Source organism: Aquimarina atlantica, assembly GCF_000626715.1.
Lineage (GTDB): Bacteria > Bacteroidota > Bacteroidia > Flavobacteriales > Flavobacteriaceae > Aquimarina > Aquimarina atlantica.
Window position 1 is genome coordinate 230,687 of record NZ_AQRA01000002.1, and the last position, 57,671, is coordinate 288,357.

At 33.1% G+C, this 57,671-nt stretch carries 48 protein-coding genes (2 of these 48 running past the window's edge); 27 read left to right on the top strand and 21 right to left on the bottom strand.

The annotated features are described in order from the left end of the window. Positions 1–185, bottom strand: the 5' end (the start) of a protein-coding gene (locus tag ATO12_RS05485; protein WP_034239860.1) for a DUF4270 domain-containing protein. The gene continues 1,459 nt to the left of window position 1, outside the view; only the first 185 of its 1,644 coding nucleotides appear in the window; the start codon lies at positions 183–185; its stop codon lies off the left edge, out of view. A gap of 20 nt (positions 186–205) precedes the next feature. Next, positions 206–1,015, bottom strand: coding sequence for a glycogen/starch synthase (locus ATO12_RS05490; RefSeq protein WP_034239863.1), 810 nt, complete (start codon positions 1,013–1,015; stop codon positions 206–208). Between the two features lie 27 nt (positions 1,016–1,042). On the opposite strand from ATO12_RS05490, the gene panC reads away from it, so the two are divergent. From panC to ATO12_RS05510, 4 genes are read left to right on the top strand one after another with little or no spacing between them, the layout of a single operon-like run. After that, a complete protein-coding gene (gene panC, locus ATO12_RS05495) occupies positions 1,043–1,975 on the top strand; it encodes a pantoate--beta-alanine ligase (RefSeq protein ID WP_316932915.1) in 933 nt (310 codons plus the stop codon). A gap of 20 nt (positions 1,976–1,995) precedes the next feature. Further along, a complete protein-coding gene (gene panD / locus ATO12_RS05500) occupies positions 1,996–2,346 on the top strand; it encodes an aspartate 1-decarboxylase (protein ID WP_024768330.1) in 351 nt (116 codons plus the stop codon). A gap of 3 nt (positions 2,347–2,349) precedes the next feature. Then, entirely contained in the window at positions 2,350–3,315 is a 966-nt protein-coding gene (locus ATO12_RS05505) for a lysylphosphatidylglycerol synthase transmembrane domain-containing protein (protein WP_034239872.1), read from the top strand. 48 nt (positions 3,316–3,363) lie between these two features. Beyond that, entirely contained in the window at positions 3,364–4,509 is a 1,146-nt protein-coding gene (locus ATO12_RS05510; protein ID WP_034239876.1) for an alpha/beta hydrolase, read from the top strand. Between the two features lie 70 nt (positions 4,510–4,579). On the opposite strand, the gene ATO12_RS25955 is transcribed toward ATO12_RS05510, so the two are convergent. Beyond that, the gene (locus ATO12_RS25955) at positions 4,580–4,744 is read right to left on the bottom strand and encodes a hypothetical protein (protein ID WP_165583339.1); all 165 of its coding nucleotides are present in this window, start codon (positions 4,742–4,744) and stop codon (positions 4,580–4,582) included. 163 nt (positions 4,745–4,907) lie between these two features. Here ATO12_RS25955 and radA point away from each other — a divergent pair, with 163 nt between their 5' ends. Continuing rightward, entirely contained in the window at positions 4,908–6,275 is a 1,368-nt protein-coding gene (gene radA, locus ATO12_RS05515) for a DNA repair protein RadA (protein WP_034239879.1), read from the top strand. Here the strand turns inward: radA and ATO12_RS05520 are convergent. After that, complete coding sequence (locus ATO12_RS05520; protein WP_034239881.1) at positions 6,272–7,303, bottom strand: aldo/keto reductase; 1,032 nt, start codon at positions 7,301–7,303, stop codon at positions 6,272–6,274. The genes radA and ATO12_RS05520 overlap by 4 nt on opposite strands. Before the next feature lie 309 nt (positions 7,304–7,612). On the opposite strand from ATO12_RS05520, the gene ATO12_RS05525 reads away from it, so the two are divergent. Continuing rightward, positions 7,613–7,936, top strand: a complete 324-nt coding sequence (locus ATO12_RS05525) for a hypothetical protein (protein WP_034239884.1) — start codon at positions 7,613–7,615, stop codon at positions 7,934–7,936. 405 nt (positions 7,937–8,341) lie between these two features. Here the strand turns inward: ATO12_RS05525 and ATO12_RS05530 are convergent, their stop codons facing one another. From ATO12_RS05530 to ATO12_RS05555, 6 genes are all read right to left on the bottom strand, one after another. Continuing rightward, positions 8,342–9,055, bottom strand: coding sequence for a DUF434 domain-containing protein (locus ATO12_RS05530; protein WP_034239887.1), 714 nt, complete (start codon positions 9,053–9,055; stop codon positions 8,342–8,344). Between the two features lie 73 nt (positions 9,056–9,128). Next, entirely contained in the window at positions 9,129–9,425 is a 297-nt protein-coding gene (locus tag ATO12_RS05535; protein WP_205625226.1) for a phage repressor protein, read from the bottom strand. A 433-nt stretch (positions 9,426–9,858) separates the two neighbouring features. Then, a complete protein-coding gene (locus tag ATO12_RS05540) occupies positions 9,859–13,416 on the bottom strand; it encodes a CHAT domain-containing protein (protein WP_034239893.1) in 3,558 nt (1,185 codons plus the stop codon). A 179-nt stretch (positions 13,417–13,595) separates the two neighbouring features. Beyond that, on the bottom strand, positions 13,596–17,126 hold the full coding sequence (locus ATO12_RS05545) for a CHAT domain-containing protein (RefSeq protein ID WP_034239896.1): 3,531 nt from the start codon (positions 17,124–17,126) through the stop codon (positions 13,596–13,598). Positions 17,127–17,423: 297 nt separating this feature from the next. Next, complete coding sequence (locus tag ATO12_RS24630; RefSeq protein WP_051575635.1) at positions 17,424–18,104, bottom strand: TerB family tellurite resistance protein; 681 nt, start codon at positions 18,102–18,104, stop codon at positions 17,424–17,426. A 214-nt stretch (positions 18,105–18,318) separates the two neighbouring features. Then, positions 18,319–18,801 (bottom strand): hypothetical protein, encoded by a 483-nt coding sequence (locus ATO12_RS05555; protein WP_034239899.1) that lies wholly within the window; start codon positions 18,799–18,801, stop codon positions 18,319–18,321. A gap of 416 nt (positions 18,802–19,217) precedes the next feature. Between ATO12_RS05555 and ATO12_RS05560 the strand changes: the two genes are divergently transcribed. Further along, positions 19,218–19,628 (top strand): hypothetical protein, encoded by a 411-nt coding sequence (locus tag ATO12_RS05560; protein ID WP_034239901.1) that lies wholly within the window; start codon positions 19,218–19,220, stop codon positions 19,626–19,628. Between the two features lie 69 nt (positions 19,629–19,697). Here ATO12_RS05560 and ATO12_RS05565 read toward each other — a convergent pair whose 3' ends face one another. After that, positions 19,698–20,657 (bottom strand): OmpA family protein, encoded by a 960-nt coding sequence (locus ATO12_RS05565; RefSeq protein WP_034239914.1) that lies wholly within the window; start codon positions 20,655–20,657, stop codon positions 19,698–19,700. A 208-nt stretch (positions 20,658–20,865) separates the two neighbouring features. Next, positions 20,866–21,630 carry an exodeoxyribonuclease III gene (locus ATO12_RS05570; RefSeq protein WP_034239916.1) on the bottom strand — a complete coding sequence of 255 codons (765 nt, stop codon included), beginning with the start codon at positions 21,628–21,630 and terminating at the stop codon, positions 20,866–20,868. A 309-nt stretch (positions 21,631–21,939) separates the two neighbouring features. Here ATO12_RS05570 and ATO12_RS05575 point away from each other — a divergent pair, with 309 nt between their 5' ends. After that, positions 21,940–22,308, top strand: coding sequence for a hypothetical protein (locus ATO12_RS05575; protein WP_034239918.1), 369 nt, complete (start codon positions 21,940–21,942; stop codon positions 22,306–22,308). Positions 22,309–22,312: 4 nt separating this feature from the next. On the opposite strand, the gene ATO12_RS05580 is transcribed toward ATO12_RS05575, so the two are convergent. The 3 genes from ATO12_RS05580 to ATO12_RS05590 all read right to left on the bottom strand — a co-directional run bounded on the left by ATO12_RS05580 (position 22,313) and on the right by ATO12_RS05590 (position 28,148). Next, positions 22,313–25,303: a GEVED domain-containing protein gene (locus ATO12_RS05580; protein ID WP_034239920.1), complete on the bottom strand. Its 2,991-nt coding sequence runs from the start codon at positions 25,301–25,303 to the stop codon at positions 22,313–22,315. Positions 25,304–25,552: 249 nt separating this feature from the next. After that, complete coding sequence (locus ATO12_RS05585) at positions 25,553–27,088, bottom strand: glycine--tRNA ligase (RefSeq protein ID WP_034239922.1); 1,536 nt, start codon at positions 27,086–27,088, stop codon at positions 25,553–25,555. A 178-nt stretch (positions 27,089–27,266) separates the two neighbouring features. Next, a complete protein-coding gene (locus ATO12_RS05590) occupies positions 27,267–28,148 on the bottom strand; it encodes a hypothetical protein (protein ID WP_034239925.1) in 882 nt (293 codons plus the stop codon). 73 nt (positions 28,149–28,221) lie between these two features. Here ATO12_RS05590 and ATO12_RS05595 point away from each other — a divergent pair, with 73 nt between their 5' ends. Both ATO12_RS05595 and ATO12_RS05600 read left to right on the top strand, forming a co-directional pair. Then, positions 28,222–28,902: a ComF family protein gene (locus ATO12_RS05595; protein ID WP_034239927.1), complete on the top strand. Its 681-nt coding sequence runs from the start codon at positions 28,222–28,224 to the stop codon at positions 28,900–28,902. Positions 28,903–29,078: 176 nt separating this feature from the next. Next, a complete protein-coding gene (locus tag ATO12_RS05600; RefSeq protein ID WP_034239929.1) occupies positions 29,079–30,692 on the top strand; it encodes an Ig-like domain-containing protein in 1,614 nt (537 codons plus the stop codon). On the opposite strand, the gene ATO12_RS05605 is transcribed toward ATO12_RS05600, so the two are convergent. Next, the gene (locus ATO12_RS05605) at positions 30,684–31,466 is read right to left on the bottom strand and encodes an amidohydrolase (RefSeq protein ID WP_034239931.1); all 783 of its coding nucleotides are present in this window, start codon (positions 31,464–31,466) and stop codon (positions 30,684–30,686) included. The two genes, ATO12_RS05600 and ATO12_RS05605, sit on opposite strands and share 9 nt — an antisense overlap. Positions 31,467–31,794: 328 nt before the next feature. Between ATO12_RS05605 and ileS the strand changes: the two genes are divergently transcribed. From ileS to ATO12_RS05640, 7 genes are all read left to right on the top strand, one after another. Next, entirely contained in the window at positions 31,795–35,199 is a 3,405-nt protein-coding gene (gene ileS, locus ATO12_RS05610; protein WP_034239933.1) for an isoleucine--tRNA ligase, read from the top strand. Positions 35,200–35,204: 5 nt separating this feature from the next. After that, on the top strand, positions 35,205–35,588 hold the full coding sequence (locus ATO12_RS05615; protein ID WP_025664550.1) for a TraR/DksA family transcriptional regulator: 384 nt from the start codon (positions 35,205–35,207) through the stop codon (positions 35,586–35,588). Between the two features lie 168 nt (positions 35,589–35,756). Further along, positions 35,757–36,290 (top strand): RNA polymerase sigma factor, encoded by a 534-nt coding sequence (locus tag ATO12_RS05620; protein WP_081801976.1) that lies wholly within the window; start codon positions 35,757–35,759, stop codon positions 36,288–36,290. 5 nt (positions 36,291–36,295) lie between these two features. Continuing rightward, positions 36,296–37,090 (top strand): HEAT repeat domain-containing protein, encoded by a 795-nt coding sequence (locus ATO12_RS24635; RefSeq protein WP_051575636.1) that lies wholly within the window; start codon positions 36,296–36,298, stop codon positions 37,088–37,090. A 25-nt stretch (positions 37,091–37,115) separates the two neighbouring features. Then, positions 37,116–37,871 (top strand): DUF4097 family beta strand repeat-containing protein, encoded by a 756-nt coding sequence (locus ATO12_RS05630; RefSeq protein ID WP_034239936.1) that lies wholly within the window; start codon positions 37,116–37,118, stop codon positions 37,869–37,871. A 34-nt stretch (positions 37,872–37,905) separates the two neighbouring features. Beyond that, positions 37,906–38,619, top strand: coding sequence for a DUF4097 family beta strand repeat-containing protein (locus ATO12_RS05635; RefSeq protein ID WP_131248779.1), 714 nt, complete (start codon positions 37,906–37,908; stop codon positions 38,617–38,619). Between the two features lie 266 nt (positions 38,620–38,885). Then, a complete protein-coding gene (locus ATO12_RS05640; protein ID WP_034239941.1) occupies positions 38,886–39,488 on the top strand; it encodes a lipoprotein signal peptidase in 603 nt (200 codons plus the stop codon). A 14-nt stretch (positions 39,489–39,502) separates the two neighbouring features. Here ATO12_RS05640 and ATO12_RS05645 read toward each other — a convergent pair whose 3' ends face one another. The 5 genes from ATO12_RS05645 to ATO12_RS05665 form a co-directional block, all read right to left on the bottom strand. Beyond that, on the bottom strand, positions 39,503–39,904 hold the full coding sequence (locus ATO12_RS05645) for a response regulator (RefSeq protein ID WP_034239944.1): 402 nt from the start codon (positions 39,902–39,904) through the stop codon (positions 39,503–39,505). Positions 39,905–39,971: 67 nt separating this feature from the next. Next, complete coding sequence (locus tag ATO12_RS05650; RefSeq protein ID WP_034239946.1) at positions 39,972–40,541, bottom strand: 5-formyltetrahydrofolate cyclo-ligase; 570 nt, start codon at positions 40,539–40,541, stop codon at positions 39,972–39,974. Further along, positions 40,534–41,514 (bottom strand): succinylglutamate desuccinylase/aspartoacylase family protein, encoded by a 981-nt coding sequence (locus tag ATO12_RS05655; protein ID WP_034240446.1) that lies wholly within the window; start codon positions 41,512–41,514, stop codon positions 40,534–40,536. Before ATO12_RS05655 ends, ATO12_RS05650 begins: the two co-directional genes overlap by 8 nt. 4 nt (positions 41,515–41,518) lie before the next feature. Next, complete coding sequence (gene rimK / locus ATO12_RS05660; RefSeq protein WP_034239948.1) at positions 41,519–42,391, bottom strand: 30S ribosomal protein S6--L-glutamate ligase; 873 nt, start codon at positions 42,389–42,391, stop codon at positions 41,519–41,521. Beyond that, positions 42,391–42,819 carry an ATP-dependent zinc protease family protein gene (locus ATO12_RS05665; RefSeq protein WP_034240449.1) on the bottom strand — a complete coding sequence of 143 codons (429 nt, stop codon included), beginning with the start codon at positions 42,817–42,819 and terminating at the stop codon, positions 42,391–42,393. The genes rimK and ATO12_RS05665 overlap by 1 nt, the downstream gene beginning before the upstream one ends. A 165-nt stretch (positions 42,820–42,984) precedes the next feature. On the opposite strand from ATO12_RS05665, the gene uvrC reads away from it, so the two are divergent. The 10 genes from uvrC to ATO12_RS05715 form a co-directional block, all read left to right on the top strand. Then, on the top strand, positions 42,985–44,784 hold the full coding sequence (uvrC, locus tag ATO12_RS05670) for an excinuclease ABC subunit UvrC (protein WP_034239951.1): 1,800 nt from the start codon (positions 42,985–42,987) through the stop codon (positions 44,782–44,784). A 2-nt stretch (positions 44,785–44,786) separates the two neighbouring features. Continuing rightward, on the top strand, positions 44,787–47,069 hold the full coding sequence (locus tag ATO12_RS05675) for a patatin-like phospholipase family protein (protein ID WP_117590004.1): 2,283 nt from the start codon (positions 44,787–44,789) through the stop codon (positions 47,067–47,069). Positions 47,070–47,248: 179 nt separating this feature from the next. After that, complete coding sequence (locus tag ATO12_RS05680; protein ID WP_034239953.1) at positions 47,249–48,406, top strand: homogentisate 1,2-dioxygenase; 1,158 nt, start codon at positions 47,249–47,251, stop codon at positions 48,404–48,406. Positions 48,407–48,592: 186 nt separating this feature from the next. Continuing rightward, entirely contained in the window at positions 48,593–49,732 is a 1,140-nt protein-coding gene (gene hppD, locus ATO12_RS05685) for a 4-hydroxyphenylpyruvate dioxygenase (protein ID WP_034239956.1), read from the top strand. Positions 49,733–49,939: 207 nt separating this feature from the next. Then, entirely contained in the window at positions 49,940–50,932 is a 993-nt protein-coding gene (locus ATO12_RS05690) for a fumarylacetoacetate hydrolase family protein (RefSeq protein ID WP_034239958.1), read from the top strand. Positions 50,933–51,420: 488 nt separating this feature from the next. Beyond that, positions 51,421–52,200 carry a DUF3108 domain-containing protein gene (locus tag ATO12_RS05695; RefSeq protein WP_034239960.1) on the top strand — a complete coding sequence of 260 codons (780 nt, stop codon included), beginning with the start codon at positions 51,421–51,423 and terminating at the stop codon, positions 52,198–52,200. Next, positions 52,200–53,165: a tryptophan 2,3-dioxygenase family protein gene (locus tag ATO12_RS05700; RefSeq protein WP_034239963.1), complete on the top strand. Its 966-nt coding sequence runs from the start codon at positions 52,200–52,202 to the stop codon at positions 53,163–53,165. Before ATO12_RS05695 ends, ATO12_RS05700 begins: the two co-directional genes overlap by 1 nt. A 12-nt stretch (positions 53,166–53,177) precedes the next feature. Next, positions 53,178–54,440, top strand: coding sequence for a peptidoglycan DD-metalloendopeptidase family protein (locus ATO12_RS05705; RefSeq protein ID WP_034239972.1), 1,263 nt, complete (start codon positions 53,178–53,180; stop codon positions 54,438–54,440). A gap of 3 nt (positions 54,441–54,443) precedes the next feature. Next, positions 54,444–56,090, top strand: a complete 1,647-nt coding sequence (gene pgi, locus ATO12_RS05710; RefSeq protein ID WP_034239975.1) for a glucose-6-phosphate isomerase — start codon at positions 54,444–54,446, stop codon at positions 56,088–56,090. A 459-nt stretch (positions 56,091–56,549) separates the two neighbouring features. Next, a protein-coding gene (locus ATO12_RS05715) for a TonB-dependent receptor (RefSeq protein WP_034239978.1) crosses the window boundary here: on the top strand, positions 56,550–57,671 show its 5' end (the start). Its footprint extends 2,133 nt past the window's final position; only the first 1,122 of its 3,255 coding nucleotides appear in the window; its start codon is at positions 56,550–56,552; the stop codon falls past the right edge of the window.

Genomic DNA, 57,671 nt, shown 5'->3' on the forward strand with positions numbered 1-57,671 from the left:
TTTGTACGTACTCTTTCGAATTTTTTACTATATGCTATCGGAACTGCAGAGTACTGTTTGTCTTCAAAATTAACGTCTCCAACAACCTCACTACCAACAGAATCAAAATCATCGTTACAAGACAAAAAGCTAAAAACAACAGCTACTATAACCGTTATTCTAATTAAAATATTCTTCAATTTCATAAATAATTTCGTCGTTTTGCTTACACCAATACCTCTGTCTGATAGAAGGTTTCATAGGCATCAGCAAATTCATCTGGTTTTTTATATTCTAAAACTGGTTGGTCTATTGTTTTTAAATGTTCAACAAGCTCAGATGGGATTTCTTCAGACCCCACAATAATAGCATCTGAATTATCAACAGCCACCTTCATAAGATTACTATATGTTGGTTGAGCTAAATCACTTATTTTTTCTTCATCTATCCCATCAAACTTCACTTTTTCCATCATATTCTTATCCAATATGCCATCATAACCATTATCATACACCGAAGTAACAATTTTACTTTGACCAAAAAGAGGTTCATTAGCATAATAATTCTTTAAGTATAATGGCAAAAGAGAAGCTAACCATCCATGTACATGAATCACATCTGGTGACCAGTTTAATTTTTTAACTGTTTCAATCACTCCCTTGGCAAAAAAGATTGCTCGCTCATCATTATCCGGAAATAATTTTCCTTCTTCATCGGTTAACGTTGCTTTTCTTTTAAAATAATCTTCATTATCGATAAAATAAACTTGCATTCGTTCTTTTGGAATCGAAGCAACTTTAATAATAAGAGGCATATCCAAGTCATTAATTACTAAATTCATACCCGAAAGCCGAATTACTTCATGCAACTGGTGCCTCCTCTCATTGATATTGCCATATCTAGGCATAAAAATTCTTATTTGCCCTCCCTTATTGTTTACCATTCTTGGTGCTTCAAAAGACATAGATGAGATTTCAGTCTCTGGCAGGTAAGGTATTACTTCTGATGATACATACAATATCCTCTTATCTTTCATATAATCGATACTTTTATCGTCCTCCTTTTGGAATTAATTTTGCAAAATTACGAAAATTTATGCAGTCTGCCAGTAATATCTTATTTTTGCACGCCTTTAAGTTATACACCAATGCGGGTACACGGAAAAAGACGAGATATACTAAACGATGTTGCAGCTTTTAATAAGCAAAACAAAACTATTGGATTTGTTCCTACAATGGGAGCATTGCATAAGGGCCATCTTGCACTGATAGAAAGAGCTCTCAAGGAAAATCAAAAAGTTGTAGTTAGCATTTTTGTAAACCCTACACAATTTAATACTAGCGAAGATTTAGTTAATTATCCCCGAACTTTGGATGCTGATATTGAACTTTTATCCAAATTATCTAAAGAAATAATTGTATTCGCTCCAACCCCAAAAGAGGTGTATGGAGATGAAATGTTATCAATTAAATATGATTTTGAAGGGTTAGAAAATGAAATGGAGGGCAAATACAGACCTGGTCATTTTGATGGAGTCGGGACTGTCTTAAAACATTTCTTTACTATTGTTAATCCAGGTAAAGCCTACTTTGGCGAAAAAGATTTTCAACAACTTCAAATTGTTAAAAAATTAGTTGAAATTGAAAAAATGTCAGTTCAAATTATTGGCTGCCCTATTTATAGAGAAGAAAGTGGATTAGCTTTAAGCTCACGAAATAAAAGGCTTAATCAAAAACAGCTTAGCGAAGCTCCTCTGATTTATTCAACTCTGAAACAAGTAAAAAAAGACTTTGGCACAAAAAGTGTTACTACCTTAAACAAATGGATATCAGAACAATTCGAAAACAATGATGAGTTAAAATTAGAATACTTTGAAATTGCAAAGGTATCTGACTTAAAGTCCATTAAACGAAAACAAAAAGACACTAAATACAGAGCTTTTATAGCTGTATTTGCAGGAGAAATAAGACTCATTGATAACATTGCCCTAAATTAAAAAATAACTAACTTTGTAACATGTTTGTACACGTAGTAAAATCAAAAATTCATCGCGTTAAGGTGACTGGTGCCGATCTTAATTATATAGGTAGTATAACAATAGATCAAGATCTAATGGATGCTGCTAATATTGTTGAAGGAGAAAAGGTACAGATTGTAAATAATAATAATGGAGAGCGTTTAGAAACTTACGCTATCCCGGGACCTAGAAATAGTGGTGAAATTACATTAAATGGTGCTGCCGCTCGAAAAGTAGCAAAAGGAGACGTATTGATACTAATCACCTATGCCATGATGGATATTGAAGAAGCCAAAAACTTCAAACCAAGACTTCTTTTTCCTAACGAGGAAAATAACTTATTAAAATAGATAGTGAACCCTAAACTTATAAAGTTTCTTAAAATTATACTCCCTTTAGCATTGGGAGTTTTTTTAATTTGGTATTCTATCGCTTCGGCAACCCCAGAAGAAAGACAAAAAACGCTTCAGTATATTACACAAGCAGATCCTAAATGGATTATTCTTTCTGTAATCATGGGAATTATCTCCCATATCTCAAGAGCATACCGGTGGAAGTTTTTATTAGAACCTTTAGGATACCCAATCAAGCTATCAAATAGTTTTATGGCTGTTATGGTGGGATACCTTGCGAATCTGGGCATCCCAAGATCCGGCGAAATTCTACGTGGTGGTACGATATCAACATATGAAGGTGTTCCTTTTAAAAAAGCTTTTGGAACCATTATCTCAGAACGAGTTATTGATTTGCTTATGCTTTTATTAGTGATTGGTATCACACTACTTTTTCAATCAGAACTTCTTTTATCATACTTAGAAGAAAAAATTGCAAGCCCTTTTATCACTCTTGCTATTTTACTAGGACTACTACTTGTCGGAATACTATTTCTGAAAATCATAAAAACTTCTAGTAATCCAATACTTATCAAATTGCGAAATTTTGGAAATGGTCTTCTAGAAGGAGTAAAAAGTATTTCTAAGATAAAGCAAAAAGGAGCTTTTGTGTTTCACTCTTTTCTTATATGGACACTTTATGTCTTGATGTTTTATGTTATTAAATTTACGGTTCCCGAAACTACCTCTTTATCTATAGGTCCTATATTGGCCACCTTTGTAGCAGGATCATTTGCCATGTCTACTACTAATGGAGGCATTGGTGCATTTCCTATCGCTATTGCTGCAATTTTATTACTTTTTGATATCGAAAAACCAGCAGGAGAAGCTTTTGGCTGGATATTGTGGGCCTCACAGACCGCAATAAATATAATCATTGGGGCGTTATCCTTTTTGTTTCTCCCTATTTTAAACAGAGAACCATAAGGAAATAATTTATATATTGTCCCTTGCTTAACCTTAATCCTAATACTTATGAAAAAAAGTGTGACTCTTATTATAGCTTGTATTTTTGCTGTTTCCAGTTATGGACAAACAATATATGAGTCTTTCAGATCTATCAAATTAGACCAAAGTAGAGAGTTAAAAATTCAGCTTCCGCGTAATTATAAGAAAAATGAAGACAAAATATACCCCTTGATTATTGTTCTTGATGGGGATTACTTATTTGAACCTGTTGCCGGAAACGTAGATTATTTTTCCTATTGGGAAGATATGCCAGAATCAATTGTTGTTGGTGTTAACCAAAGAAAAACCAGAGAAGATGATTGCAGGTATGATACTGCAGAGTTTTTACCTACGCTAAAAGGAGCAGAATTCTATGAATTTATAGGACAAGAACTAGTTCCTTATCTTAATGAAACTTATCGTACTGCACAACTTAAAATTATTGTTGGGCATGATTATACTGCTAATTTTATAAATTACTTCTTATTTAAAGACAATCCAATTTTTCAGGGATATATATGTATTAGTCCAGAATTAGGGCCACCAATGGGGGATCGAATTTCGAGCAAATTAGAAACCTCTTCTGATATTTGGTATTATCTGGCTACTGCAACTAATGATGCCGACAATATCAAAAAGAGTCTCATTGCATTAGATGAGAAGTTATCTGTAATAGAAAATCCTGAAATGAGCTATCTCTTTGATAACTTCGAAGAATCTTCTCATTATACTTTGGTTGGAAAAGCTATTCCTAATGCTCTCGAAGGTATTTTTGAAATGTATCGCCCTATAAGCAAGAAAACATATAAAGAAGTTCTTCTTACACTAGAAACTTCGCCCTATGACTATCTTGTAGATATGTATAAAACTACAGAAAAACTATATGGTATTAAGCGTAAAATAAGAATCAATGATTTTGTTGCAGTATCTACTGCTCTCGAAAAAAAGGAAAATTGGTCTGAATTAGAACCATTAGGTAAGCTAGCTATAAAAGAGCATTCTGATTTAATGCTAGGATATTATTATTTAGGTATGTTCTATGAACAAACAGGAGAGCCTAAAAAAGCTATGAGAGCTTATGAAAGTGGTTTTCAACTTTCTGAAGTTGCTTTCTTAACCAAAGATTATATGCTGGATAAAGTTAACAAAATTAAAGAAGATTTTGGTTGGTAAACCTACCAGCCACACGCATAAAAAAAGATCCTGTTTTCAGGATCTTTTTGTTTTTTAAATGCTATTGATTTTAACAAATCATACATTCGATATAACACTCGTAAGGTGTCTGACCCGTTTGCATACAGGCTCCCATGCATGCACGATCAATACAGTTGGGTCTTCCCCCTCCGTTAATTTCTTTTTGAGCAATTTTACATATTGGTTTTACCCCTGTTAATTTTAGAATTTTCATGATTATATACTATTATTGGTTAAGTACTAAATATACTATATTTTTAATTAAAAAAGTTGGTTTTTGAAATCCAAACAAAAATATTTGATCCTTATTTTACGAGTTCATTTTTGTATACTGTATTATTAAAATAATAGTATTTTTACACTCTTATCAATCTTCTATGGCTAAGACCAAAACCGTTTTTTTCTGTCAGAATTGTGGCGCACAATATTCTAAATGGCAAGGGCAATGTACCTCTTGTAAAGAGTGGAATACTATTGCCGAAGAAATCGTTCAAAAAGCTTCGACCAGTGATTGGAAAAGTGCTACATCTAGTCCTAAAACAAATAGAACAGCTAAGCCCTTACGAATTTCAGAAATTGACACTAGCCAAGAAGCCCGGTATAATACTGATGATGCCGAACTAAATCGGGTACTCGGAGGAGGATTGGTACCTGGTTCTTTAACACTACTGGGGGGTGAACCCGGAATAGGAAAAAGTACATTGTTACTACAAATTAGTCTTAAATTACCCTATAAAACTTTATATGTTTCTGGAGAAGAAAGCCAGCAACAAATCAAGATGCGTGCAGAACGTATTCACTCTAAAACAGACAATTGCTTAATTCTTACCGAAACCAAAACTCAAAATATCTTTAGGCAAATTGAAGAGACTGAACCCGATATTGTTATTATAGACTCTATCCAAACCTTACATAGTGATTATATAGAAAGTAGTGCAGGAAGTATTTCACAGATCAGAGAATGCACTACAGAATTAATCAAGTTTGCCAAAGAAACGGCAACGCCTGTACTATTAATTGGTCATATCACAAAAGATGGCAATATCGCTGGCCCGAAAATTCTGGAGCATATGGTTGATACCGTACTACAGTTTGAAGGAGATCGAAATCATGTATACAGAATTTTGCGTGCTTTAAAAAACAGATTTGGGTCTACCTCTGAGTTAGGAATATACGAGATGCAGGGAAGCGGTTTACGAGAAGTTACGAATCCCAGCGAGATTCTAATTTCTAAAAAAGAAGAAGAACTAAGTGGTACTGCTATAGCTTCTACCGTAGAAGGTATGAGGCCGCTCATGATAGAAGTACAAGCTTTGGTGAGTACTGCGGTATACGGGACCCCGCAACGCAGTGCAACAGGGTACAATCTTAAACGCCTTAATATGATCCTGGCAGTTTTAGAGAAACGTGCTGGTTTTAGGTTGGGAGCCAAAGATGTATTCCTTAACATCACAGGGGGCATCTCTGTAGATGATCCTGCAATTGATCTGGCGGTTGTTGCTGCGATATTATCCTCAAGCGAGGATATTCCTATCCCCAAAGATTTTTGCTTTGCCGCAGAGGTTGGCCTGGCAGGAGAAATACGCCCGGTAACCAAAGTAGAGCAACGTATACAAGAAGCAGAGAAACTAGGTTTCTCTACTATCTTTGTTTCTAAATACAATAAAATATCCCTACAAAATACTCGAATTCAGATTCAAATGGTTACCAAAATCGAAGATGTAGTTGAGTTTTTATTTGGTTAAGGAGCAGGATTAGGGTTATTTTCATGAACTGCCTCAATCTCATCTAAAATCGCATCAGAAAGGGTGATATCGATACTACCAATATTTTCTTTTAACTGATCCAGTGATGTAGCGCCAATAATATTGCTGGTTACAAAAGAACGATCATTTATAAACGCCAAAGCCATTTGAGTTAAGCTTATACCATGTTTTTTTGCTATCTCATTATACGCTCTTGTCGCTTCAAACGATTTCTCATTATGATATCTAGAAAATTGCGGAAATAAGGTTACTCTGGCATTTTTTGGGGTTTCCTCGAGATATTTCCCTGTTAATTGTCCAAAACCAAGAGGAGAGTAGGGTAAATGCCCGATATTTTCGCGATGTAAAACTTCGGTAAGACCTACTTCATCTTTTCGGTTTAACAAATTATACGGGTTTTGAACTGTAATCATTTTTGGGGCTCCTTTTCGAGCTTCTTCAACATAGCGCATTACTCCATAAGGTGTTTCATTAGAAAGACCTATTTGTCTTATCTTTCCTGCTGCAACAAACTCCTGAAGATAATTTAATACTTCACCAAAATTGTCTTCCCATTGCTCTGCTTCGTCATGTGTATAACCTCTAACTCCAAAGAAATTGGTATTTCGTTCTGGCCAATGCAATTGATACAGATCGATATAATCAGTTTGTAGGCGTTGCAAACTTTTATGTATCGCATCAGTAAATTCTGCTTTTGTAAAACCACCCGTACGAATATGATTAACAAAATCTCTCGGGCCTACAATTTTTGTAGCAATAACTACCTCATCCCTTTTATTTGTTTTTTTTAGCCATGTCCCGATAATTCTTTCTGTACTTCCCTGGGTCTCCTTATTTGCCGGTACAGAATATAACTCTGCCGTATCAATAAAATTAATCCCTTTATCGATAGCATAATCCAACTGCTGGTGTCCTTCTTCTTCGGTGTTTTGCTCTCCCCAGGTCATGCTTCCCAGGCATATTTTACTTACTCGTATATCTGTACCAGGTAATGTAGTGTACTTCATTCTTTTGGTTATAAATTTTTAAGTTGAGAATATAAATTCATGATCAAAAGTAGAAACTCTTCTTTTAGTTAGTGTAAAAATTATCATAATAAATCTGATTAAGACGCAATCTATGCTTCTGCATCTTTTCTTTTCCAAATGTGAAATAAATCTACAATCGGCAGTCCAGATCAACAGTTTTGAAACGATAAGTTAAAAACATAAAAAAACACAAATAACTAATATTCAGAATCTTAAATACTATTTCGTATTCTGGAATGATAATTTCTGTTTATATCATAAAAAATAACAAAACTAATTCTAAAAAACATGAAAAAGATAAGTATCATAACTGCTATATGTGTTGTTCTATTTTCATTCGAAACCGTATCTGCACAAGAAGTCGAAGAAGTTCTACCCATTACTAAAACAGAAGCTTCTACCAATCAGCAAGATTATAAACAAGTTAAAATAGACAAGCTTTCTGAAATTATTAAAGCTGCTGTTGAAAAAGATTTTCCAGAAGCTCGTATTTCTGAAGCTTATACCGACAAGATTGGAAATTACAAATTAATCCTTGCTATAGGTAACGACACTAAAACGGTATATACCAACGCTAGGGGAGAATGGTTTGATCCAAATAAAAAAGGGTGATACCAAGTTACTGACTTCTTCCTTATTTTAACCAGAAAAGAGCTTCTTATATAAGAAGCTCTTTTTTTAACCAAAAACGGATACGACTACCCCTTGCCGCATCCGTTTCACACACTAAACCAACCTAAAATTATTCCTCCAACATCCATCAAATATATTTTAGGAATGAACCTATATTATCTTTTTTCTATACCTAAACACTACATTTCTTCCTTTCGAATTTTACTTTTTTTTAACCCTTGTTCCAAGTTTAAATAGTAGATAAAGTGTTTATATGCTCATTGGTTTACTCAAAAGTAAAGCACAATATTATTTTACAAAACACAGAATGAGTGAGTGGTAGTTTTGAGTTAGGGAACTCTTATTTCGAAGTATTATACCAAACAAATATCTTACTTAGTTTGGTTATTCTGCACATACTATATTCGCCTGCTGGATATGATGATCAATGAGATAAGCGGCCAGATTCGTATTTTTTTGTGCTCTATCCAATATCCACGCATCTGAGCTTACTACAATATGTGTTGAACTTGCCAATTCCTTATCTGGGTTATTAACCAAATCTATTTTCCAGGAAAAATGATATTGCTCTGCTAATTCCCGAAGTGTTGTTTTTAATCGTCCGCTATTAGAAACCGGAGCGTCAAAATACCAGTGTACCTTACTTACTCCAAGTTTATCAAGTGTATTTCCTATTATTAGAAGAGCTTCTTCTGTTTTCTGAACTCGTTTATAGGTACCATGAACACCAGATACATCGCGATAATATCCATCAAGTCCTTTAAAAATATATGCTCCAGACAAGGCGCTTTCGAGAATAATCAGTAAGTTAAATCCGTCTATTGCTATGGTTTGCCCTTTTAACATTTTTGGCATTACCCCATTTTTATTACGAATCGCAATTTGTTGTTTACTACAACTCATACCATGCAAAGCCCTTTGTTGTCGTGCATTAAGTCTATAGCGATTCCCCACCAATTGTACAGATGATTTTTCTGCATAACCACGAGAAAGGAGATACAACATATCTTTTGCTGCTGCTTTTAATTTTTCCTGCATCGGTAACTCTCCAAACAATCGATCATCACTAGCTTCTCTTCCTCTATTGCGGGTAGTCATTTAGATTTACTTTGTAAAATAGTATATAAATAAGTGGTGTATATAAACAAAAAAAGCGCTCTCAGCGCTATCTCTATGGCATTGGTAATATTTCGATTACCTTACCATATACATTTTTGGTCCACCCGTTAAGGCGTCCTCGGTTATTACCGATTAGTAATCCTCGTTTAGCATTTTTTCCTTTAACCAAATGCGTAAAACAGTTCCCTCTCACTTTACAAAAAACAATATCTCCTGCTTCGCAATCTTCCCAGTGTACGGGTTCAAGTAGTACAGGTTGTTTTGATTTTAAGATGGGTAACATAGAATTACCAGGTTCTTTGGAGACAATAGTCTCACCATTCAATAGTTTTTGAATTTTCCAATTCATCATACATAGTTTTAAAAATTAAACATAAATTCATAAACTATGGAGTATGGTGTTTTATCTCAATTTTGAATTCCAAAGAACTTGTACAAAAGTAAGTATTTAACTTGAATTATCCATAACTCTTAAGTAATGGTCGGTTTTATTTAAGGGAATGTATAAACCTGACGTAATAAAATTCACGTCAATCAGAGTGATTTTTGATAGAAAATTGTACTTCGACCAAGCTCAGTAGAGCTATCGAAGACAAGTGAATTTTTCATCAAAAGCCTAATTTCGATACAATTTTTCTCCGCTTCACTACGAAAAACCACTCAATTTGACGGCTTTTTTAGGTCAAATCCTTACATAAAAACTCAGATTATAACATAATAGCCCATCGATAAGCCTGTCCTGAGTTTATCGAAGGGCTCAGTACAAGCCTGCAAAAGTATATCTATAATTCTACATTCTTTATTCTCCTCCTATACAAAAACACAACCAAAAGTATAACTGCTACAGCTCCTAATCCTAAAACCCAATACAGTTGGGTATTGTTATTAAACTGCATTGCTGTAGTATCTCCTACCAAGTAAAACCCTCCCCAATAAAAAGGTTCTGCCAGGTATTCAAACTCTTTAGAGTTTATATACTGTAGCTTGGCTTGTTGTAAAGCTTTATCTTTTAACATTCCTTCCTTCAAATTAGCATAAAAGTATTGCATTAAAGCTGGTGTAGTTTCATCAGAAACTGCCCAACTTGTTAGCAATAAACTTTTAGTTCCAGCGTATTGAAAAGCAGTACCTAAACTCATAATCCCTTCTCCTTTGGCAATCTTACCTGTTCCTGTATTACAGGCACTAAGTACCGTAAGCTCTGCAGGAATATTTAATGCAAACAATTCGTGAGAGTATAGCAGGTTATCTTCAAGGCTATCTTTATTTTTTGTAAAAAAGAGTTTCGAATTTTCAGGTCTTTCGTTATTCACTTCCCCATGTAAAGCCAGATGCAATATATTGTATTGATTTACATTTTTCTTAAAATTAGCTTCTGTTGCTTCAGATCCATAATAGTATTGACCATCGATAATATCAGAAATGGCTTTGATTTCTTTTCTGGTACCTGGTAGATCTGTTCCAGCACTTCTAAGAATTTTAAAGCTAATTAATGGTTTGGAAATGGTATCTGTTGTATTAGAAAAAGAAAAGGCAAGACATTCTTGTTTCAAATCATCTTGCACAGTTGACGTTTGTTGATCAAATAATAAGTTTGTTGAATTCGCATAGGTTATAGCATAGTCTTTGAGTAGAAGAGCATACTCTTTAGGATGAATGATTGTATTTTCTTCTTCAGAATAGCTATAATCTGTTAATAACAGATCAAAATTAAGATACCATAGGGGTCCGTCGGGGATAATAATTAGTCTATTTCCTTGTAATTGATCTTGAATAGGTTCAATCAATGTTTTATACAGTTGACACCCTTCCTTTTGGTATATATTTAAGTTTTTATCGGTAATGGTTTTTCTAAAAGATACAATGTCTTTTTCTAGTGTAGGTGTTTTTAATTCTTGTACATTAATATTATTCTTAGAAACAGTAAAAGCATAGGTAACACTATCTGCCGTAAAAAACTCCAATACAGTAGTTTTATTGTCTAATTGTTGTTGAACTTTTGATACAGTTACAATATCATTTTTATACTTAAGTTTATAGTATTTAGGATATTCTTTTTCTAGAACATTTGTTAAAGAATCTTGTCGTCTGTTAATAGTGAATAATTCACTTTCATAATGAGTTATTTTTGAACTGTCAATTTGTTTTTCAGACTGTTCTTCTATTATTTTTGATTGATAAAAAGAGTTATAATTTCTTAATTTTTTTTCTAAAGCCACTATTTTTTCGGGTAAACCGGCAAAGTTCTTTGCTTTAGAACTCGTAAGAGATTCTTTTAAGGTATTCGATTTACTTTTTTCTGCGTAATAAAAGGCTTCTTCTAAGGCTTTTGAATCTTTTTGATTTTTATATACTAGTAATTGAGCAGTGATTGCTCCATGATATACTTCTTTGACTTTTTTAGAAAAAACGATTTTATCTTTATAATTCGTATGAGTTTTTCGAATGTGATTGATTAATGTATCTGCTTTTTGGTAAGCAACAATAGCATTGTTAAGATTATTGTTTTTATGGCCTTGCTTGTATAAGGCTACATATGTTTTGGCTTTACCTTCTGATATTATTAATTGTTTTTTTAAATCAAGGTAATTATTAATAGAATTAAGAATATAAGTGTCATTCGTCTCATTTTTGATATTTGCTTTTTCAGCTTGTTCAAAATTCAGTATAGCTCCTTGATATTCTTTAGATTCAAAAAACGTTTGCGCGATGTTAATATAGGATTGTGCAATAAATTTATTGGGGCTGGAATATGCTTTTTTACGAATCTTTAAAGATTCCTTAAAATAGTCTATCGCTTTATCATACTTATCTATCTCTCGATTTAAATTACCTAATTTGTCTAAAATGGATGTGATTTCGTAATAATCAGTTCCGTATCTGTTTTGATTTATCGATAAGGCTTTCAGATAATATTTGGAGGCATTTTTATAATCTTTTTTGGCGAGGTTAATATTCCCAATATGAATATACGTTGTTGCAACTTTTGGATGCTTTTCTCCATAGTTGTTTAGGGCAACAGATAGATCTTTATTAAATAACTCTAATGCTTTTTGGTATTCTTTTCTTACAAAATGCATTCTTGCAATTCCAAACGAAGCTGTAGCTACCTGATAATGATCTTCTCCAAATTTTTGAATAGCTATATCACGTGATTTTTTATAGAATTGCATCGCTTTTTCATAACTTCCTTCCTCAGACAATGCATTTCCGATGCTATTATAAATTTTACCAATATTCGCATTTTTCCTTCCTTTATTTAAGTATATTTCTAGTGATTTGTATTGATACTCTAATTTTTTATTGTTAAAACCCATTTTCCCATATAATAAACCTAAGCTATAGTATGTATTGGCTACATAAATATTTTCTTCTCCAAATAATTCAAGTTCTAATGCTAATGCTTTTTCATAGAAGCGAATAGATAAATCATATTTTCCAGTATCCTTATATAAAGTTCCAAAATCATAATATAGAAATGCTAGATTTTCACGATTTTCGGCTTTCTTATTGGTGCGAATTTTTAATGCTTTTTTTAAAAGGCGTTCTGTTTCTTCATACTCTGAAAGATACTGATAAATATCTGCAAGCCTAGAATATAATTTGGCTAATTGGATGTGATTTTCTCCATAAGTTTGAATATTAATTTCTATTGCTTTTTTATAATAAGATATTGCCTCATGGTACTTTCCTTGATTGTTATACACCAGAGCAATTCTAGAATAAGATTCGGAGGTAATAACATGGTTCTCCCCAAATACTTTAATTCTTATATCCAGGCATTTTTTATAATTTTCTAAAGCTTTTAAAATTAAACCCTGTCTATGGTATAACACCCCTATTTTATCAAAGGATAGTGCTATACTTTCATGATTTTTAGGAAAAATTTTGTTTCGTATTCGAAAAGCCTTATTAAAATATTCTGCTGCGGTCTTATAATCAGATATACTTTGCTCGTAATAATGTCCTATATTATCATATGCATTAGCTTTGTGCTTATTATTACTTTTTAAATATTGATTGCAAATCTTTAGTGCATTATTTGCACTTTCTAAAGATTCTTTAAAATCAGACTTGTACTTCTGAATACTGGATATTTTATTATAACAATCAGCTACTTTTCCCCAAACGGTTGCTTTTTCATAAATAGGTAGTGCTTTATTAAAATATTCGACTGCATTTTTTAAATTTCCTTCTGTAAATAATGAATCCGCCTTTTTAAAGTATTGTGAAGCCAATAAAGTATCTTTTTTTACTTGCGCATGAGTAGTATATGGTAGAATCGTGAAAAAAGTAATCCAAAAAAGAAGAACTGAAAAAGTCAATTGTATTTTTTGCATGGATAGCATATTTAGTTGATGGGTAAATAACCAGAAACGCTAGTGTAGTGGTTATAGTATTGTTATGTTTATTTCCTATGTCCTTTTATATAAAAAAATGAATTCGATTGTAAAACACTTAATCATGGATCCCAGTTCCGTTCTTCAACGGGATGACAACTCAAATAATTAAACAAATATCAAGCATTCTTTATTCTCCTCATATACAAAAACACAACCAAAAGTATAACTGCTACAGCTCCTAATCCTAAAACCCAATACAGTTGTGTATTATTGTTAAACTGCATTGCTGTAGTATCTCCTACCAAGTAAAACCCTCCCCAATAAAAAGGATCGGTACGATTGATATTAGCTGTGCTTAGGTATTGTAATTTTGCCTGTTGTAAAGCTTTTCCTTTATGCATACCTGCCTTAAGGTTGGTGTAGAAATATTTCATTAACCCTGGTGTGGTTTGATCCGATACCTCCCAGCTGGTGAGTAACAAACTTTTGGTTCCCGCATACTGAAAAGCAGTTCCCAAACTCATAATCCCTTCTCCTTTGGCAATCTTGCCACTACCGGTATTACAGGCACTAAGCACTGTGAGTTCTGCAGGGATATCCAGAGCAAACAACTCATGGCTATAGAGCAGATTATCTTCTATGGTGTCTTTACTCCTGGTAAAATAGAGTTTAGAGTTCTCTGGGCGTTCGTTATCTACCTCTCCATGTAGTGCCAGGTGTAAGATGTTGTATTGACCTGCATTGCTCTTAAAATTAGCTTCTATAGCCTGTGATCCAAAATAGTATTGCCCATCGATGATATCAGAAATGGCTTTAATTTCTTTACGAGTGCCTGGTAGATCATCACCAGCATCTCTTAGAGTGGCCATACTCATTGTATGCATCTCTGTAGTTTGAGTACTATCTGAAAAAGAAAACGCCAGACATTCTTGTAATGGTTCAGTTGTCAGATCACTTTTAAAAGTGGTAAACAACAGGTTTGCAGAATTGGCATAAGTAACCGCATATTTCTTAAGCAAATACGATAAGAGAGCTGGATTATTAGAATCGTCTTTTTGAGTGAGTACTAACTCAAAATTAAGATGCCATAGGGGGCCATCGGGGATTATGATGAGTTGATCCCCGGTTAATTTATCGTTAACCGGTGTTATAAGTGTATTATACAAGGCATATGCTTGTTGTTTATATGCTCCTGTGTTTTTGGCAATAATACTTTTACGAAATGCCTCAACTTGCTCGGTAAGTTTTGGAGTAGATAGTTCTTGTACACTAATATCATATTTAGAAATTGTAAAAGCATAAGTGATACTATCTCCTGTAAAAAACTCTAACAAAGTTGTTGTATCATCAAGTTGTTGTTGAATATCTGACACACTTACAATATCGTTTTTATACTTTAGCTGATGGTATTTGGGGTAGTTTTTTTCTAAAACCAGGGTTAATGAATCCTGTGTTCGGTTAATATCGAATAGTTTATTCTCATAATAGGTAACTTTTGAAGTATCGATCTCTTTTTCTGACTGCTCTTCTATGATTTTAGATTGATAAAATGATCTATTGGTTCTTAGTTTTTTTTCTAATATCACTAAGTCGTCAGGTAATACTCCGAAGTTTTTTGCATTAACATCATTAAGTAATTCTTTTAAGGTATTGGCTTTGCTCTTTTCGGCATAATAAAGAGCTTTCTCCAACAATTGTTCGTCTTTTTGGGAAGTGTATAATAATAAATGTGCTGCTATTGCATTTTGATATATTTCTTTTGCTTGCTTTCCAAAATGCACCTTGTCTTGATAAGTGGCCAAGCTTTGCCGTATATTATACATTACCAAATCTACTTGTTCATAGGTCTGAATAGCATTTTTAAGATCTTTAATATCATTATTTTTAAGATATAAATTTGTGTAAGTTTCGGCTTTACCATTTAGAGTAGTTAATAGAACATCTACACCTATATAATCATTAAAAGAGTTTCTATTATTGGGATATTGGGTTTTGTTTTTAGAATTGGCTTTCTGTGCTTTTGTATAATGATCCAATGCATTTTGATATACTCCAGATTCAAAATAAGTATGTGCTATTTTATTATAAGATTCTGCAATATATCTATTGTTTTTATCATATAGCCTTTCCTTGATTTTTAAAGATTTCCTAAAATAGTAGAAGGCTTCATCGAAAAGACCCATTTCTTGTTTTAAAGACCCTATTTTATCCAGAGATTCTGCTATTTCTGGATGATCATTGGTATATGTATTTTGGTATATATTTAAAGCATTTTCATAATACTGTAATGCTTTTTCATATTGTTTTTCAATAGTGAAAACATCTGCAATGTTACTATATAATTTTGCAATTTTTGGATGATCATTACCTCGATTTTTTATCTCAATATTTAAAGACTTATTATAATAATCGAAAGCTCTTTTGTAATCAGCTTTTAATGTATACACAATAGCAATATTGATATAAGCTGTTGCAGTTTGATAATGATCTTCTCCCATAATTGAGATGGCGATGTCCAAAGATTTTTTAAAATAGTACAATGCTTTTTCGTATGCTCCTTTATCAATTAATGTAGTACCAATACTGTTATATATTTTACCCAGATTAGGGTGATTTTTTTTCTTTTCAAGATAGGTGTTAAGAGATTTTGTAAGATAATCCATTGCTATATCATAATCTCCTATTTTCTTAAATAATAATCCTAAGCTAAAATACGTGTTCGCAACATGAATACTTTTATTGTCAAATAACTCTATATATAATGCTAGTGCTTTTTGATAATAACTCTTAGACAAATCATATTTTCCAATATCTTTGTATAGCATTCCTAAAGTGTAATATAAATGTGCTAAGTTTTCACGATTCTCAATATTACTATTCATCCTAATTTTTAGTGCTTTTTTTAAATGAAATTCAGCTTTTTCATATTTAGCAATATAGATGTATATGTTTCCAAGGCTATAATGAACTCCAGAAGTTTTAATATGGTTCTTGCCGTAAGTTTGTGTATTAATTTCTAATACTTTAGTATGATTAGATATTGCTTCCTGATATTTACCTTGTCCTTCATATATCATCCCTATTCTATCATAGGATTTTGAAGTGATAATATGGTTTTCTCCAAAAATATTAAGTCTTATTTTTAATGTTTTTTTATAATACTCTAAAGCTTTAGCAATTAACCCTTGCCTATGATGTAAAACTCCAATTTTATCATACGACAATGCTATATCTTCATGATTTTTGGGGAAAATTATATTACGAATTTTTAATGCTTTGTGAAAATTCTCAGAGGCAGTTTTAAAATCTGATACACTTTGTTCATAATAATGGCCAATATTATCATAAGCATGTGCCTTTTCTCTAGTATCTTTTGGTAAATATTGATCACATATTTCTAATGCAGTATTAGCATTTTTAAATGATTCTTTAAAATTAGAAGCAAGTTTTTGTATGTGCGATATTTTATTGTAACAACTCGCTACTTTTTCCCATAATTTATCCTTTTGATATAATATAAGCGATTTTTTATAGGATTCGATAGAATTTTTATACTTCGCTTCTATCAACAAAGAATCTGCTTTTTTATAATATTGAGCAGCTAACAAAGTATCATTTGTGACTTGTGCCTGAGTAGTATGTAACAATAGCATACTTAAAATAATAGAAAAAAAGGAGGTTAGAAAAATCGATGCTAATTTTTTCATAAGAGAGCTTTAATCAATAAACGTAATTATAGTTTTATATTTTATCACATACATAGTTCTATCTCTTTAAAGAGAAATGTACTGTTCTAAAAAATAGATCATCCAATAAAAGCATGCTCCTCTTTAGATGATCTTTGGGTAGGATTGACAACAAAGATATAGGTTTATAACGTCTTATTACTTATTTTTTATTCTTGCTTATCAACAGATTCGATATGAATTTTGTTTAAATACATCACAAAAAAAAACAGCCAACCTAAGGTTAACTGTTTATACTATATCAATGCTAAATTCTTATTAATTCAATTGTTCTTTTTTAATCTTGGTCATATCTTTTTGCATCAGTTTATCGATTAATGTCTGATACATCCCTTTTGGTAATCCACAAGCGATAAGATATTCTTTCATAAGGTTCTCTTCTTCTTTCTCGATAGCTCCATCGGCCAATAGTACTACAGCTGCTTGTGCCAAAATATTAATTAGCGCTTCTGATGATAACTCATTTCGTGCTTCATTAAGAAAATTAAAGACCTGGTTATCCTGGTTGCCTGTAACTTTTACATTTTGATGTATCGCCATTAATTCTTCCTTCATTTCTGGTAATCCTTCTATAGCATCCATGATTTCGCGTTCTTCTTCTGCAGCAAAATCTCCATCGATAATAGACATATGTGTCATCGAAGCTATAAGTGCTTTGGCAAATACTAATTTTGCTCGTTTTTGATTCTCGTTAATCTCATCCTGCGAGCGTTGTAAGATCGTTTTTATATTTTCGTTATAAGCACTCTTGCAGCTATCACATTGATAAAATCGATCTACTACATCCAGTGGAATCATGGGGATAAAAAATAAAGTAAACCATCTGCGATATAGCTTATTTACAAGATTTCCATTATTACAATTTGGACATGAATTTGATAAAACAGGACTTTCACTCACCGTGTGTTTTAGTCCTCTTGTTCCGAAGATAATAAACATAACTATGTAGGTATTTAATGATTTAAGGTATTTTAAAGATACTATAATATTCTAAAACACCTAATAATCAAATTACCATCCTTGTATTACCAAACCGTTTATGGTAAAAATTAAACCTGGAGAAGCAGAAGAGGTTATGTTTTTTGCCAAAATATTGATTTACACCACCTATGACCCAAATTTACTGGAATATAGAAACAGTTCGTGCTATACCTTATTCGCTTTTTTTAGCGATACCGCATTTTCTTCGGATAGTTCTTTCGGCGAGGGCTGCGACATTTCTGGCCCGATCCTCAGAGCCTCCGTCTTTAATAACCTCATTATATACTGTTTTGTTTTCTATAAGACCACGTAGGATACAGGTAAACCCCGGGCTGTCTTTACCTCTATAAGGATTCTTTTTTTTGGGTTTTGCAATCAACTCCCCGAACAAGCGATCTTTTAATATGTTATCTTTTTGGACTTCTACTACTAACGTATATAGGACATTTTGATCTTCTGGATCCATATCATTTACCTTATCCAAGGCATTAGAATATTCATCATTAGTGAAATTAAAATATTCATAGATGTCAAAATAGTTGTTTGCTCCTTTTTCATCCTCCTGCACCTCTTCTTCGCTTTGTATTTCTTCTTCATTTTGGTACTCTTCTTCGCTTTCCTGGCTTACTCCTTTGATCACGGATACTAGTAACATTATAAAAATAGGTAGCCTCTTCATTTGTTCTATAGTTTTAAATTAATTTGGGTATAATAAACGTTTGGCAACGTCCTTTTGTTATCTGTTTTTCTTATTTTTATACTTTTATAACCCGTTGTGCACTTTGATAAAATCCTCTCAATTCGAGTGGCTTTTTGAAAACTGTTTTAGCTCAAAATGCGTAACGGTTTTTTTATATAAAAACAGTGTGCTTTTTCATGATATGCATAATTAAGGATTTTATTTTTTGTTTACTAAAATCTATGGCACGCTTTTTGGTTTTTATCAAATAAAATGCCTATTTTGAGGCAATTTTTAAGGTTATTTTAACAATAAAATAAATTTTATCACGTTCTGATAACCGGTGTAATTAACTTATAAACTATAATACATTATTTTAACACCCAAACATTATGAAAAAATTATTTCTACTTCTATTTGTGCTAGGCGCAGGATTATCAGTTCAGGCTCAAAACACAGACAATTCTGGACAAGATTGGGCAGAAAGCAATATACAATATACAGAGTTATATAGCTTAGCAACGGAAATAGGTAAAAGAACAGATAAAGTTATTGCAAATGACAATGTAATTTCAATCGTAAAGGAAAATGGCACTACTTCTTTTCAAAGAAAAAGAGACATGTCTGTTCCTGTGGAATTTTACGACTTTATACTATTAACTTCAACAGGTAGACGTATTCCTTTAAACAAAGGTCAGACTGAAAAAGTGATTGAGAAATTTCAAAACGTCTTGACAAAAGTAAAAGCTAGTATTGATGTAGATAATACTCAAGCTATTGATGCAATACTTGAAGGCTTATAAAAAATGCTTATTCAAATAAAAAAGCGACCATTTTGGTCGCTTTTTTTATGTCTTATAATTTCTGTACGCTTAGATATCATTCAACAGCTTAGTGATTTCATCTAATTTTGGAGTTAGGATCACTTCGATTCGCCTGTTTTTACTTTTTCCTGTAGGGGTATCATTAGACGCTATAGGAGCGAACTCTCCTCTACCGGCGGCAGTAATGTTTTGCGGGTCAATTTTCTGGTTTTGCAATAAAATATTTACAATCGCAGTTGCTCTCTTGGTAGACAAATCCCAGTTTCCCGATAGCTGTCCGTTACCTGTATAGGGTACATTATCGGTATGTCCTTCGATCAAAACAGCAATATCTGCATTATCGCCTAATACTCTCCCTAATTGTTTTACTGCTTTTTGTCCTTGTGCTCCTACTGCCCAGCTACCAGATTCAAACAATAATTTGTTTTCCATAGAGATATACACTTTACCATTGCGCTCTTCTACAGTAAGGCCTTTGCCTTCAAAATTTCGCAGTGCTTTAGATATTGCACTTTTAAGTGCTTGCATTTTGGCATCTTTGGCTGCAATCAATCCTTCTAATTCATCTACTCGCTTAGAACGAGAAGCGAGGTCTCGCTGTAATGCATCCAAGCGATTACGTTCTTCAGCCAGTGCTCTTTCTTTTTCTTCCAGTTGTTTTAGTAGTTCTCTGTTTTTCTTACTATTGGCTGCAATCGCTGCCGAACTGTTTTTCTCTAATGCATCATACGAGTCTTTTAGGTTTTCATAATTAGCCTGTGCTGCATTATATTTTCCTTGCAAGTCATCTCTCTCGGCTTTTACTTTTTGATATTCGGCATCCAATTGCTCTAATGCCTTTCTGGTGGCATCGCTTGTTTTTTCTAAAGCTGCTAATTCATCTTTGGTTTTACGATGTTCTCGCTTCAAACGAGCATACTTGCTTTCTAATTCTTTGTGTACTTTAGAAGAAACACAAGAAGTCATAAGAATACCTACAAGTATAACAGATACTATTCTTTTTATCATTTTATGTTGTTTATGGGGTTGTTCTTTTTTAGGTTTCTATTCACATTCGAAAAACTTATTCTCGATAGACCACATCTTATAATGCGGTATTATAATTAACTCATTTTTTAATTTATTGATTTTTGAGCAATTTGGTTCACATACAAAAAACCTTCTACATTCAGTATTCGTTAATCAATATTCAGTATTCAATCTTATTAATTAAAATCTATACATCTAATTCGACTACAATAGGGCAGTGGTCGCTATGTTTGGCTTCTGATAGAATAACGGCTCTTTTTAAGTTATCTTGTAAAGGCTGAGATACCATACCATAATCCAAACGCCATCCTTTATTATTCGCTCTGGCATTAGCTCTGTAGCTCCACCAGGAATATTGGTGTGGCTCTGTATTAAAATGCCTAAAAGAATCTATAAAACCACTATCGATAAAATTACCGATCCACTCTCGCTCTACTGGTAAAAATCCTGATACATTTTTATTACGTACCGGATCATGAATATCGATTGCCTTATGACATATATTATAATCTCCTAATATCACCAAATTGGGGTGTTCTTTTTTCAGTTCATTAATATAAGTCTGAAAATCTGCCATATATTTTAGCTTATGCTCCAAACGTTCAATATTCGTACCACTGGGAAGGTATAAACTCATTACCGATACTCCATTAAAATCAGCTCTTAGATTACGACCTTCAAAATCCATATAATCAATCCCGGTACCGTATTCTACATGATCAGGTTTTGTTTTAGAAAGAATAGCTACACCACTATATCCTTTTTTCTGAGCACTATACCAGTAATTATGTGGATATCCGGCTTCTGAAAACAGATCGAGATCCAACTGTTCTTTATTTGCTTTTATTTCCTGAAGACAAATCACATCTGGGTCGGTTTGTTTCAACCATTCTAAAAACCCCTTGTTTATTGCTGCTCTAATTCCGTTTACGTTATAGGAGACGATTTTCATACTCAAAATACTATTTGGTTTACATAATTCAAACAATGTCGTTTAGTTAAGGATAAGATTTAAAATTTCTTGTCACACTGAGCCTGTCGAAGTGCTTTCAAATCTGCTTTTTAAATGTCTTCGACAGGCTCAGACTGACAACTAAAAGCTTAACTTAACGACATTGATAATTCAAATCTACCAATTATTAAAGAAAATAAAGCGTCATATCGATGCATTTTAATCATCAATTATGAATTTAAATTGACGTATAAATCCCATCATATTCTAATAAATTTTTATGATCTTTATAGTAAACAACCACAAATCATGAAAAACATGCTTAAAACCGCCTGCTTACTTTTACTATTTAGTGCATATAATTGTGTTCCCGCCAAAGGTGTAAATTCTGAAAGCGCTACAACTTCAAAAAATGATATTCAAATCTCGACATCAAAAGAAATGATAGCAAAAGGATTTAGCAAAGGTACAATAGTGAGTAGTAAATCTGAAGGGTGCCCTTATATTCTAAATGTTGAAGAATATAAAGATAACCTGGATCCTATTAATCTTGGTGATTTTTATAAAACTGAAATCCCTAAACAAGTTTGGGTAAAATTTTCTAATCTTAGAATGGCAAGTAGATGTAATAATGCCCGCCCGGTTTCTATTACAGAAATCAATATACGTAAAGAGTAAGCATTTATTTTACGATAAACTTGGTAGCATCTGCTTTTCTTTTATTACCAAATCGTGCAAAATAGACTCCCGATCTTGCATAGGACATATCCAGGTCGTATACAAATCTACCATTGGCATCTTTTCTCACTATATTAGAAACAATGACTTGCCCCAGAATATTAAAAATATAAAGTCTCGTTTCGGTTTCTGGGCCAGAGTCTGATTTGGTAATCAAAAATTGGTTGTCTGGTTCTGTAATTACAATCAACCCTGTATTTAACTCTTTATTTTCTCCTATCTCTACGGTATAATCATGGGTCGTTCCAAAATCCATCGAACCACAAGGATTATTAAGAGGAGCTCCGTTATTGGTATTAACATCTCCTGCACGAATCCTGAGCAAATGACTTCCTAACAAGGCTTGACCAGGAATCGAAATAATAAAATCTTGATTAGTATTACCTTTTCTAACAATTCCATTATCAATCAATAGCTCTGATTCTTCAAAAACAACATTATCATTAAAATCGATCCATAAGGATACTCGTTCAGATCCATTAGTATCTGCAAACCCAGTTTGTACGGTTAATCTATAACTTCCTATAAATCGATTTAAATTAATAGTAAAATTATTTGTAAAATCTTTGTATCCCGTAGAATTTACGGTACAATTAATATCAGAATTGGTAACATTAGATAGCTGAAAATAAGTTATTCCATCATTAAACCTAGTACAGTCAGAATTTGGTTTACATAGCAGCCTTTCTATTGTCCTGGTAATAGTATCATTAGCTGTATTTTCATCTGTAGCTAAAACTGTTCCTAATTGAAATTCGAAAGTCCCTCTTCCTGTAATATCTACTAAGGTGGCAAATGTATAACTTACTTCTGTTTGTGGTTGCAGGGTACCTGTAAAAACTTCTTCTACTCTGGTTCCATTATTTAAAGTATAAAAAACCGGAATATTAGTTTGCGAAGTAGAACCATAATTATACAGTGTAACTGTGATTGCTTCTTCAGAAATCGCAATTCCACTATCAGGAGCAGGGGATATTAATTCTCCTACTCCTACATCAATAGGAAACAAATTATTGAGTGTTACCTCACTACAATCATTTTCGGGATTGGTATCTCCTGTTGCATTAGTTTCTGCGGTTATAGTATACACTCTTTCTGTACTAAGATCTGCATTGGTAGCAAATGAAAAAGAAGCTGTTCCTAACGGTGCTATAGGGCCTGCTAACAGTTCACTAACTGCGGGTCCTCCATTAATAGAATATGTAACCTGGATATTACTTTGAGCTGTAGATCCAAAATTCTTAACGGTTACGGTAATATTTTCAGCATTAGTAAAAGTGGCATCACCTCCTGGCGTGTCTATACTTACTACTCCTACATCGGTTGTAACCGCGTCGGCCACTTTAAAAACTCCTACAACATTTCTTGCGTTGTTTCCTGTATTTTCAAAATATTCTGCAATGTGCCAAAATGTTTGATCATCAACAGGATCTACGGTAAGTTGTGCATAATCTCCGTATCGATCTGGATTTCCTTCGCGTTGTATATCGGTTCCGATCTTAATATCTTGTTCTGCTATGGTCATCATTCCTAATGGATCCCCTGCAAGTCTACCAGTATATCGAATTGAAGCATAACTATCTGCACTCGCCCCGGTACTGGTTGTACCCATTGTCGTATATCCCATACCAATATTACCATAAATATCCATAGCCATACTCCCACACCAGGCACTTTTACCATCGGGAGAAAAATAAGTTCCTTCCTGAAATACGGTCCAGGGTTGATCATCTCCGCTTTGTCGTAGTTCATACCAGCGTATTCCTGCTACATCATCTGCATCTGCATCTACGTCTACTACATGATTAAGCACTACAGCGTTATAATTACAAAACCTCCTATAATTACTGGCAAACATAACTGCACCTTGCAATGCATCAATATCTCGATCACTACCGGGTTGCGGTAAATTACTAAAAGATCCACCATCAAAAGTAGAGTCAAAAATTGTTACTGCAATCTCCTCTGCTTCAGCAATTGTTGATTGACTGGGAGAAATCCAGTTTACATCAATTTTCCACAATTTTAACATATCCTGATCCACACCTTCCCATTCATCATCCTGAAAATAAATAATTCTGGCATCACCATCGGGAGGTAATGTTTTTCCTATAGCATTAAACCCTGCTGGGCTATAAAACCCGCCTATTCTAGCTCCAGGAAGTGGAAATCCTACCATTTTCACATTTTCTTTTCCTAATAGCATTTTTTCTCTTTCGATTACAAATACAATCTCGCTGGTTTGTACCGAATTCTGATCTTTATTAGCTGTTACATAATATCCATCTGACCAAATTGAAAATTTTGTATAATCAGGAAATCCTTCTGTATTAAATCGATAGGTATACCACCCATCATTTACAGGATCTGGCCCCTGGCCTACAGCAACTAAAAATCCGTTTGGAGTATTTGAAAACTGAGTGATTACAAATCGATCTGCAAAACTATCATAAAATACAATTGGATCTCCAAGGGTCTCCCCCGGAAATATATTGGCTAATGATGACGAAGGTACTAACTCATTACCACTTCTATCGTGTATTGCAAAAGCAAAGTTTTTGGCACTTACATAATGATTAGGCCCTATAGCTCCTGTAGGATCAGAAGGAGCTCTATTACTAGAATTTGCCTCGAATGTAAGAGAAGGAGCTTTACCAGCTCTCATCACCTGATTGCTCTTTTGTTTGGCAAGTAAAGGATCCATTCCTTTGGGAAGACCTTTTCCCGGAACAATTTTATTGGCATCTGTTCTTCTAGGGTTAATCTTACCATCTCTTGGTTTACCAGGTAATAGTTTTTTTCCTGCCAATGGTCCTATTGCCCTCATATAAGCAGCAGTAGTTACCATACTGGCATTCATGGTTTCTTTCTTTTGTGAAAATCCAATGGTAACAAAAAACAAAAAGGAAACTACTACAATTTTCTTTAATAGCATAAGCAATAATTTATATTAAGACCTGGCTCTTTACCTAGAGACTAAAATACAACTAAACTTCAAAATATGACAGCCATAAGACACTTTATCCTAAGTATTGATAAAAAAACGGTTAATTTTAAAAAAAATTATTAATAATCATCAATGATTATACTGTATTCATGTTTTTATTAAAAAAGTTTAAATCACTTCAATAAAAAAAGCCGCCTCTTGATGAGGCAGCTTTACCAGGGAAAACTTATCCCAAAATTATTTTAACCAATACTCGGCATCTGTTTTTTCAGAAATAATGGCTTTAAGCTCTGTAATCGCCACTCGTTTCTGTTCCATAGTATCTCGATCTCGTATAGTAACTGTATTGTCTTTTACAGTATCGTGATCTATTGTAATACAAAATGGAGTACCATTGGCATCTTGTCTTCTGTATCGACGTCCAATAGCATCTTTTTCGTCATAAATCACATTAAATTTCCATTTTAGATCATCGACAATCTGCTCTGCAATCTCTGGCAAACCATCTTTTTTAACCAAAGGAAGTATTGCAGCTTTTACAGGAGCAACAACTGCTGGTAATTTTAATACCACTCTACTGGTTCCATCTTCTAATTCTTCATCTTGTAATGCGGTAGAGAATACAGCAAGAAACATTCTATCTAATCCAACCGAAGTCTCGACAACATAAGGAACATAACTTTCTTTTAACTCGGGATCAAAAAACTGTAATTTTTTACCTGAGTATTCTTCATGAGCTTTAAGATCAAAATCTGTTCTGGAGTGAATTCCTTCTAATTCTTTAAATCCAAATGGGAAATTAAACTCAATATCAGCTGCTGCATTTGCATAATGTGCTAATTTATCGTGATCATGAAAACGATAATTATCTTTACCCAATCCTAGTGATAAATGCCAATGTAATCGGGTTTCTTTCCAGTATTCATACCATTTCATTTCTTCACCTGGACGTACGAAGAATTGCATTTCCATTTGTTCAAATTCTCGCATTCTAAAAATAAACTGGCGTGCTACGATCTCATTTCTAAATGCTTTTCCGGTTTGAGCAATCCCAAACGGTATTTTCATTCGTCCTGTTTTCTGAACATTCAGGAAATTCACAAAAATACCCTGAGCAGTTTCTGGTCTTAAGAACAAATCGGTAGCAGACTCTGCAGATGCTCCCAGCTTAGTACCAAACATTAGGTTAAACTGTCGCACTTCTGTCCAGTTTTTAGAACCAGTATCGGGATCAGCAATTTCTAATTCTTCTATTAGTGCTTTTACATCTGCAAGATCTTCGTTATCCAAAGATTTTGCCATACGCTGTAAAACCTCTTCTTTTTTAGAAAGGTATTTTACTACTCTTGGATTAGTAGATACAAATTGAGCTTCATCAAAATCATCTCCAAAGCGTTTTTTGGCTTTAGCGATTTCTTTTTGAGCTTTTTGATTAAGTTTCTCTGCATAATCCTCGATAAGCACATCGGCTCTATATCTCTTTTTAGAATCTTTATTATCAATAAGTGGATCACTAAAGGCATCTACATGACCCGAAGCTTTCCAGGTTGTAGGATGCATAAATATTGCAGCATCAAGACCAACAATATTCTGGTGCATATTCACCATGCTTTTCCACCAATATTCTCTAATATTTTTTTTAAGCTCTACTCCATTTTGACCATAATCATATACTGCACTTAGTCCATCATAAATTTCACTAGAACCAAAAATATACCCATACTCCTTAGCGTGGGCAATAACCTTTTTAAATTTATCTTCTTGCTTTGCCATTGCGCAAAAATAACTGAATTTAAATGAATTGAAAACGAATCTGATTTTGTTTTTTATAAAATCTTTATCTGTTGCTAATGCAAGGATCGCTTATCGAAAGTAATTTCTGACAAAAGCATAAAAAAACCGTCATATTTTAAGTAATATGACGGTTTTTAAAATTTTATTTCGAAAAAAATTATCTTAGTTCAAACTGAGTATTTGAGATCATTTTTGGTCCAGAGAATACATTTACGATATAGTTCCCCTTCACTAACTCTCCTTCTGCTGCATCTACCAATACACAAACATCTAATGCTTCATTCTCATAGAATACTTTATTAGTCCCACTATAAGTAAGTGTTGCATTATCAAAGTTTACAGCTATTTTATCTCCTATCAAAACATTACTAGGATTAACCACCTGTACATAAAGATTTTTATCTCCCTTTTCTGTTAATTTATTAGGTGCAAGTGTAAAACAAACTCTTACTTTTTCTGCTCTGCTTGCTTTAGAAGTAGTTGATATTTTACCACTGTTACGTACACGTACTCCTTCTGCTTTGATATTTGCTGCCGTAAGTGCCGAACCTCTTTCTACGATTTCTGCCAGTTTACTGTTTTGAGTCTGTAGAGAATCTGATAAGATTATTCTTTTATTTAATGCAACAGAAGTACTATCCAAATCTGTAGCTAATTGTGTATTTGCAACGGTTAAACTATCTGCCAGTTTAAACAATCTTTCACGTTCTTTTTTAAGTTTACCTACTTCTCTTCTGTAACGAGAAATCAATGCTAAATTAGCTTCATTATCCTTTACACTATCTAATAGAACTACAATACGTTCTTTTGCCTTAAGTAAATGATCATCCATTACTTCATTAAGAGCAATAGCATTGTCATACTTTGTTATCAATTCTCCTAATTCACTTTCAATAAGATCCTTTTCTTGTTGCAAAATTGCTTTATTTTGCTTCTCTTCGTTGTAAAACTTATACGTAAATATCCCTAGAATAAGCAACAGTGCTCCTAGAACACCAATAAGGATCTTAAGGGTTAAGTTATTGTTTTGAGTTGTCATAATTAAGATTTATAATTTTTGATGGTTATTTTAATAGCTAAATATAATAATTAATGTTAATCTCCCTAATAAAATGCTAAGAGACTTAGCGTATTTATTCTACCCTATATATTGTGCTGCCTGTGACAGCCCTTTATATGCTAATGAAAGGCTACTGTGTACTTCATGTAGACATGAGCTTCCTTTGGGCAATTTTCATAACGTAAACGCAAAAAAAATTGAAAAAGTATTTTATGGTCGTGCCAAAATTGAAAATGCTACTGCTTTATTTGTATTTCATAAAGATAGTTTAGTACAAAATCTAATTCATAATCTAAAGTATCGCGGAAGAGAAGAAATAGGAAAAGAACTGGGTAAATGGCTTGGCCAAGAGCTAATTCAAAAACCTGAATACCAACTTATTGATTCTGTAATACCAGTCCCCTTACACAAAAGAAGATTACAGGAAAGAGGATATAACCAAGTAGAAAAATTCGGAGTTGAAATTGCCAAAAAACTAAATGCCGAATATGTCGATTCTGTTTTGAAAAAAATTTCCTACAATAAAAAACAATCCAAACGTGGAAGAATTAACAGATGGACAAATACTGTTGAAACATTTGGAGTTCAAAATGAGTCTTTACTTGTAAATAAACATATTTTGTTGGTTGATGATATTGTTACGACAGGAGCCACCATAGAATCTTGTGTAAATGCATTAAAATCTATTCCCGGTATCAAAATAAGTGTCGCTACAATGGCTATCACAGAATAATGAGAATAAGGCTTGAGTACTAAATAACATCGATGAATCTTGTTATACAGGCGAGATTGATTCAACATACTTCTATTTATAAGTCAATTTTGAATTAGCTGTTAAATAGACTTTTATTAAGTTTTTTGTTTTTTAAATATAGTTGTTTCTTTGTGTCCTAAAATTATTGCGGAGATATGAGCAAAAGAATACATATGATATTGCTTACCTTGGTATCACTTGTCATCGTGATTAGTTGTGCCAAAAAAGGTTCTATAACCGGTGGTCCCAAAGATGAGACTCCTCCGGTTTTTATAAAAGCTATGCCTCCCAATTTCTCTACAAATTTCGACAAAAAAGAGATAAGAATCTATTTTGATGAATATGTAAAATTAAAAGATCCTCAAAAACAAATTATCGTTTCTCCTCCTATGGATCCTAAACCAACTATTACTCCTTTGGGAGGAGCTAGTAAGTATATAAAAATTAAATTTCTCGATACCTTATTAGAAAACACAACCTACAGCATTAATTTTGGCGAAAGCGTCGTAGATAATAACGAAGAAAACCCTAATCCTTTTTTTAGGTATGTTTTTTCTACAGGAGATTTTCTCGATTCATTAAGTATAAAAGGTACTGTTGGTGATGCTATTCAAAAAAAGGCTGATTCTTATATTACGATAGCGTTGTACGAAATTGATGAAAACTACTCTGATTCACTAGTATACAAAACTGTTCCGAGATATATTACTAATACCTTAGATAGTCTAGCTTTTAGTTTGCATAATCTGAAAGAAGGAAAATTTAAACTCATTGCACTAAAAGATATTTCTAATAACTATACCTATGAGCCTAAACAGGATAAAATAGGGTTTTATGAAGAGATCATATCACTTCCTGAAGATACTGCCAAAGTTTTTAACCTTAACATATTTAAAGAAGTGTTGGATTTTAAGGCACTAAATCCTAAACAAGTCTCAAAAAACAAATTTATTTTTCCATATGAAGGTGAAATAGACAGCATGAAAATTAAGTTGCTAAGTGAAGCACCAGATACATTTGAAACCCGAATCTTTCCTGATAAAGATAAAGACACATTGCATTACTGGTTTAGACCGTTTTTTGAAGCCGATTCTCTGGTATTTGAAGTAACTAATACTAAAAAATATCGAGATACTGTACTTACCCGGTTTAAAGATCAGTATAAGGATTCTCTTGTAGTATCCTCTGATATTGGAGCTACGCTTCCACTTAATGAAGATTTTGTTTTTACCGCAAATACTGCTCTGGATAGCATTAATGAACAATTAATTTCTCTAACCGATAAGGATACACTCGAAGTTCCTTTTTCTATTAAACTAGATACTGCAAAAAATGAAGCAAAGCTAGCTTTTGAAAAAGCCGAGAGTAATGCTTATACTTTACAGTTTTTACCAAATGCTATTAGAGATTTCACAGGTAACGTTAATGATACCATAAAAATCAATTTCAGAACAAAGAAATTAACAGATTACGGAACCATTTTCTTAACACTTGAGAAAGTAGAAGCTTATCCTATTCTGGTTCAAGTCACTAATGAACAAGAAGAAGTGATTTCAGAAAAAATTGTAAACAGCCAGGAAACTTTGGTTTTTGATTACCTCGACCCGTCTAAATATTATATCAGAATCGTTTTTGATCGTAATAATAATGGTAAATGGGACAGCGGTAATTTTTTAAAAGGAATACAACCCGAAGAAATCCGTTACTTTGAAGAACCCATTGATGTTAGAGCTAATTGGGAAATAAAGCAAACCTTTACATTAGATTAATTTAAAATCATCCTTATCGTCGAGAAAAGGTAATTTACTTCTTATTTTTTTGACATGAGACATGTCTAATGTTGCGTATAAAATAGCTTCTCTCTCAACAGGATTTTCTTCTAAAACCGAATTTCCTAACACATCATACACTCCAGAATGCCCATTATATTCATATCCTTTACCATCTAGACCCACGCGATTTACCCCGATACAATAACACATATTTTCAATAGCTCTGGCTTTTAGCAATGCATCCCATGCATTAATACGAGGTTTTGGCCAACTGGCAACATACAATAATACATCATATCCCGAAGTATTTCTCGCCCATACCGGAAACCTGAGATCATAACAAATTAATGGTTTAATTTTCCAACCTTTATATTCTATAATTACATCTTTTTGCCCTGCAGTAAAGACTTCTTGCTCTTTGGCTAATGTAAATAGCTGATGTTTATCGTATACCTCACAGGTACCATCGGGAAACATAAAAACCAATCGATTATAGTAGTTTCCTTTTTCTTCAATAATACTACTACCTGCAATTGCACAATCAGCCGATTTGGCCATTTTTTCTAACCATTGCACCGTATCTTCACTCATTTTTTCTGCTACTTCTATAGCATTCATTGTAAATCCTGTAGTAAACATTTCGGGTAAAATAATGAGATCTACTTTCTGGGATATCGAATTTATTTTTTGAGTAAAAGCTGCACGATTCTGTACTGGGTTTTCCCATGCCAGATGCGATTGGATTAATGCGATATCGAGAGTTTCTTTCATCTATTTATACTGTATTTAGAGATCAGATTTGTACAGAATAGATCTGTACAAATCACTTGCAATTATTTCATCGCCTAAAAATACTAAAATCTAATCGCTGGCAAATGATTTTAAAAAGAGATCTCATTATTCGGTATTATATAATTGTTTCTTTCAAAATTAATTTCAGTAGTACCAAATGTATTTTCGATAAAAATTCAATGAAAAATTGAATTCTTTGTTAAAAAATCATATTTACCTAACAATTATTTCATATCACATCCCAAATTCATCCTTCTTTTTTCCAGAAAATCCTTATTTTCGCACACTTAATAGAAAGAACGATCAAATGAGCACGAAGTTTCCTGAATATAAAGGACTTGACTTACCTAAAGTAGCCGACGAAATACTGGATTTCTGGCAACAGAATACCATATTTGAAAAAAGTATTAGTGAACGAGATGGAGCAAAACCGTTTATCTTTTTTGAAGGGCCTCCTTCTGCAAATGGGTTACCGGGAATTCATCATGTAATGGCTCGTGCGATTAAAGATATTTTTTGTCGATATAAAACACAAAAAGGATACCAGGTACAACGTAAAGCCGGGTGGGATACACACGGACTACCGATAGAACTTGGTGTAGAAAAAGAATTAGGAATTACCAAAGAAGATATTGGTAAAAAAATCACTATAGAAGAGTATAATGAAGCTTGTAAAAAAGCCGTAATGCGTTATACTGATATCTGGAATGATCTTACACAAAAAATAGGATATTGGGTAGATATGGACGATCCATATATCACCTATAAATCTAAATATATGGAAAGTGTATGGTGGTTACTTTCTCAGATCTATAAAAAAGGATTATTATATAAAGGGTATACAATACAACCGTACTCTCCCAAAGCAGGTACAGGACTAAGCTCGCACGAACTTAATCAACCAGGTACATATCAAGATGTTACCGATACCACAGTTGTAGCGCAATTTAAAGCTAAAAAAGAAACATTACCTTCATTTTTGCAGGAGATAGAAGAAGCGATTTACTTTTTGGCCTGGACGACAACTCCATGGACCCTTCCTTCGAATACAGCATTAACAGTAGGTCCTAAAATTGATTATGTAGTTGTAAAAACATTTAATCAATATACTTTTGAGCCGATTCATGTTGTCCTTGCAAAAAATTTGGTAGGAAAGCAATTTGCCGGCAAATTTGTGCAGGCAGAAACTATAGAAGAACTTAACACTTTCAAAGAAGGAGATAAAAAGATTCCTTATTTCATTTTAAAAGGGTGCAAAGGAGCAGATTTGGTCGATATTAGATATGAGCAACTTATAGATTATGTACAACCTTATCATAATCCAGAGAATGCTTTTAGAATTATTGCTGGTGATTTTGTAACTACCGAAGACGGAACCGGGATAGTACATACTTCACCAACTTTTGGTGCCGACGATGCTTTTGTTGCAAAACAAGCAAAGCCCGAAGTACCTGCATTATTAGTAATGGATGAAAATGATAATCTTGTACCAACTGTAGATTTACAAGGACGATTTATCTCACAAATGGGTGATTTGGGCGGTAAATACGTTAAAAATGAATATTATGATGATGGTGAAGCTCCAGAGAAATCTGTAGATGTAGAAATAGCCATTAAACTAAAAATAGAAAATAAAGCTTTTAAAGTCGAAAAATACGTACACAGTTATCCAAATTGCTGGCGTACCGATAAACCTGTCTTATATTATCCTTTAGACTCATGGTTTATCAAAGTAACCGATTTTAAAGATCGTATGCATGAACTTAATTTGGGTATTAACTGGAAACCTAAAGCAACAGGTGAAGGCCGTTTTGGTAACTGGTTGGCTAATGCTAATGACTGGAACTTATCTCGATCTAGATTCTGGGGAGTTCCATTACCAATTTGGAGAACAGAAGATGGCAAAGAAGAACTTATCATTGGCTCTGTCGAAGAATTAAAAGCCGAAATGACTAAGGCTGTTAATGCAGGAGTACTCGATAAAGATATATTCTCAGATTTTGTTGTTGGCGATATGAGTGAAGAGAACTATGACAAAATTGATCTTCATAAAAATGTAGTAGACCAAATTACCCTGATATCCTCTTCGGGAAAACCAATGAAACGTGAGAGCGATCTTATCGATGTATGGTTTGACTCTGGATCAATGCCATATGCACAATGGCATTATCCTTTTGAGAATAAGGAAAAGGTAGAAGCAGGAGGAAGAAAAGCCGATTTTATTGCCGAAGGAGTAGATCAAACTCGTGGATGGTTCTATACACTACATGCTATAGGAACCATGATCTTTGATGATGTTGCCTATAAAAATGTAGTATCTAATGGTCTTGTACTAGATAAAAACGGCCAGAAAATGTCTAAAAGACTTGGTAATGCAGCAGATCCTTTCGAGACGTTAAAAACTTTTGGACCAGACGCTACCCGATGGTATATGATTAGTAATGCCAATCCCTGGGATAACTTGAAATTTGATTCTGAAGGAATTGCAGAGGTTAGACGTAAGTTTTTTGGCACACTATATAATACGTACTCATTCTTCACTTTATATGCTAATATCGACAATTTCACTTATGCTGAAGCAGATATTCCATTAGCAGAACGCCCAGAGATTGATCGTTGGATTCTAAGTGAACTACATACCTTGATCAAAAATGTAGATACCTATTATAATGATTACGAACCTACCAAGGCAACCAGAGCGATCTCTGATTTTGTTCAGGAAAATCTAAGTAACTGGTTTGTACGTCTAAGCAGAAGAAGATACTGGAAAGGCGATTATCAAAAAGATAAAGTTTCTGCTTATCAAACATTATATACCTGTATGCTTACGATTGCTAAATTAGGAGCACCGGTAGCACCATTTTTTATGGATCGATTATATAAAGATTTGATAACCGGAACCAAAAAAGAAACTTTCGAAAGTGTTCATTTGGCACATTTTCCTGAGTATAATCAGGATTTTGTAGATACATCTTTAGAACACAAGATGCAAAAAGCCCAGACTATATCTTCTTTGGTACTTTCTCTTCGTCAAAAAGAAAAAATCAAAGTTCGACAGCCATTACAACGTATCATGATTCCTGTGCTAAATGAAGCAGAAAAGAATGAAATCAATGACATTGCTGGTCTTATAAAAAGTGAAGTTAATGTTAAAGAAATAGAGCTTATAGATGATGCATCAGGTATTCTGGTAAAGCAAATTAAACCAAATTTTAAAACATTAGGCCCTCGCTTTGGTAAAGATATGAAACTGATTGCCAATAAGATACAGTCTTTCGATCAAGAAATTATTAAAATTCTTGAACAAACAGGGCATTTTGATATAGAAATTAATGATAAAATTATTACATTGGGTACCGATGATGTAGAAATAAGCTCTCAGGATATTGAAGGTTGGTTAGTAGCAAATTCTGGAGCTTTGACTGTAGCATTGGATGTAACGATAAGTCCTGAGCTTAAAAAAGAAGGAATCGCCAGAGAACTTATAAATCGTATTCAAAACATTCGTAAAGATAGTGGTCTTGAGGTGACTGATAAGATAAAAATTGTTTTTCAGGAAAATGAGGCCATTCAAGAAGCTATCGCCACTAATGAGAATTATATTAAAAATGAAACCTTAACCGAGACAATTGAATTTGCATCAGATGTAATAAATGGTACAGAAATTGCGTTTGACGACATTGCAACCCAATTGATAATAAAAAAACATTAAGAAGTATGGCAGAAGATATCAAAGTAAGGTACAGCGACGCTGATTTAGCGATGTTTAAGGAAATCATCGTAGAGAAAATGGAAAAAGCACAGAAAGATTTGGAATTACTTAGAAGTGCTTATAAAAATGATGGAAATAACGGTACAGATGACACTTCACCAACGTTTAAGGCATTTGAAGAAGGAAGTGAAACCATGTCTAAAGAAGCTAACACACAACTTGCTATTAGACAAGAAAAATTTGTACGCGATTTAAAGAATGCTTTATTACGTATCGAAAACAAAACATATGGAATTTGTCGTGTAACAGGAAAATTAATTAATCCTGATCGATTAAAACTGGTTCCGCATGCTACGTTAAGTATCGAAGCAAAAAATATGCAGAGTTAAAAACAAACAAATAATCTATAATTATAGATTTGACCTCACCGGTTTTTAAACCAGTGAGGTCTTTTTTTTATCTTATATTAAATTCTTTTACAATTTATTTAATATTAAATGTAACCTTTTTTAAAAAACAAGGTATTAGTAATAGAAACCAACCAAAAGAGTAACATCTTGAAAAATCTAACTGACGAAGAATTAATGATTCTGGTATCCAATGGCAACCTGGATGTAATGAGTATCCTTTTTGAAAGATACCATATCAAAATCTTTAATTTCTTATTAAAAATGACGAGAGATCGAGAGATCAGCCAGGACATTACACAGGAAGTTTTCTATAAGGCGATTAAATATAGATCCTCTTATAAAAAAGGAAAATTTTCATCATGGATCTATACGATTGCCAGAAATATATTTAGCGATCATTATCAAAGTCAAAAAACAGTCGCTCAGCGTTTTGAAAATATTGAATATAAAATAGAGCAAAAAGAACAAGATCATATTGAAATAAAAGAGACTAGTGAAGAATTATACCGAGCATTAAATCAACTTAGTAAAACCGATAAAGAGCTCGTTGTTATGAATCGATATCAAGGAATAAAATACCAGGAAATAGCCGAGATTACAGGCTCTACAGCAGGTGCTGTAAAAACCAAAGTGCATCGGGCTATCCATAAATTAAAAGATCATTATTTACAAAACATATAATAGTTATGAACTGTAAAGACATACAAAATCAACTGATCGATTATATAGATCATAATCTGGATCAGGAAACACATCAAAAGATAGAAGCACATCTCAAAAATTGTAAACAGTGCAAAACAGCCTTACAAGAACTTCAAACCGTTTTTGAAGCTATACAGGATACTTCTTCTCAGGAACTTCCGGATCAAAGTTTACAAATGAACTTTGAAGAAATGTTGAGAAAAGAAAAAGAGATCCTTAACGATCCCAAGATTGTATCCTTAAATCCAAAAACCAAAAGTTCATGGAAAACAGCTTTACAGATCGCTGCGACCATTGCACTTGTTTTTTCAGGGTATTTCTACGGAAAACTAGAAAACACCGCATCACTTTCTGAGGAAATGGCGGTATTAGAAAAAGAAAAATATCAAATGAAGCAAACAATGACCATTTCTTTAATAGAAAATGAATCTGCGAGCAAACGCCTACAAGCCGTAAACTATGCAGAGGAATTTGAAAAACCCGGAAATGATATCCTAAATGCTTTAATCAATAAAATGCATTATGACGATCATAGCAATGTGCGATTAGCTGCAGCAGAAGCACTGGCAAAATTTTCGGATGCTGAGATGGTTCGTAAAGCATTAATCAATGCCTTGGATATTGAACAAGATCCAGGTATACAAATTGAATTAATTCAAATATTAGTTTCCATTCAGGAAAAACGCGCAGTTCCTTCTATGGAAAAATTACTTCAGAATGAAGAAACACCCGATTATGTAAAAGATCAGGTAAAAATCGGATTACCAAATTTAATTTAAAAATTCAATCAAAAAACAAATAATCATGAAGAAAATAGCAATCGCATTACTAGTATTTATAGCAGTAGGAAATCTAACTGCACAAGATTACAAACACTCTCTACAAGGAATCAAAAAGGTAAAAATAGCCTCAGAATCTGGAGTTATAGCAAAAACTCACAGCCAAAATGAAGTATTAATCAAAGGAGAAGGAAGAGAAACTCCCGAAAAAGCCAAAGGTTTAAAAGCGGTATATTCTGGCGGAAGCGATAACACAGGTATAGGAATCTATGTTCAAAAGGAAGGAGAAACCCTTATCATTAGAAACCTTAAAGGTATGCATAGTGAAACCTTAGAGATTTATCTCCCAAAAGAGATCAACATTACTACAGAAAGTAGTAACCTGGGAAGCTTATCTTTTAGCGGGTTTTCTTCCGAAATAGAAGCAAGAACCAATGTAGGAGGTATTACATTAAAAAATGTTACTGGCCCTATTGTAGCTAAAACTGCAACTGGTGAAATTAATATTGTATTCGATAAAGTAAGTCAAAGTTCACCAATTTCTATTGTATCTGCTACGGGAGCAATCGACGTAAGTCTGCCATCTAATACTCCGGCAAACTTAGAATTAAAGACTTCTATGGGAGAAATTTATACCGATTTTGATATAAAATTCCCTGTTGAACATAAAAACATGAAGGTAATTAGTGGTAAAAGAGCTATCAATACCCAAATAAATAATGGTGGAGTTGATATTACACTAAGGTCATCTACAGGAAATATTTACCTGAGAAAAAAATAATCGAGGTCATCAATTAATCAAAAAAACAACGAACATGAAAACTGTATTAAAACTCATCCTGCTGTGTTTTGTTTCATTACAAATGCAAGCGCAAAAAGTAATCCAAAAAGAACTTACCACTTCTGCTGATCTAATCAAAGTAGAATTTAAATTTGCCCAAGACATTGTTATCAAAACATGGGATAAAAGCAACGTATCATTAAAAGCCAATGTAAGTATTAATGGCGGAGAATTTGACGACTATTTTAACTTAAAAATAAACAATACCTCATCTGTTCTTGATATATCATCAGATTACGGTGATCTATTCGACAAATGGAAGAAAGAACGTGGATCAAACAGTAAAAACAATTGGGGTCCTTGCAATAATTTAGACATTGATGCTACATATACCATGTATCTTCCCAAAAATTCTACCCTAAGAGTAAAAAGTATCTCTGGAAATGTTGAGTCTGAAAACTACCAAGGAGAACTAATTGTAGATATCATTAGCGGAAATATCGATATCAAAAACTATAACGGAGATCTTAATCTTAAAACCGTAAGTGGTGATATTGATATTAATGTCTCAAAATCCAGATTAAAAGCCGAAACGGTTACCGGAATGATTTATTCTGATAAAGACATGAAATTTGATCATGGTAAAAATAGGATAGTAGGAAGTAAAGTAACAGGTACTTTTGGGGATGCAAGAAGCGAATTAAAACTAGGAACTGTGAGTGGTAGCATATTCATTAGGAAACAATAAAATTATAATTACTTAGGTATAGAAAAAGGTTAACCATCTCAAGCATTTTATAATGAGATGGTTAACCTTTTTTATATAGTTGGTACTGATAAAAGCATTTAGGAGAATAAAATGATAATAAAAAAATCGAAGAAACCTTAATAAATAAGAGGGATTTACTCTATTTACACATTCGAATTTGTCTTTCGGACTCTGCAAATTTGAGATTCACTAATAAAACACTATTTTTGTCCGTCGCTTTTAGCACCCAAGCAAACTAGTACTATATGTCCTTAAAGAAATCTATTTTAGTTATAATTTTAGTGTTACTTATTGATCAGATCACCAAAATTTATATTAAAACTCATTTTAATCTTCATGAAAGTGTAGAGGTATTTGGTTGGTTTCGTATCATATTTGTAGAAAACAAAGGCATGGCCTGGGGATTTGAACTTCCTGGAAATTACGGGAAACTGGTTCTTACTCTATTTAGATTGGTGGCTATCACCGGAATAGGATATTGGCTATACGATTCTGTTCGTAAAAATAGCCCCACTATCCTTACTTTTTGTATTGCATTGATTTTTGCCGGTGCTTTTGGAAATATTATCGATTCTATATTTTATGGTATTCTATTTAGTGAAAGTACTCCTGTAGAGATTGCAAGTTTTTTACCCGAAGGCGGTGGTTACGAAAGTGTTTTTTATGGTAAGGTAGTCGATATGATTCAGTTTACTTTCTATGATGATATTTTACCAGATTGGATTCCGTTTATGGGAGGCAAACATTTTTCATTCTTTGATCCTGTATTTAATATTGCTGATTCTGCAATAAGTATTGGTGTATTCTTATTGATTGTTTTTAATAAAAAAGCATTTCCAAAAAAATAAATAGTAGATCCTGATTAGATCAATATCCTCTCGAAGTCATCCAACGTAATGGGTTTGGTAAGATAATCTGATACGATATCAATAGATTTGGCGCGTTCTATATCCCTGGAGTCTATTGAAGAGCTTACTACATAAAGGTCAATTTTTTTTCTAATTTGATCTTTGATTTTAGAGAATGCATTCAAAAACTCCCAACCATCCATTACTGGCATATTAAGGTCTAAAAAGATAATCTGTGGTATCTCTTCGTTTTCTTCTTGCTGTAAAGATTGTAGAAAAAAATCTAAAGCTTCTTTACCATTGTTAAAAACTAAAACAGATTCTGATAGTTTTTTTAGTTCAATGATCTTACTTATTAGATTAATATAAATAAGGTCATCATCAATGATACAAACGCTTTCTATATTTTGGGGCATTTTTATAGAGTACAAAATTAAAGATATTGAAATATACAAAAGTATTTCTTAATTCAGGAAACCCAATTTATTTCTTAATCGAATATACTTTTGTTGGAGTAACACAAAAATCAAGCGGTATATCTGCAGTAGTTACATTTTCTATTTCTTCTTCAGCAGAAAAAAAAGAAAGACCAATTTTTAATGTATTCGGATTACATTTTGCCAAAAACTTATCATAAAATCCTTTTCCGTAACCTACTCGATTTCCACTTTGATCAAATGCCAGTAACGGTACAAAAACGACTTCTATTTTATCTTCAGGAATCGGGATTCCATCAACTGGCTCAGGAATTCCCCAAGAATTTACTTTTAATGCAGTAGTATCTGTGAGCAAAAAATGCTGTAATGTATTGTCCTCAAAATTACTTTTTGACACAATTACATTTTTATCTTTTCCCAGAAGAATATTCAACAAAAATTCTGTATTGATTTCTTTCTTTTGATGAATTGATAGAAAAATATGATAATACGACTTTTCCCAAATAGACAGCTCGAGTAATTGGTTTGCTATGTCGATACTTAAATTCTCAACTTCTTCGTTACTTAACTGTGATCTAAGGGTTTTATATTTGGTACGCAGTTCTTTTTTATTCATTTACTAATTCTTTGGTTATACGAAAAATAGCATCTCCTTTATATACAATTGAGGATTCGTTTACATTTATCACATATCCTTCATTATTTGCTTTAACTACATGTCTCATCTTACCATAAGGATCTGTAATTGTTGCCATAACCTCTCCTTTTTCTATATGTTTACCAATGGGCACTTTAATATGTAATAAACCACTATATTTTGCGCGCATCCATACACTTTTTACAACAATTTTAGTATCAAAATCTCGAACCGGAGCTTCGAATTCGGTTTTGAGCATCCCCAGGTAGTCCAATATTCGCATGGTTCCCTGCACTCCTTCTCTTGCTATCTCTTTGCTACTGTTTTGAGATTTCCCTCCTTCAAACAACAATATATCTTTTCCCTTCTTGGCACAGGTAGCTCGATATGATCCTTCTAGATTCCTGGAAAAAAGAGTAAATGGAGCATTAAAAATCTTTGCTAATTCTATCAATCTTTCATTTTTGGGATCTACTCTGATATGCGGAGCATTAAATCTACTGGCACCCCCGGTATGAAAATCTAAACAAAAATCTGCTGCTGGTAAAATATCATTTATAAATTGATAGGCAAAACGACTGGCTAGAGATCCATTTTTGGTTCCTGGAAAAACCCTGTTAAGATCTCGACCATCGGGAAAAAAACGATCCATACTTAAAAACCCAAATACATTAAGTACGGGGATACATATAATACTACCTTTTGCAGGCTTATTGATTTTTCTAGCAATGATTTGCCTCACAACTTCTACTCCGTTGATCTCATCTCCATGAATTCCTGCTGTAATAAGTACTGTAGGGCCTGGTTTTTTTGATCTCTCTATGATAATTGGTATTTCTACTTTGGTAGAAGTATATAACTTAGCTATATTAAAATTTATAGTTGTACTCGTACCAGGTAGTACTTCTTTACCAAGAATATTAAGTATATTTTTTTCTGTTACTTTGGTCATTGTGTTATAAACTTCTTTCAATATAACGAATAATGGTTTTTGCGATATCTTTTCCTGTAGCATTTTCTATGCCTTCTAATCCGGGAGAAGAGTTAACTTCGAGAATAAGAGGCCCTCTATCACTTTGTAGCAAATCTACACCTGCTACACCCATTTTTAAAGCTTTTGCCGCCTTTATAGCTGCTTGCTCTTCTTCTTCACTAAGGGTAATTACTGATGCGCTACCTCCTCTATGTAAATTAGATCGAAACTCACCTTCTTTTCCTTGTCGTTTCATAGCTCCAACGACCTGTTCATCAACAACAAGAACTCTAATATCTGCTCCTTTGGCTTCTTTTATAAATTCTTGTACAATTACACGAGCCTGCAACCCATTAAAAGCTTCTAACACAGATTCTGCAGCTGTCTTGGTTTCGGCCAATACAACTCCTAACCCTTGAGTACCTTCTAGCAATTTAATAATTAGAGGGGCTCCCCCTACATGAGATATTACTTCCGAAACATCTTTAGAATAATTGGTAAATACAGTTTTGGGAAGTCCCAATCCTGCTTTAGATAATATCTGTAAACTTCTTAGTTTATCTCTCGATTGTAGTAATGCCTGTGACTTAAGTGTGGTAAATACATTCATTAACTCAAACTGGCGTACTACTGCAGTCCCATAAAAAGTGATAGAAGCTCCAATTCTGGGAATCACAGCATCTACATGATCTAATTTTTTACCTCGATAATAAATTTCAGGCTTTTGTTTTTCAATAATGATATCACAATTAAGAGGGTCTATCACCTGTACATTATGCTTGCGCTTTACTGCTGCTTGAACCAAGGCATTAGTAGAATACAAACTCGCACCACGAGACAAGATTTTAATGTTCATTACAAATTTTGATTATAAGACTGATTTTCTAATTGGGGGTCAACTAAAAATTTACCGCTTAAAAATTTGCGTCCAATCAATACCGGAAAACGCATATCATCGCGGGAAGATAATGTAAGGGTTATAGGGTAGGTTTTACCAAATACAATAATCTGTGTCCTAATGGCATATCGCATTTCTACTTTTCCATTATTACTTTTTACTGCTGTAATATCGTAATTTTTAAATGTAAATTTTTTACCATTATATTCTGAATGCGTTGCATCAAGAAGACTGCATTGCAAAGTTTGATCAATCTCTCTTATATCGATACAATGAATAGATGAAGTATATACCCCTGTATCGATTTTGGCATCGATACCTTTTAGCTCTAAAAGAGGAAAATCCACTTTATCAATTCTACCGATTATTTTCTTTTCTTTCTCCAAAAGATATGATTGATATTGGCTACTAATGTAATAAAAATCAATAAGCATTGTAGTACATCCTCTCTATTTAATAGAAAACCATAACACAAACGGTAATTAACAAAAATTTAAACTCCTAATATTTGCATTACAATTCAGGTAAACCCTTAACTTTACCATTAGAATATGCAAGAAGCTACTTTAGACATACAAATTAAAATATTACCTACCAGTCCGGGAGTATATCAATATTATGATAAAGATGACACATTACTTTATGTAGGAAAGGCAAAGAATCTAAAAAAAAGAGTCTCTTCTTACTTTACCAAAAATCATGATAACTATAAAACTAAGGTTCTTGTAAAGAAAATTCATACCATAAAACATATTGTTGTCGAAACAGAAACAGACGCTCTGTTACTAGAAAACAATCTGATTAAAAAATATTTGCCTCGGTTTAATGTCATGCTCAAAGATGATAAGACATATCCATGGATTTGCATCAAAAAAGAGCGTTTCTCAAGGATATTTCTTACTCGTAATCTTATCAAAGATGGCTCAGAGTATTATGGCCCTTATACTTCTGTAAAAACAGTACATGTGCTTTTAGACCTTATCAAGGAACTTTACCAGCTTAGAACATGTACTTATGATTTATCTCAGGAAAAAATAAATAACGGAAAATATAAAGTTTGTTTAGAATATCATTTGGGTAATTGCAAAGGGCCCTGCGAAGGATTACAGGATGAAAAAGAGTATCTCGAAAACCTTGAGGCTATTCGTCAAATTGTGAAAGGAAATTTTAAGGATTCTCTAAATCGTTTTAAGAATCAAATGATGATACATGCAGAGAAAATGGAGTTTGAAGATGCCCAGCGAATTAAGGAAAAAATACAAATACTAGAAAACTATCAGGCAAGATCAACTGTAGTGAATCCTAAGATAAGTAATGTTGATGTGTTTTCTATCATATCAGATGAATCCTATGGGTATATAAATTTTCTTCAACTGTCCTATGGCGCTATAATTAGATCTCACACTACAGAAGTTAAAAAGAAATTAGACGAATCTGATAAAGAACTTTTAGAACTTGCTATTATCGAACTTCGTCAACGTTTTAATTCTACCTCTAAAGAAATATTTGTTCCTTTTAATGTAGAAGTAGGAGAAGGTCTAAAAATCACAATCCCGCAATTAGGGGATAAAAAAAAGATCGTAGATTTATCTTTAAGAAATGCAAAATACCACAGACAAGAACGTTTTAAGCAAATCAAGATCATGGATCCTGATCGGCATACAAAACGTCTGATGGCACAAATGAAAAAAGACTTAAGGCTACCCGAAGAACCAAGACATATCGAATGTTTTGATAATTCGAATATTCAAGGAACTAATCCTGTTGCTGCCTGCGTAGTATTTAAAAATGGAAAACCCAGCAAGAAAGAGTATAGAAAGTTTAATATAAAGACAGTAGAGGGTGCTAATGATTTTGCTTCTATGGAAGAAGTTGTATATCGACGTTACAAACGATTAACCGAAGAACAACAACCTTTGCCTCAACTAGTAATTGTAGATGGAGGAAAAGGACAGCTTTCTTCGGGATTAAAGGCTCTGGATAAATTAGGCTTAAGAGGAAAAATAACCATTATTGGTATTGCCAAACGACTAGAAGAAATTTATTATCCAGGAGATTCTATACCTCTATATTTAGATAAAAAATCAGAATCCTTAAAAATCATACAACATTTACGAAATGAAGCGCATCGATTTGGAATCACATTTCATAGGCAAAAAAGAAGCAAAGCTGCTTTAGATACCGAATTAGATTTAATTCCTGGGATTGGAGAAAAAACCGTTATAGAATTATTAAAAACCTTTAGATCTGTAAAAAGAATAAGTGAAGCTTCTAAACGCGAATTAAGCGAAGTGATTGGAGATTCGCGCGCAACCAAAGTGTACAATTATTATCTTTCTAAAAAAGAATAAGCGTGGCCAGACACAATACATTAAGATTTTTTTTATCTGGGATACTACTTTTAGTGTTTCTCATTCCTGATATAATTTGGTCTCAAGAAAAACAACCCTTAGAGATTCATGATGATCCCGCTATAGAAGATCTAAAAATAGGATTAGTCTTAAGCGGAGGTGGTGCAAAAGGACTTGCTCATATTGGCGCTCTAAAAATAATAGAAGATGCGGGAGTACGTATCGATTATATTGGTGGTACCAGTATGGGAGCTATTGTAGGAGCTTTGTATGCTTCTGGATATCGCGCAGCAGAACTCGACTCTATCTTTAGGGCTGTTGATTTTGATGCATTTATACAAGATGAGCTTCCTAGAAGTGCCAAAACTTTTTATGAACGAGAAGATTCAGAAAAATATGCCGTAACCCTTCCTTTTGATAAATTTAAAATCGGTTTACCCAAAGGGTTATCTAAGGGGCAGAATTTTTATAACCAATTCTCAAGATTCACAGCACATGTAAGTGAAGTACGCGATTTTAATAATCTTCCAATCCCCTTTTTCTGTATGGCTACTAATATTGAAACCGGAGAACAAGTACTTCTGGATAAAGGATATTTGCCCGATGCTGTAGCCGCCAGTGGTGCATTACCTTCTGTTTTTAGCCCTGTAGAATTAAATGGAATCCTAATGACAGATGGAGGAGTCACCAATAACTACCCTGTTAAAGAAATTAAAGAAAAAGGAGCCGAAATAGTTATAGGGATTGACGTGCAAGATAGTTTAATGTCTAGAGACCAACTAACTTCGGTAACCGATATTATGCTTCAAATCAATAATTTCAGAACTTATGAAGCTATGAAAAGTAAAGTTTCTGAAACAGATCTGTATATTAAACCTTCGATAACAGATTTTTCGGTAATATCTTTTGATCAGGTTGATCAAATTATTGCTAATGGAGAAAAAGCTGCATTTGCAAATTATGAAAAGCTCAAGGCACTTGCCATGCGTCAAAAACCTAGACCAACTCCTCCTGCAATTGCTAAAAATTCAGAAAACATATTAGTCAGCAGTATAGCTATTTTGGGAAATGAAAGATATACAAGAGCTTATATCAAAGGGAAGTTAAAACTAAAAACCCCTAGAATTACAACGTACAAAAAGTTGAATGAAGGTATTAACAACTTATCTGCAACAGGAAATTTTGATCGTGTAAGTCATAAGCTTATTGATACAAAAGAGGGGAAACATCTAATACTTAATGTAAAAGAGAGTGACAATAAAATGTTATTACGTTTTGCGCTTCATTATGATGATCTATATCAAACCGCAGCCCTAATTAATGTTACCAGAAAAAGCCTATTATTTGACAATGATGTATTTTCTGCCGATGTAGCCTTAGGTGATAATATTCGTTATAACCTGGATTACTATATTGATAAAGGTTTTTATTGGAGTACCGGAATAAAATTTCGTTATACTAATTTTAAAAAAGCAATTGATTTTGATTTTATAGGAAGGTTTGGAGAAATCCCAGATTTAGATATTAATACTATTGATGTAGACTATGCCGACTATAATGCGCAAATCTATGCAGAAACCTTATTACAACAAACCTTTTCTGTTGGCTTGGGTGCAGAATATAAACGCCTTAGTATTATTTCTGAAACATTTGGAGAAGATGAAAATCAAATTCCGAGAACTGTATTTGATGATAGTGATTATTGGAGTGCGTTTGGGTATATCAAATTAGATACATATGACAATAAATATTTTCCGAAACGTGGATTTTTATTTGAAGGCGATATTCACACTTATCTTTTTTCCTCTGATTTTACAGAAAGTTTTGATGAATTCTCAATTACCAAAGCACAACTAGGTTTTGCTACACCTTTATACAATGCTCTTTCTATGAATATTAGCCTGGAAGCAGGTACTAAAATTGGCAATACATCACTTAATTCTCTCGATTTTCTACTTGGAGGTTTTGGCGCTAAAACTATTAATAATCTGGTTCCTTTTTATGGTTATGATTTTTTAGGAATGACAGGACAAAGCTTTGTAAAAGCTTTACTATCTATAGATTATGAGATATTTAAAAAGAATCATATTAACGCATCTGCCAACTTTGCAAATGTAGGCAATAAACTATTTAGTACCGGGAAATGGTTTGAAGATCCAGAATTTTCTGGATATGCCTTGGGGTATGGCCTGGATACCTTTGCAGGACCAATACAGGTCAAATATTCTTACTCTCCAGAAATAGACGAAAGTAACTGGTTTTTTAGTGTCGGTTTTTGGTTTTAAAAAATTATACTGCGAAAGAATAGAAATATTTACGATATTTGTAATGTTATGAACTTGTTTTGGCAGGATTTATTATTACTACTACACTACCTTATTAAGCGAAATCCCGAATAAGGTAGAGCCCCTATTTATTATTGTCTTATTAAAAAAAGTAGTTAATATTTTAAATTTGCAACATCATGCCTTTTTATCATACTCTTGGAGAAATCCCTCCAAAACGTCACACCATCTTTAAAAAACCTGATGGTAATTTATATTATGAACAATTATTTGGAACAATCGGTTTTGACGGAATGTCGACCAATTTATACCATTGTCATAGACCAACACAAGTAAAAGAAATTAAAGGAAGCTATAGTGTAGCTCCCAAAGTAGCAATAAAAAATAATATCAAATCTTATAGATTTCACGGCTTCAAAGTCAATCCAGAAAAAGATTATCTACAAAGCAGAAAAAATGTATTAACCAATAGCGATGCAAGTATTATTTTATCTGCTCCACAGGAATCTACTTCAGATTATTTCTATAAAAATACTGATGCCGATGAATTAATTTTTATTCATCGTGGAAGTGGAAAATTTCGAAGCCACTTAGGTAATCTGGATTTTAAATATGGAGATTATATATTAATTCCCAGAGGAACTATTTACAAACTTGATTTTGATACTTCTGACAATCGTTTGTTTATTGTAGAATCAAGAAGACCAATTTATACGCCAAAAAGATACCGCAACTGGTTTGGGCAATTACTAGAACACTCTCCTTTTTGCGAGCGTGATATCAGAGCTCCTTATGAATTAGAAACTAATGATGAAAAAGGAGATTTTTTAATTAAGGTAAAAAAGCAGGACGAAATTTTTGATATGATCTATGCTACACACCCATTTGATGTAGTAGGATATGATGGATTTAATTTTCCTTATGCTTTTTCAATACACGATTTTGAACCTATTACTGGTAGAATACATCAACCACCACCAGTGCACCAAACATTCGAGACCGATGCTTTTGTAATTTGCTCTTTTGTACCAAGATTATATGATTACCACCCAGAAAGTATTCCTGCACCCTATAATCATAGTAATATAGATAGTGATGAAGTGTTATACTATGTAGATGGTGATTTTATGAGTAGAAACGATATTGATGCAGGGCATATTTCCTTACATCCTGCAGGTATACCACACGGTCCTCATCCCGGGGCAGTAGAACGAAGTATTGGAAAAACCAAAACTGATGAATTAGCTGTTATGGTAGATACCTTTAAACCTCTTATGGTTACCGAAGAAGCTATGAAAATAGCCGATGAAGATTACCATAAATCCTGGCTTGAGTAACTATTAGAAAATGTTTTATAACCAAAATAGCTTTAAAAAAGATAATTTGTCATGCTAAATTACAGGAAAGATATTACAGCGCATCTAAGAGCCATGTGGTAATGTTTTTAAACTAACCGATTCGAGAAAATTACAAATACCTTTTTCTCACTGATTCATTTTTTAACTATATTATTTAAAAACATTATGTCGACCAATATAACACCTCAGAACTTAGAAAAAATAGTTCCTCAAGCAGAAGATTTTTTGCCGCTATTAGGAACAGATTATGTAGAACTCTATGTAGGTAATGCTAAACAAGCTGCCTATTATTACCAAGCAGCATGGGGTTTTCAAATTATAGCCTATTCCGGATTAGAGACAGGACGCAAGGATAGCGTTTCTTATGTATTACAACAAGATAAAATACGATTGGTTCTCACTTCTCCTCTACAACCAGATGGAGATATTAACAAACATATCAATGCTCATGGTGATGCTGTAAAAGTTGTTGCTTTATGGGTTGATGACGCTACCAAAAGCTATGAAGAAACCGTAAAACGAGGCGCTAAATCTTATATGGAACCCACCGTTGAAGAAGATGAAAACGGTCGTGTTGTATTCTCAGGAATCCACACCTATGGAGAAACTGTACACGTTTTTGTTGAACGAAAAAACTATAACGGAGTATTCTTACCTGGGTATATGGCCTGGAACAAACCATACAAAACAGAAACTACTGGTCTTAAATATATAGATCATATGGTGGGTAATGTAGGATGGAATGAGATGAACAAATGGTGTGAGTTTTATGCCAAAGTTATGGGATTTGCACAATTAGTATCTTTTGATGATAAAGATATTTCTACAGAATATACAGCCTTAATGAGTAAGGTAATGAGCAACGGTAACGGGCGTATAAAGTTTCCTATAAATGAGCCTGCCGAAGGAAGAAAAAAATCTCAAATTGAAGAGTATATTGAGTTTTATAATGGTGCCGGAGTACAACACATAGCACTAGCTACCGATAATATTATTGAAACTGTTTCTGCTCTTCAGAATCGAGGAATAGAATTCCTTACTGTCCCAGCTAGTTATTATGAAACTGTTTTGGATCGAGTTGGTGAAATCGATGAAGATCTTGCACCACTTAAAGAATTAGGAATTCTTATCGATCGGGATGATGAAGGGTATCTACTTCAGATTTTTACCAAACCAGTCTTAGATCGCCCAACAATGTTTTTTGAAATTATACAGCGTAAAGGAGCTCAATCCTTTGGTAAAGGTAATTTTAAAGCATTGTTCGAAGCCATCGAAAGAGAACAAGAACAAAGAGGTACATTATAAAATAGCTTAACACTATATTTTAAGAAAATAGATTTATTATTTTCTTGCCATATTATATATACCAATTACTTAAAACTCATCTTTTAAGTTGGTATATATAATCTATGGTATAATATTTCTAAAAATCAAACAAAAGTTTCTCATAAAAATGATTTCCCTTAAATGAAATTTCATAGAGGTCATTAAACTTTTAAGAAAAACAATACAATGAAATTAGCAACAATAAAAAATAATAGCCGAGACGGGCAACTAGTTGTAGTAAGCAGAGATCTTACCAAAGCTGTAAAAGTTCCTGAAATTGCTCATACCATGCAGGAAGCCTTAGATAATTGGGATGATATTTCTCCTAAACTAGAAAAGGTGTACGATCAGTTACAAAACAATACACTATCAAATACTTTTGATTTTGATTCGAAAGAAGCAATGGCTGCCATCCCCAGAGCATATCATTGGGCAGATGGTAGTGCTTATGTTACTCATGTAGAACTCGTAAGAAAAGCAAGAAATGCCGAATTACCAGAGACGTTCTGGACCGATCCCTTAATGTATATGGGAGCTTCTGATGCATTTATTGGAGCAAATGAAGATATTAAAATTGAAAAAGAAGAATGGGGAATAGATTTTGAATCTGAAGTTGCAGTAATAACAGATGATGTTCCTGCTGGTGTAAATGCAGAAAATGCGCAAAAGCATATTAAACTTGTGGCAATTATTAATGATGTTTCATTAAGAAATTTAATCCCTAACGAATTGGCTAAACAATTTGGGTTTTATCAATCAAAACCATGGACTACATTTTCTCCAGTAGTAGTTACACCAGACGAACTAGATGATGCCTGGAGTAATGCCAAAGTACATCTGCCATTAATCTCTACGCTAAATTCTAAAGTTATAGGATCTCCTAACGCAGGAATAGATATGACTTTTGATTTTGGTCAATTAATTGCTCATGCAGCCAAATCAAGATCTTTAATGGCTGGATCTGTAATAGGATCTGGTACTGTTGCAAATCAAGGTAGCCCCAATGGATCAAGCTGTTTGGCAGAAGTTAGATGCTTAGAAATTATAAAAGACGGGAAACCATCTACTCCTTTTATGAGTTTTGACGATCGTATCGAAATCGAAATGAAAAATAAAAAAGGAGAGACTATTTTTGGAAAAATAGATCAGGTCGTAAAACAATACGATCCTATAAATTAGATAAATTGTGGGTTTGCCTTTTTTAATTAAAAACAAATCAGTCTATACTTGCGAGAAGTGATATCAAATCTCATCTCGAGGCTATGAAGTTTCTGGTTAAAAAAGCAGCTAAAACATACTCTTTTTTATTGATTAAAGCTTTTTTTGATTTTTGTGAAAAATGCATTTTTCACAGCAAACGATATAAACTTTTGTTAAATTTCATAATAAAAAAACGTTTTCGTTTGATAATTATTCAAAAAAAGTCCATTTTTGCAAATATAGGTGGAGTGGTTACTGCCTATATCTAAAACAATAATTATTCTCATAATTTAAGTTTTTAGTTGGTTAATAAAAGTAAAGAAGAGAGCTGTGGTGGCTCTCTTTTTTTTGTTTATATTTTTAGATTAGATAACAACATTCATTTTTATCTCTTCATATTAAATAGTATTTTTGGAATGGATATTGTAATTAATTAGATATATTAAATAATAACAATGCCCTAAACTATGAAAAAGTACATCATAATATTGTTTTTGATAACAAGTATAGTTCCTACTTTTGCTCAAGATAGCCATAAAGCATTTGATTCTGGAGAATGGTTTAAGTTTAGAATTCATTATGGCCTTTTTACCGCTAGTTATGCTACACTTGAAATTAAAAAAGAACAGTTAAATGGGAGACCAGTACATCATATAATTGGTACAGGTAAATCATCTGGTTTTTTAAGTGTCTTTTTTAAAGTAGAAGATTATTATGAAACTTATATTGATATCGATAGAGTAAAACCATATCGTTTTATTCGAAAAATAAATGAAGGAGGACATACCAAGAATATAGAAATTAACTTCGATCATAATGAAAACAAAGCATTAGTCTTCAACAAAAAATACAATACAAAAAAGTCTTATCCTATACAATCTGATGTACAGGATATGATGTCTTCTTTTTACTACTTGCGTAATAATATTAATACATCTTCTCTAAAAAAAGGAGACGAACAGTATGTAAATATGTTTTTTGATAATGAAAGCTATCGTTTTAAGTTAAAATTCTTAGGACGAGAAGTAATTAAAACCAAAATGGGTAAAATTGCATGTTTAAAATTTAGACCTTATGTTCAGGCAGATAGAGTTTTTAAAGAAGAAGAAAGTATGACTGTATGGGTTAGTGATGATGACAATCGAATGCCTGTAAGAATAAAAGCTGATATTCTTGTTGGTTCGATAAAAGCAGATTTAGATGCGTTTAAAGGACTTAAGCACCCATTTAAAATTATAGTAGATTAATGAATGAATCTATACAACCAGAGATTGCAGAAAAAATAAAGCAACTAGAAAAAAAATTTAAAAATTCTGGCCAGGATTTAGGATCATATTTAGATGGCCTGCTTCATGATCGATATTTAACCTATTGGGACTATATACATTTGGATACTTTATTAAGTTTACAAATCCCTAGAACACATTTTCCCGATGAAGAAATTTTCATCACTTATCATCAAATTACAGAGCTCTATTTTAAACTCATTATACACGAGCTAAAGCAAATTATTGATGATAAATTACAAAATGCAGCGTTTTTTACTGCTAAAATCGATCGAGTAAATCGTTATTTCAGAGTTTTGATCAATTCTTTTGATGTCATGATTAGAGGAATGGACCGAGAACAGTTTCTTAAATATCGAATGTCTCTTCTGCCTGCAAGCGGTTTTCAATCTGTGCAATTCAGGTTGATCGAGATATATTCGACCCCTCTGGCAAACCTCGTGAGCACCAAAGAAAGAAGTATGTTTTCTGAAAAAGATGCTCTAGAAGAAGTATTTGAACATCTATATTGGAAATCTGGTGCTACCGATAAAGAAACTGGCGAAAAAACACTTACACTTAAGCAATTCGAATATCGATATACACCAAGAATGATGCGTATTGCTCACCAAGTACAACACAGCACTATTTTTCATAAATACCTCGAACTACCAGAAAAAGAGCAAAATAATGTGCTCCTTATCGAAGCATTACGTACTTTTGACACTAATGTGAATGTTAATTGGTTATTAATGCACATGGGTGCAGCCTATAGATATCTCAATAAAGAGAAAGGTGAAGTTTTGGCTACGGGAGGAACAAACTGGAAAAATTTCTTACCTCCAAGTTTTCAAAGGATTATGTTTTTTCCTAATCTTTGGACCAAGGAAGAAAAAGAAAACTGGGGTCAACAATGGGTCACTCATCAATTTAATACCGCAAAATAAAATAGTCGTCAGTTGAAGCAAATAGGTTATTTACTACTTATAGCAGTAGTAGTATTTTCATGTAAGAAAGAAAAAAAAGAAGCAAAAATTATTGTTCCCGAAATTGTCGAGGAAGAAAAAACACCTCCTGTTATAACCGAATTTGGTTATGTCCTAAATGATTTTAACGTTGTTAAAGACACTATTCGTCCCGGAGATAGTTTTGGTGCTATCATGGATACTCATGGTATAAGCAGAACTAGAGTATTCGAGATTACCAATACAATTAAAGACACTTTTAATGTAGCTAAGATTCAGGCCGGAAAACCTTATATGCTTCTTAAATCAAAAGATACCACAGAAAAAGCACAGGTGTTTGTATATCAAAATAATAAAATCGATTATACTGTAATCGATTTTAGAGATAGTATCATTGCCAAAAAAAACAAAAAACCGGTAACACTGGTTGAAAAAACTGCTTCTGGAATTATAAACAGTAGTTTAATGCAGACATTTGATGATATGGACCTTAATTTTCTGGTTGCATATAATATGGCAGATATTTATGCCTGGACTATTGATTTCACAAGATTACAAGCCGGAGATAGATTTAAGGTAATTTATACTGAGAGATTTATTGATGACACTATTCCTGCCGGAGTTGACCAAATTAAAGCATCATATTTTGAGCACAGAGGTAAACCAATTTATGCTTTTAGGTTTATGGATGATTCTATCAATAATTCTGTTGACTATTATGATGAGGAAGCTAATAATTTGCGTAGAGCATTTCTTACCGCTCCAGTTAAATTTAGTAGAATTTCGTCTAGATATAACCTTAAACGTAGAATCAAATACTATGGCTATAAAATAAGACCACATAGAGGTACTGATTTTGCAGCTCCTATAGGCACTCCTATACTAGCCACCGCAGACGGTATTGTAACCAAATCCGAACGCAAAGGTGGAAACGGCAAGTATGTAAAAATAAGACATAATGCTACTTATGATACTCAATATCTACACATGAGCAGGCAAGCTGTAAAAGTGGGTGAATTCGTAAAACAAGGAGATGTTATAGGGTACATTGGAATGACAGGTAATACAGGAGGTCCTCACGTATGTTACAGATTCTGGAAAAACGGAAAAGAAGTAGACCCATTCAAACAAGATTTACCGGCTTCAAAACCATTAGCCGACAGTCTTAAACAAGGATTTTATAACCACATCGAACCATTAAAGACCGAACTAGACAGTATTTCTTTTACACCACAAAAACCACTGGAAATTTTATAAATCATGACATTACCAACTATTAACCCAACCACCACAAAAGCCTGGGAAGCATTACAATCTCATTATGAAACTATAAAAAAAACACATCTTAAAGATCTTTTCAAACAACATCCAGATCGTGCTACTGCTTTGTCGATTGAATGGAAGGATTTTTACGTAGATTATTCTAAAAACAGAATAGATGAGACTACAAAAAAATTGTTATTAGATCTTGCCAGAGAAGTAAAACTTGATGAAGCTATACAACATTATTTTGATGGAAACACTATCAATGAAACAGAAAACAGAGCCGTTCTACACACTGCTCTTAGAACACCATCGACACATCAAATTACCATTGATGGTAAAAATATAATTTCAGAAGTTACAAGTGTAAAAGAAAAAATAAAGTCCTTTAGTCATCAGGTTATTTCAGGAAATCTTAAAGGATATACAGGCAAAAATTTTACCGATATTGTAAATATTGGTATTGGAGGGTCTGATCTTGGTCCTGCTATGATTACAGAGTCCTTAGGGTATTATAAAAATCATCTTAATCTACATTTTATTTCTAATGTAGATGGAGATCATGTTCATCAAAACTTAAAAAATTTAAATCCAGAAACTACTTTATTCGTAGTTGTATCTAAAACTTTTTCTACTCAAGAAACGATATCTAATGCTACAACAGCAAGAAATTGGTTTACCAAAAATGCACCAAAAGAAGCTGTAGGAAATCATTTTGTAGCTGTATCGAGTAATATTTCTAATGTAACTAATTTTGGGATCGCAGAAGAAAATATCTTTCCACTATGGGATTGGGTTGGTGGTCGTTTTTCTTTATGGAGTGCAGTTGGACTATCGATATGTTTATCCATAGGTTATGAAAATTTTGAGGCGCTGCTAGCAGGCGCTTATGAAATGGATGAGCATTTTAAGAACACTCCTTTTGAAGAAAATATTCCGGTAATTTTAGGAATGCTTAGTATATGGTATAATAATTTTTTCAACGTAGAAAGTGAAGCTATCATCCCATATTCTCAATATTTACATAGATTACCGGCTTACCTGCAGCAAGGTATTATGGAAAGTAACGGAAAAAGTATCGATCGCAATGGCAACTCTATTAATTACCAAACGGGTACGATTATTTGGGGTGAACCAGGCACCAATGCCCAGCACGCCTTTTTTCAATTGATTCATCAAGGGACAAAATTAATTCCTGTAGAGTTTATTGGCTTTAAACACTCACTATTTGGAGATCAGGACCATCAAAATAAATTAATGGCCAACTTTTTTGCACAAACAGAAGCTTTGATGAATGGCAAAACACAAGAAGAAGTGCTTCAGGAATTAAATGCAATAAATACTTCTGAAAAAACACTAAAAAAACTAGTGCCTTTTAAAGTATTTGCAGGTAACAAACCTACTACTACCATTTTAATTGATACCCTTACTCCTAAAAGTCTAGGAGCATTAGTATCTATGTATGAACAACGTATTTTTGTTCAGGGTATTATATGGAATATTTTTAGCTATGATCAGTGGGGTGTAGAATTAGGTAAGCAATTAGCTTCTACCATTTTATCCGAAATCAATAGTCATGAAGTTAAAGAACATGATTCATCAACAAATGCACTTTTACAACGGTATTTAAAGAAATCTGAATAATAAATCTGTTTTCAGAAAATAAAAAACAAGTTTTAAATCAATTTGTAATCATAAATTGATTTAAAACTTGTTCTCTTTTTGGCACTAGTAATATGTTAACACTAATATATTTAGCGTCTATTTTTCAAGCTTTAGACGTTTTTTTTATCAAATGTTGCAACATCATGTCAATTTTTAATTAACAATTTCTTAGTTAATAACTTTTTAATATCTTCAATTGATTAATAATCAATATGGTACAAAAAAAAATTATCTTAAAAACTATAATACAAATCTGCTTAAAATTTAACATTTAAATAAACTATGCATGCATAAAGATTCGTTCTTTTGCGAAGATTATTAACTCTATCAATTATTTACGAAACTGGATACGATTTAAATGATTTTTAAACCTTTTAGTATCATTATTTTAATCGTTAAGAGTTTCATGAGACAATTAAAAACTATTAAAACACACTCATGAAAAAGATTACATTTTTATTTGTTGTAATCCTTATGGCAGTCGTTGGGGAAACGTTTGCGCAAGGGGTAACTAAATCTTCCATTAATGGTAAGATAACTGATAATACAGGACAAGCTCTTCCTGGTGCCAATGTAGTTGCGATCCACACTCCATCTGGAACAAAATATGGTGCAATTACCGATTTTGATGGCTTTTACAGAATAGCAAATATGAGAACTGGTGGACCATATAAGGTTACTATCTCTTATGTTGGTTTTAAGGATTATGTAAAAGACAATACTTTTCTTCAATTAGGAGACTCGCAAAATATAAGCACTCAAATGATTGAAGAAGCTAGTGCACTTGAACAAGTTATAATTACGGTAACAAACAATAGTGTTTTTGATTCTGGTAAAACAGGTACAGAAACTACGGTAACAGAGAGGCAAATTAATTCTTTACCTTCGGTATCAAGATCTGTTGCCGACTTTGTAAGAATTACTCCTCAAGCTCAAATAACTGAAGGAGACGATGGTTTTTCTGTTTCTTTAGCTGGGCAAAATAATAGATACAATGCTTTATATATTGATGGAGGTGTAAGTAATGATGTATTTGGTCTTGCTGGATCAGGTACTGATGGTGGTCAGACAGGGGTAAACCCATTCTCAATAGATGCAATTGAAACTTTTCAAATTAACATAGCCCCTTTTGACGTAAGACAGTCAGGATTCTCAGGGGGTGCTATAAATGCAATCACTCGATCAGGAACAAATAACATAGAAGGATCTGCCTATACGTATTTTAGAAACGAAAGTCTTTCAGGAAAAACTCCTCCAGATTTAGTAGGAACTGGAGAGTCAAGAGAAAAATTATCTGATTATTCTGCAAAAATTTACGGAGCTCGTATTGGTGGTCCAATCATAAAAGACAAATTATTTTATTTTGTTAATTATGAGAGAGAAGAACAAGAAACTCCACAGCCATTTAACTTTAGTAACTATCAAGGAAATGCTTCTTTGGCTGATATTCAAGGGCTATCTAATTTCTTACAGACTACATATGGTTATGATACTGGTGGGTTTGACAATAACACAAGAACATTAGACAGTGATAAATTAACTGTTAAATTAGATTGGAAT

Coding starts and splice junctions, on each gene's coding strand:
- ATO12_RS05510 (WP_034239876.1), top strand. CDS start 3,364: ATGAAAAAAAGTGTGACTCTTATTATAGCTTGTATTTTTGCTGTTTCC.
- radA (WP_034239879.1), top strand. CDS start 4,908: ATGGCTAAGACCAAAACCGTTTTTTTCTGTCAGAATTGTGGCGCACAA.
- ATO12_RS05530 (WP_034239887.1), bottom strand. CDS start 9,055: ATGACTACCCGCAATAGAGGAAGAGAAGCTAGTGATGATCGATTGTTT.
- ileS (WP_034239933.1), top strand. CDS start 31,795: ATGAGCACGAAGTTTCCTGAATATAAAGGACTTGACTTACCTAAAGTA.
- ATO12_RS05645 (WP_034239944.1), bottom strand. CDS start 39,904: ATGCCCCAAAATATAGAAAGCGTTTGTATCATTGATGATGACCTTATT.
- ATO12_RS05545 (WP_034239896.1), bottom strand. CDS start 17,126: ATGAAAAAATTAGCATCGATTTTTCTAACCTCCTTTTTTTCTATTATT.
- ATO12_RS05585 (WP_034239922.1), bottom strand. CDS start 27,088: ATGGCAAAGCAAGAAGATAAATTTAAAAAGGTTATTGCCCACGCTAAG.
- ATO12_RS05615 (WP_025664550.1), top strand. CDS start 35,205: ATGGCAGAAGATATCAAAGTAAGGTACAGCGACGCTGATTTAGCGATG.
- uvrC (WP_034239951.1), top strand. CDS start 42,985: ATGCAAGAAGCTACTTTAGACATACAAATTAAAATATTACCTACCAGT.
- ATO12_RS05575 (WP_034239918.1), top strand. CDS start 21,940: ATGAAAAACATGCTTAAAACCGCCTGCTTACTTTTACTATTTAGTGCA.
- ATO12_RS05595 (WP_034239927.1), top strand. CDS start 28,222: ATGCTAAGAGACTTAGCGTATTTATTCTACCCTATATATTGTGCTGCC.
- ATO12_RS05560 (WP_034239901.1), top strand. CDS start 19,218: ATGAAAAAATTATTTCTACTTCTATTTGTGCTAGGCGCAGGATTATCA.
- rimK (WP_034239948.1), bottom strand. CDS start 42,391: ATGAACATTAAAATCTTGTCTCGTGGTGCGAGTTTGTATTCTACTAAT.
- pgi (WP_034239975.1), top strand. CDS start 54,444: ATGACATTACCAACTATTAACCCAACCACCACAAAAGCCTGGGAAGCA.
- hppD (WP_034239956.1), top strand. CDS start 48,593: ATGTCGACCAATATAACACCTCAGAACTTAGAAAAAATAGTTCCTCAA.
- ATO12_RS05700 (WP_034239963.1), top strand. CDS start 52,200: ATGAATGAATCTATACAACCAGAGATTGCAGAAAAAATAAAGCAACTA.
- ATO12_RS05590 (WP_034239925.1), bottom strand. CDS start 28,148: ATGACAACTCAAAACAATAACTTAACCCTTAAGATCCTTATTGGTGTT.
- ATO12_RS05525 (WP_034239884.1), top strand. CDS start 7,613: ATGAAAAAGATAAGTATCATAACTGCTATATGTGTTGTTCTATTTTCA.
- ATO12_RS05535 (WP_205625226.1), bottom strand. CDS start 9,425: ATGAATTGGAAAATTCAAAAACTATTGAATGGTGAGACTATTGTCTCC.
- ATO12_RS24635 (WP_051575636.1), top strand. CDS start 36,296: ATGAACTGTAAAGACATACAAAATCAACTGATCGATTATATAGATCAT.
- ATO12_RS05680 (WP_034239953.1), top strand. CDS start 47,249: ATGCCTTTTTATCATACTCTTGGAGAAATCCCTCCAAAACGTCACACC.
- panD (WP_024768330.1), top strand. CDS start 1,996: ATGTTTGTACACGTAGTAAAATCAAAAATTCATCGCGTTAAGGTGACT.
- ATO12_RS05630 (WP_034239936.1), top strand. CDS start 37,116: ATGAAGAAAATAGCAATCGCATTACTAGTATTTATAGCAGTAGGAAAT.
- ATO12_RS05635 (WP_131248779.1), top strand. CDS start 37,906: ATGAAAACTGTATTAAAACTCATCCTGCTGTGTTTTGTTTCATTACAA.
- ATO12_RS05650 (WP_034239946.1), bottom strand. CDS start 40,541: ATGAATAAAAAAGAACTGCGTACCAAATATAAAACCCTTAGATCACAG.
- ATO12_RS05695 (WP_034239960.1), top strand. CDS start 51,421: ATGAAAAAGTACATCATAATATTGTTTTTGATAACAAGTATAGTTCCT.
- ATO12_RS05520 (WP_034239881.1), bottom strand. CDS start 7,303: ATGAAGTACACTACATTACCTGGTACAGATATACGAGTAAGTAAAATA.
- ATO12_RS05655 (WP_034240446.1), bottom strand. CDS start 41,514: ATGACCAAAGTAACAGAAAAAAATATACTTAATATTCTTGGTAAAGAA.
- ATO12_RS05600 (WP_034239929.1), top strand. CDS start 29,079: ATGAGCAAAAGAATACATATGATATTGCTTACCTTGGTATCACTTGTC.
- ATO12_RS05640 (WP_034239941.1), top strand. CDS start 38,886: ATGTCCTTAAAGAAATCTATTTTAGTTATAATTTTAGTGTTACTTATT.
- ATO12_RS25955 (WP_165583339.1), bottom strand. CDS start 4,744: ATGAAAATTCTAAAATTAACAGGGGTAAAACCAATATGTAAAATTGCT.
- ATO12_RS05580 (WP_034239920.1), bottom strand. CDS start 25,303: ATGCTATTAAAGAAAATTGTAGTAGTTTCCTTTTTGTTTTTTGTTACC.
- ATO12_RS24630 (WP_051575635.1), bottom strand. CDS start 18,104: ATGTTTATTATCTTCGGAACAAGAGGACTAAAACACACGGTGAGTGAA.
- ATO12_RS05605 (WP_034239931.1), bottom strand. CDS start 31,466: ATGAAAGAAACTCTCGATATCGCATTAATCCAATCGCATCTGGCATGG.
- ATO12_RS05570 (WP_034239916.1), bottom strand. CDS start 21,630: ATGAAAATCGTCTCCTATAACGTAAACGGAATTAGAGCAGCAATAAAC.
- ATO12_RS05555 (WP_034239899.1), bottom strand. CDS start 18,801: ATGTTACTAGTATCCGTGATCAAAGGAGTAAGCCAGGAAAGCGAAGAA.
- ATO12_RS05690 (WP_034239958.1), top strand. CDS start 49,940: ATGAAATTAGCAACAATAAAAAATAATAGCCGAGACGGGCAACTAGTT.
- ATO12_RS05540 (WP_034239893.1), bottom strand. CDS start 13,416: ATGCAAAAAATACAATTGACTTTTTCAGTTCTTCTTTTTTGGATTACT.
- ATO12_RS05490 (WP_034239863.1), bottom strand. CDS start 1,015: ATGAAAGATAAGAGGATATTGTATGTATCATCAGAAGTAATACCTTAC.
- ATO12_RS05565 (WP_034239914.1), bottom strand. CDS start 20,657: ATGATAAAAAGAATAGTATCTGTTATACTTGTAGGTATTCTTATGACT.